Below are 57440 nucleotides of genomic sequence, written 5' to 3'. Positions count from 1 at the left end.
TTTGCCATTTTCTTCGACGATTTCTTCCAACTTAGTTTCAGTCAGAATTTTCATACCCTTGCGCTCCAAGATGAGGCGAAGGTTTTTAGAGACTTCAGCATCCATAGCGGGTACGATACGGTCCATCATTTCGATAACGGTGACTTTTGAGCCAAATGTCATGAAGGCTTGTCCAAGCTCAATACCGACAACACCACCACCGATAATTACCAGATTTTCAGGCACTTCGTTCATTTCCAGAATATCATCGCTGGTCATAACTAGAGATGATTCCATTCCTGGGACATTGATCTTGCTGACTTTTGAACCACCAGCAAGGATAATCTTCTTCGTTTCTAGCAGCTCGCTGCCGTTTACAAGAACATTCTTGTCTTTAGTAATGGTACCAATTCCCTTATGAACATCTACGCCATAGCTGCGAAGAAGGCCAGCAACACCGCCAACAAGCGTATTAACAACCTTATTTTTGGTTTCAAGCACCTTGTCCATGTCCACTGAGAAGCTTGGGTTTTCGATGATGATACCGCGGTTAGCAGCGTGACCAATGTTTTCAATGATTTCAGCATTGTGCAAATAAGTCTTAGTAGGGATACAGCCACGGTTCAGGCAGGTTCCGCCGAGCTCAGACTTCTCAACCAAGGCAATCTTGCCACCCAGCTGGGCTGCTTTGATAGCCGCTACATAACCAGCAGGTCCGCCACCGATAACAACGATATCGTAAGCATCATCACTCTTATCATCATCTGTACTTGCTGCCGCCGCTGTAGGAGCTGGTGCTTCCGCAGGTGCAGAACCGCCAGCAGTTGGGATATTTTCCCCTTCTTCTCCCAAGTAACCGATGACTTCCGTTACTGGAACAGTTTCTCCGTCACCTTTAAGGATGGCAATCAGGTAGCCGTCTTCTTCAGCTTCCAATTCCATGCTGACCTTGTCAGTCATAATTTCCAGAAGGATTTCCCCTTCTTTGACAAATTCGCCGACTTTCTTATTCCATTGGACAATTTGCCCTTCGGTCATATCCACGCCGGCTTTTGGCATAATTACTTCTAAAGCCATTTTTCTTTCCTTTTCTAATTTAATTTTTCACTTGCTGAGTATTTCGTTTCTTTGCATCTCAAACTAGCAAAGAAAATCTTATACCAACATTGAAATTGGTTCTTCAATCAAAGCCTTCAAGTCCTTCATAAACTTAGCTCCAGCCATTCCGTCAACTACACGGTGGTCAATGGTCAAGCCCAGACTCATAATTGGACGGATAACAATTTCACCATTAACAACGACAGGTTTTTCTACTGTTGAGCTCACTCCTAAGATAGCAGAGTTTGGCTGGTTAATGATTGGACCAAAGGACTGAACGCCAAACATACCCAAGTTACTGATTGTGAAGGTTGAGTTTTGCAGCTCGCTTGGAGCTAACTTACCTTCCAAGGTACGTCCGATTACATCTTTAAAGGCTACCACAAGCTCTGATAAAGTCATTTTCTCTGCATTGTAGACAACCGGTGTCATCAGGCCATTATCCATACCGACTGCCATTGAAAGGTTGACATAGTTGTGTGTGATAATGGTCTTGCCATCCTCTGTCAAAGTCGAGTTAAGGTAAGGATGCTTCATCAATGTCTTCACAACAGCCAGCGAAAGCAGGTCTGTGACAGTTACTTTTTTGCCAGTTGCTTCCATGATTGGATCCAGCACTTTTTTACGCAAGGCCAGCATTTCTGTCATATCAACATCATAGTTGAGGGTGAATGTCGGCGCCGTCAGGTAAGATTCTACCATTCGCTGAGCAATGACCTTCCGCATCGGCGTCATTGGAATACGCTCAATCTCACCATAAGGAGTGACATTATCAGGTACTTCTTCAACTTTTTCAATTTGAGCAGGAGATTTGATTGTATCGCTCTCAACATTCTCAGGCAAGAAGGCAAGAACATCCTTCTTCATAATCTTGCCACGATGGCCAGTTCCTTGAATCTCTTGCCAAGCAATATTGTGTTCTTGGGCAATTCGTTTTGCCAGTGGTGAAATACGCACCACATTTGTATCTTTATAAGTTTCCACGTCTTCTTTGTGGACACGACCGTTTGCGCCTGAGCCAGAAACATCATAGAGGTTGATTCCCAAATCATCCGCTAACTTTCTAGCTGCAGGAGTCGCTCTTAGCTTATCATCAGCCATGACCTCTCCAATTCTAATTATGATACTAAGGGCGTAAAAAGCGACTGAAAAATAGGAAATCAACGCAGGTTTCGATGAAGCCAAGGAGATTTATCTTTTTTTCGCAGTTCTCCGTCCGAATTCAATTACATAATGCTAGGGCGTTAAAAGTCAAAGTGAAAATAGAAAACTTAACAAAGAAAGTTTAGTTTCTAGAAAAGTTTATCTTTTTCACACAGACTTTAGCCCGTGTTCAACTCTACAAGTAACTTGGATACAAAACATATCTCAAGTTACTACGGTTGCCGCTATCTGCGACCAACCTAGTAGACTTACTAAGTCGTTCGTCGAATATTATCGATTCGACTCTCTCCTGTTGCAACTCTACAAGCAACTTGGATACAAATGTATCTAAAGTTATTATGGTTACCGCTATCGGCAATCAACCTTGTAGGCTTACTAATTAGCTCATCTGCTATAATCAATCTGAATAACGATTTTCTGCAATTAGTAATATTCTAAGACTCTTTGACCCTCTACACAAGATTATATTACATAAAATAATTTATGTAATATAATTCATAAGAAAGCCTTTTCTTTATTATACCTTATTCTTTATGATATGTCTTCCGAATAGCGTCTTTAATGCTTTCAACGGTCGGAATCATCGCGTTTTCCAAGTTTTGTGCATAAGGCATTGGCACATCTTCACCTGCACAACGGCGGATCGGAGCATCTAGATAGTCAAATGCTTCAGACTCAGAAATAATCGCTGAAATTTCACCAATGAAACCGCTAGTTTTGTGGGCATCATTAACCAAAACTACCTTTCCAGTCTTCTTAACAGAGTTGATGATAATATCCTTATCAAGCGGCACCAATGTACGTGGGTCAACCACTTCTACAGAGATACCTTCTTCTACCAATTCCTCAGCCGCCTGCATGACACGGCGAAGCATTTTTCCGTAGGTAACAACTGTTACATCGGTACCTTCTTTTTTGATTTCGCCAACACCGAGTGGGATTACATACTCAGGATCCAGTGGCACTTCACCTTTTTGGTTAAATTCAGACTTGTATTCCAGGATAATGACTGGGTTGTTGTCTCGGATAGAAGCCTTGAGAAGTCCCTTCATGTCAGCTGGAGTTCCCGGTGCCACAACCTTAAGACCTGGAATGTGGGTAAACCAAGATTCCAAAGACTGAGAGTGTTGAGCCGCTGAACCAACTCCATTACCTGCTGCACAGCGGACAGTCATTGGCACTTGTCCTTTTCCGCCAAACATATAGCGCGTTTTAGCAGCTTGGTTAACAATAGCATCCATAGCAATTACAGAGAAGTCCATAAAGGTCATGTCTACGATTGGACGCAGCCCTGTCATAGCTGCTCCAGCTGCTGCTCCAGAAATAGCTGCTTCTGAAATCGGACAGTCACGTACACGCTCTGGCCCGAACTCTTCCAGCATACCAACAGATGTTCCGAAATCTCCACCAAAGACTCCGACATCTTCTCCCATCAAGAGTACATTTTCATCGCGACGCATTTCCTCAGACATAGCGAGGATGATGGTATCACGAAAAGACATAGTTTTAGTTTCCATTTTCTTTTTCTCCTCTCTTTAGTCTGCGTAAATATCTTCAAAGGCAGATTCAAGCGGCGGGAATGGACTTTCTTCTGCAAACTTCACAGATGCTTCTACTGCTTCTTTGACTCCAGCTTGGATAGCTTCCAGCTCTTCCTCGCTTGCAATCTTGTTTTCCAGCAAGTATTTACGAAGATTTTCGATTGGATCTTTTTTCTTCCATTCTTCTACTTCTTCACGAGTACGGTATTTACCTGGGTCAGAAGAAGAGTGTCCCAACCAACGATAAGTGACGCTCTCAATCAAGACAGGTCCTTTACCGCTGCGAACATGCTCTACAGCTTTTTGGAAGCCTTCATAAACATCCAGAACATTATTTCCATCTTCGATGAACATACCCGGAATGCCATAAGCTGCGCTGCGCTCGTGGATGTGTTCTACATTGGTCATTTTCTTGATATCAGCAGAAATGCCATAGCCGTTATTGATACAATAGAAAATTACGGGTAGATTCCAGATGGAAGCCATGTTGACTGCTTCGTGGAAGACACCTTCGTTGGTAGCCCCGTCACCAAAAAAGCAGACAACAATCTTACCTGTCTTCTGCATTTGCTGGGTCAGAGCTGCTCCGACAGCAATTCCCATGCCACCACCTACGATACCATTAGCACCAAGATTTCCAGCATCTAGGTCCGCAATGTGCATAGAGCCGCCTTTTCCTTTACAGGTTCCAGTGTATTTACCAAGGATTTCAGCCATCATTTCGTTGAGGTTGATTCCTTTGGCGATAGCTTGACCGTGTCCCCGGTGATTAGAAGTCAGCAAATCATCCTCATTCAAGGCCAGCATAGCACCGACATTGGCTGCTTCCTCACCTACCGAGAAGTGAGTCATCCCAGGAACCTTTCCTTTTTTTACAAGTTGAGCAATTTTTAAGTCCATGCGACGGATTTCTTCCATCTTACGGAACATCTCTAATAAAAGATCTTTATCTAAAGTTGCCATTTTTTTGCCTTTCTAAGCATAATTCTTCTACTTAATTCTATCTAAAGCTGTAAGCACTGTCAAAACTTTTGCTCACTTGCATTTCACAAAGAAAAACCAGTCAATCCATTGGATAAACTGGTTTCCGACATCAAAATAGAAATTTCACAAACTTTTTGTGCTAGAGTAGTTTTTACTATTTTGAAACTGTTATACGAAAATAATAGCAGAGCATGCTTTTGATTAGTCCGCCTGTTTAGCGAAATCTGCAATCATCTGCTCCATCTGCTCACGGCTTGGTGTTGTTAGCATATAGAGGTAGTCACCTTGCAGCTCTGCAAAAGCGGCTGGCATGTCTTTCTTAACTTTGAAATTATCTCTGTATTTCTCCAGCAAGTCAGCCTCAGGGTAAGCATAGTTTGTCGATGCACGGCGCGAGGTTGCCAAACAATACAGTGGCTCCATGTGAGCAGCTGGGAAAGGCTCTCCTGCTACAATCGCTGCATAGCCTCTGTAAAGATCGATTGAGTGGGCGAAATTATAGACATCAATGGTAAAGCCACCTGCTGGACGGTTATTGTACTCAATGGCTACATAATCATCACCTTCGCGGAAGAACTCGATATGGAAAAAGCGTTCTTTCATGCCGAAGGTTTTGACAATCGCTTCTCCATAAGCACGCAGTTTTGGATCCATATCCTTAAGAACGTAGTAGGAATTGTCCATCTTATAGATCATCAAATCCAGCGGTGTATGAGCATAGTCAAAGGTGGTCGAAAAGACGATCTGACCGTCCTTATCTACCAAACCGTCAAAAGTACAGATTTCGCCAGACTGGACAAACTTTTCAAAGAAATAAGCTGTCTGATGATCCCATTCTTGCTTGAAACGTTCAACATCTTCTGCTGTTTCCAATTTAAAGGTCGCAGCTGCCCCCACTCCATTATCAGGCTTGGCAATCAAAGGTAGACCAAGTTTCTTGACAGCCAAATCAGCTCCAGCTTCTGTATTGACAATCTGGCCCGGTACAACTGGAACGCCTGCTTTTTTAAAAAGCTTCTTCATTTCTGATTTGAACTTGGTCTTTTTCAAGTCTTTTGGTTTTGCTCCAAAGACATTGAATTGCTCACGCAACTCTGCGTCCAGTTCTAGCCAGTATTCATTATGTGACTCAATCCGATCAATAGGTCCATGTTTGTAGAAGAGAAAGGCAACTGCTCTTTTTACTTCATCAAGGTTTTCAAGATTTTCTACTCTAAAATATTCGGTCAATGAATCCTTCAAAGGCTGGTCTAGTTGGTCATAAGGCTCCTGACCGATTCCCAGAACAGTAATTCCTTTGTTAGCCAGTTCTACAGTAAACTGCTGAAAATTTTGTGGATAGTAGGGAGAAATAACGATATAATTCATAGGAAACCTCCTTTAAAGATTGAGTTCATTGAGGAAATAAGGCATTTGCTTACGCCACCAAATCCAGTCATGGGAAACATCATGGCCCCATTCAGCAAACCAAGCTGGAATATTCTTATGCTCAAAAGCTTCTTTCAGCGTGTAGAAGGAAGGAAGGCCATCCTGCTCCCAGTCGCCCAAGCCAGTACAAACGATAATATCAGCCTGTCGATAGCGGTCAATAAACCAGCCATCATTTTGGTTCCAGATATAGTCAGCTGGTGAGTTTTGATAAATGACTTCGTCATTCAAATTGTCACCAACAAAGAAACGTGCATCATAGACACCACTGAGGGCAATCACTTTATTGAAAACATCCGGATGCTGCAGGAAGAAATTAATAGCATGATAAGCACCCATGGAGCAGCCTGTCGTCATCATAGGGTCAAACCAACCTGTCTTATGTTTGACAAAAGGAATAGCTTCCTCAATGACATATCGCTCATAGGCACGATGCATTTCTGCTCGGTCGTGAGGATGCTTCCAATCCGCCAGCCAACTCTCACTATCAACGCTGCTGAGAGTGAAAAACTGGACTTTACCAGCCTCAATAAAACCTGCACAGGCTTCAATCATGCCAAAATCAGCATACTCATTGTGGCTGCCGCCTGATGATGCGAAGACTATAATCGGGAGCCCAGCATGGCCATAGCGATTGACATACATTTCACGGCCTAGGTTGCCGCTCCAATGACTTAAAAATTCTACATGCATAGTTTCTACCTCTTTCTCACTGTTTGACTAGCTTACCACTTCTCGCTGATAAAACGGAAACAGTCTGGCAAGTGCTCTGCCCAAGCGATTTCATTATGAATAGCTCCAGACTGGATCTTAATCTGAATATTTGCCAAATCTACCCCAGATACAAGTAACTGTCGGAAATAGCTGAGCGATGAATCAATATAGGCCTGCTTGATATTACCAGCCATCAATGTCTTATCTGTATCATCAGCCTCTTCTGTTCCAACATAAATGAAAACTCGCTGGTCAGCCTGAAGTGTCTTTCTCTCAATATAACGGTCAAAGGCTTCCTGATGCAGCCAATTAGCTGATGAAAAGATGCCCAGACAGCCAATCTGATCTTGGTATTCAACGCCAATAAACTGGCTGATATTTCCCCCAAGAGAGGAACCAATCATAGCTGTATGCAGTCGATCCGACTTGGTCCGATAATGCTGGTCAATGAAAGGTTTGACGACTTCCATGACAAACTCCGCATACTCCGTTCCCTTGCCTCCAAACTGAATACCTGGAATATTGGACTCTTGGAACTTCCAAGCTGAATACTCATTCATGCGCCGTTGGCCATCGTTGTCAATAGCCACGATAATCATTTTTTCAATGTCTGGATTACGCTTAATTGTTGGAATCACCTTCCACGAATGGCCGCTGAAAGACTCCTTGCTATAGAGAACGTTTTGGCCGTCGTGAAAATAAACGACTGGATACGTCTTATTTGTGTCCTGGCTATAGTTTTTTGGAAGTAAGACGCGGACACGGCGTTTTTGCTTGGTATAAGGAACGACTAACTCATGTGTTTTCATTTCAAGGTAAAAATAGGATTTATTCATTTTCAGAAAACTTTCTATTTTCAAAATTTTTATTTATTATATCACAAATTAAGCAAAAAAGTTAGGGATTTCCTAACTTTTTAATGATTTTTATTAGATAATGATAGAAAATAGATTATTTATCCAAATAAGGCTGTAAATCTTTCAAGGCACGTTCAGCAATCTTCTCATAGCGCTCTTTCTTGTCACGAATCCGAGGGCCGTCCAGTTCTTTGATAATGCCAAAATTGACATTCATGGGTTGGAAATGCTTGCTATCAGCATGGGTAACATAATGTGGCAGGCTGCCGATTGCTGTTGTTTCTGGAAAAACAAGTGCTTCTTCTCCCTTGAAGAGTCGAGCGGCATTGATACCAGCAACTAGGCCAGAAGCCGCAGACTCGACATATCCCTCAACCCCAGTCATTTGACCAGCAAAGAAAAGATTTGGCTGTTTCTTAGAGCGGAAAGTCTGTTCCAGCAGATTTGGAGAGTCCATATAAGAGTTACGGTGCATGACTCCATAGCGGACAAATTCTGCATTCTCAAGGCCAGGAATCATTTGAAAGACCCGCTTTTGCTCCCCCCACTTGAGATGAGTTTGGAAGCCAACGATGTTGTAAAGGCTGCCTGCTGCATTGTCCTGACGAAGTTGGACCACAGCGTATGGCGTCTTATATTCACCATCTCGAGGTCCTTGGTAGTCGTCTGGATATTCTAAACCAACCGGCTTCATCGGACCATAAAGCATGGTTTTGATACCTCGCTTAGCCATGACTTCAATAGGCATGCAGCCTTCAAAGTATTTTTCTTTTTCAAAGGAATTGAGCGGTGCTTCCTCGGCATTGACCAAAGCATCATGGAAATTCATAAATTCTTGCTTAGTCATCGGTGCGTTGAGATAGGCCGCTTCCCCCTTATCATAGCGGGATTTGAGATAGACCTTGGTCATATCAATGGTATTGACATCAATGATTGGCGCTGCTGCGTCGTAGAAATAAAAACCGTCGCCTCCATTGAGCGTGTGGATTTTTTCTGCTAAAGTATCACTGGTCAAGGGGCCAGTTGCAATGACTGTAATAGCATCCTCTGGAATTTCAGTGATTTCTTCGCGAATGACCTCAATCAATGGATGGTTAGTCACTAGCTCCGTCACCAGCTGCGAAAAGCCTTCTCTATCAACTGCTATGGCACCACCTGCTGGTACCCGAGTCGCCTCTGCTGACTTTAAAATGACCGAGTCCAACCGTCGCATTTCTTCTTTTAGTAGGCCAACTGCATTGGTCAGCGCATCGCCTCGCAGAGAGTTGGAGCAGACCAGTTCTGCAAAGTCCGATGTTTTGTGTTGCGGAGTTGATTTGACACCCCGCATTTCATAGAGTTTGACTGGGATGCCACGCTTGGCAATCTGGTAAGCTGCTTCACTGCCAGCCAGACCAGCACCGATAACATTGATATAGGATGATGACATGATACTCTCCCTTGGATATTTCTAGATTTTCACTCTGACCATTATAACAAAAACAAAGTAAAAAAGACAGACAGGAGGATTCCTGAATGTCTTTCGAAAATCATTGTTTATTGAAGCTGAATGACTTATAAGCATACAGATGCTTATTGTCTTCGTAACTTATGCCAAAGCCCACTTCTGTATTCCTAGGTAGTTTATCGATTTGAAGTATTTGAGCAAGTAAGTATTCAAAATCAGAGTCTGTCCAATTATCAATATCTTCATTAGCTAGTTGTAGGTTTTGTTTTCGTACTTGTTCTATATCAACGCTTATATGAATACTAAAAGTCGAATGATTGTCAGCAACTCTTTTTAAGAGTATATCGCGATTACGAACAATCACATCTTCATCTAGATTTTTTTCCCTACTTAGGTCTAATTCCTTGATTAACGGAGTTAGTTCTTTGACATCCCTCTTCAAAATTGCTTCCCTTTTCTCTTGCTCTTCAAGATGAGTTTCTGGGTTGCCACTATATTCTTCTTTTGGCACCAAAGAAGAACTTGAGTCAAAGGAGTCCAATTCAATTGAGTTTTTAATATAAAGCTGTCTAATCATATCTTTGTTCAAAAATGTAGAAGTCAAGGTATCACTTTGAAGCAATCTATTGTATGCTTCTTCAAGTCTATCATAATTGTCATCGCCAGAAACATACTCCATTTCTAAACGATAGACTTTTTTCTTGGCCAAACCAAAGAAAATTTTCTTCTCAACTTCTTTAAGTCTCGGGTTGTATCTGAGGACTGGAGTTTCCTGAACATAATCTTTTTCAAAATCCACATAGACATCAACAAATTTTTTGTTTCCTTCAACGTAAAACGGAAATCCCTGATAGCCAAAAGTATCAGCAGTAGAGTATCCTTCTGCTTCTAGTCCTGCAGCTTCTATTACGGAACTAATATTTGATATAGCCGTACTACTTAAATCATGATCTACACTGTTGTTGCATGCTGACAAAATAAATAATGCGAGAATAGAAAACAGTACACTAATTATTTTCTTAATCACTTTGCTTTTAACATCTCCTTCAAGTAAGCAATCTTAGCAAAATCCTTATGATTGTTATTTTCATTTCGGTAGGAATCCTGAGAGGAAGCACGGTAGATAGCTAAAAACTGCTCCGCAGTCGGCAGTAGAAATTCAACACCTTCAACTTCTTTTCGAGTCAGCTTCTCTAGCGGCACACCTGAAAAAGCCTCTAAGGTTTCCATGGCTCCAAACTCAATAGATAGATCTTCTTTTTGAAATTCATGCTCGTGCAGATCGACCAAACGATAGCCCAAACGTTCCATCATTGGCTCAATCTTATCCATATCATAAATACGCTCTTCATCTGGTGCTTCCCAGCCACGCTCATCACCATGAACATGAATATCAATATCCCGCGCCTGCCAGTCCTGACCAGTAACCTGCTCCAGCCCCAAGGAGCCCATCAGCAGTGGAACAATTCCCATCTTGTTCAGTTGAGACGCGATTTTTAAAAATTCTGCAAATTTATCTGTCATAAAGCTGTACCTCTTCTTCAGAAAATTGTTTCACGTAATATAAATTATGTAAAAGGAGCTATTTCACTTTTTCTTCTTCGTAATCACCATTGCTGCAGACCACTTGCTTGCCACCACCGCGTACTTTCTTTTCGATCAGATAATGGTCACATTTTGGACAGTTACGTCCGACCGGCTTGTCCCAAGATGTGAAATCACAGTCTGGATAACGATCACAGCCATAGAAAATGCGATTTCGCTTAGTCTTACGCTCGATAACTTGACCTTTCTGGCACTGTGGACAGGTCACGCCAATTTCTTTGACAATAGCCTGAGTGTGACGACAGTCTGGGAAATTGCTGCAGGCGTAGAACTTGCCAAATCTCCCCAACTTGATGACCATGGGACTACCACAGACCTCACAGTCAAAACCGGCTGGCTCATCCTTAATTTGGATTTTCTCCATTTCGGTCTCGGCTTTAGCCACTTCCTTTTCAAAAGGTTGATAAAACTCGTCAATAACTTTCTGCCACTGCTCTTTTCCAACTTCGACATCATCCAGTTTTGCTTCCATTTCGGCTGTGAATTTCACATTTACGATGCCTGGGAAGAATTCGACAATCAGAGAATTAACGATCTCACCTAGTTCCGTGGGCTCAAAACGCTTGGAAACCAGCTTAACGTAATAACGTTTCTGAATAGTCTCAATGGTCGGAGCATAGGTAGATGGCCGACCAACACCATTTTCTTCCAAAGTTTTGATGAGAGTCGCTTCAGAATAACGAGCAGGTGGCTGGGTAAAGTGCTGTTCTGGATTGGTATTGACACGTTTGACTGTATCCCCCTTTTCCATATCTGGCAGCATTTTATTCTTGTCAGAGTCATTGTAAATAGCTAGATAGCCATCAAACTTGACCTGACTGCCGTTGGCAGCAAATTGGACACCATTTTGCCCCAGCTTGACATTCATAGTATCAAAGACTGCTGCTGTCATTTGGCTGGCTACAAAACGGTTCCAAATTAGCGTATAGAGTTTAAGTTGATCCTTATCCAGATACTTTGCGATGCTTTCTGGAGTATTGAAAACGCTGGAAGGACGAATGGCTTCGTGAGCATCTTGAGCGCCAGAAGCGTTCTTGGCCTTGCTGCCATGTTTAGAATATTTAGCGCCAAATTTATCCGTGATAAAACTTGCTGCTTCATTCTGCGCTACTGGGCTGATACGAGTCGAGTCGGTACGCATATAGGTAATCAGACCTTGTACGCCAGAACCGATATTAATCCCCTCATAGAGCTGCTGAGCAACCATCATGGTCTTACGTGTCCGGAAATTAATCTTATTAGCAGCATCTTGCTGCATAGAGGAAGTCGTGTAGGGCAGTGGAGCATTGCGTCGACGCTCTTTCTTTTCAACGCTGTCAACTGTAAAATCATCACCCTTGAGGTGAGAAAGGACTTCTTTGACCTCGTCGTTGTTAGACAGCTTCATCTTTTTACCGCTCATGCCATAGAAACTGGCCTGAAACTGACGAGTTCCTTTCTTGAAGGTTCCGTCAATCGTCCAGTATTCTTCTGGTTTGAAGGCATTGATTTCATTTTCCCGGTCGATAATCAGCTTGAGAGCGACAGACTGCACCCGACCAGCTGACAGACCTTTTTTGACTTTCTTCCAGAGAATAGGAGAAATGGAATAACCCACCAAGCGGTCCAAAACTCGGCGAGCCTGCTGCGCATCAACCAAATCCATATCAATCTGGCGGGGCTCTTTAAATGCATTCTTGACCGCATCTTTGGTGATTTCATTGAAGACGACACGGTTTTTCTCTTTCTCATCCAGGTTAAGAATGTGAGCCAGATGCCAAGAAATAGCTTCTCCTTCGCGGTCCGGGTCACTTGCCAGAAAGACTTGCTTAGCTTTCTTCGCTTCTTTTTTCAAGTCATTAATCAACGGACCTTTACCACGAATATTGATATATTGCGGCTCATAGTTGTTTTCAAAATCAATGGACATAGTAGACTTTTTCAGGTCACGAATATGCCCAACACTGGCCAGAACCTTGTAGTTTCGTCCCAGATATTTTTCTATTGTTTTTGCCTTGGCAGGCGACTCTACGATGACAAGATTTTTCTTGGTCGTAGACTTTTTCTTTGTTTTTGTTACCAATTTAGACACCTTCTATAAGAAATAAATCTCATAGAGTTTAAACTATTTTTTGATAGATGTCAACTGCTAACTTTTCTTATAGGAAAACTTGTTTCAAAAATCAAACTCTGAAAGGACGTCAGAGCCTGATGTGATGCACTTTGCGCCCTCTTGAATCAGATGATGGCAACCGTCAGATTTTCCATCTAAAATTGACCCCGGAATAGCAAAGACATCTCGCCCTTCTTCCATGGCTCGCTCACAGGTAATCAGACTGCCTGAGCGCATCTTGGCTTCCGCCACGATGACGCCTCGACAGAGACCGGCGATGATACGATTCCGCTCTGGAAAATGAAATTTCAAGGGCTGTTCACCTGGACCATACTCTGTCAGCAATAAATGATTTTTGCCAATGTAAGCTTGTAATTTTTTGTTAGCCTTGGGATAGAAGACATCTAATCCCGTTCCGATGACAGCAATGGTCTGACCTCCGTTTTGCAGGGCAGCCATGTGAGCCGCTGTATCAATCCCTCGAGCCAGCCCGCTGACGATAACCAATTCATTATTTAGCTCTTTGATAATCTTTTGTACTGAGGCATTTCCTTGCTTGCTGCTGTCTCTACTGCCAACGACCGCAGCTTTGGGCAATTCTAGTAGATTTAGATTTCCCTGATAAAATAACAAAGTCGGGGCATCGTAAATTTCACATAAATCCCAAGGATAAATATCATCCAAGATAGAAAAGGACGGAAAAAATTCAAATTCTTCTTTCAAAGCCGGTAAATCAAGCCTCTTGTATTTCTCAATAAAGAGAGCAGGATTGCGGCACTCAGATACGACAGCCTTATCTCGCAGAGAAAGCTTGCCCTCTCTACTCTCAGCGTATCTCAAAACATTTAAAACCTGATGATTGGTTAAGCCAGCTTTTTTCATTTTATAAATTTCAAAATTATTCATTTTTTCACCTCAATTTCTTATTCGTAAAAAAGTTCAAAAAAGAACTGTAACACAGTTCCTTCTTTACTATTTTATTGAATTTGATGTTATCAAAAGTTGGTTTCCTTGCCTATTGCCTTTAACACTCTTTATGAACAGGAATTTCCTTAATAATTTTAGCAGGATTGCCAGCCAAGACTACATTGTCACCAAAAGACTTGGTCACAACCGCTCCTGCTCCAACTACCACATTATCTCCTAGCGTCACACCTGGCAGAATCGTCACACCTCCGCCAGCCCAGAAATTATCACCAATAGTGATTGGTGCTCCGTACTCAATTCCGGAATTTCTTTCCACTGGATCAAGCGGATGAAGAGGTGTCAGAAACTGGCAATTAGGACCGAGCAGGGCATTGTCTCCGATGTGAATCGGGCAAACGTCCAGAATAGTCAGATTCCAGTTAGAATAAAAATTCTCCCCTAGATGAATATTGATTCCATAATCACAGACCAAGTCAGGCTTCATAGCAAGATTCTCCCCTGTGCTGCCAAACCATTCTTTGATAATAGCCGTGCGCTTGACACTGTCTTGTTCTTGGTTAAAACGATATTGAAATTCCTTTGACCTTGCTGCCAATTCTCTTAATTCACTGTCTTGTGGTCGGTAAATCTCTCCAGCAATCATTTTTTCGTATTCGCTTTGCATATCATCCTCCTTTTCATGCGTGACAAATGGATAGTCAGGTACAGTTGTTCATCCTCTGATGTTTGGTAATTTCTGGTTTGCTTTAAAAATTCAGCAATCTTCCTAGTTGTCTCATAAGCCAAGGGATACTTACATTTAAGTAAGCCAAACATTTCATTGTCCTCTAGGTCACGGTGGCCTCTATCAGTCAGGACTCGCTCACAGAAAAATTTTAGATGGGTCATGAAGCGCTCAAGGTAGATGTCTTCCTCGTCTAAAGAAATTTCCAAACTGTACTTGACAATGGTCATGATTTCCTCCATCATCATAGTCAAATCTCGCGCAGTTCCATCGCCATTTTCCAGCTCTGCATTGACCAAGGTCAGCGCCATAAATGCTGCTTCATCATCTGGAAGTTCCTTGCTGACATATGCGCTCAAAAGCTGTTTTGCAAACTGACCAACCTCAAACTCGATAGGAAAAAAGCGTTTAATATCCCATATGAGGAAATTCTTGAGATAAATATCATCTTCCAAGCGCAGCAAGACTCCGTGGATATGATCTGCCATCGCCAGAAAAGCAGTGTCTTTGAGCTTCTTCTGCAGTTTCTTCCTTGCGAAAGAAATAATCTTATCCGACATTTCCATGACCTCTGCTGGCAACTCCATCAGAAGCTGGCGTCTATTTTCTGACAAGACATACTTTTTCTCAATCAGCTCATCTGGAATCTTCTGGCCAACTTTTCGACCAAAGGCCAGTCCTCGTCCCATGAGAATAACTTCTTCTTGGTCTTCTTCAGAAATCACCACATTATTGTTTAAGATTTTACTGATAAGCATGCCTCACCTCTTCGTGCTTATTCGCACATTGATTTTACAGGTTCAAATGTCTTGCGATGAATAGGAGTTACGCCGTGTCGCTCCAATCCCTGCAAATGGCTCTTAGTTCCATAACCTGCATTTTGCGAAAAATCATAGCCAGGAAATTTCTTGTCATAGTCTGCCATCAGCTTATCTCGAGTAACTTTAGCCACAATACTGGCTGCTGCGATAGACAGAGAATTGGCATCTCCTTTGATGATGGACTCTTGTAGGATATCAATATCTAACTTCATAGCATCAATCAGCAGATAATCTGGCTTGAGACAAAGCTTAGACAAAGCCTCTTTCATAGCAAGCTTGGTCGCTTCGTAGATATTGACTTGATCAATAATCTCATTGTCTATCAGGCCAACACCGACTGCCAAGGCTTTATCCATGACTGCTTGATAGATATCTTGGTGCTTTTTCTTGGGTATCTTCTTGCTGTCGTTGAGCCCCTTAATCTTACATCCTGGAGGTAAGATAACAGCTGCAGCAACAACAGGTCCAGCTAGAGGACCACGACCGACTTCATCAATCCCAGCAATCGCCTGATAGCCAGCTTGATAAAGGTCTTTTTCATAACGTAACATCTGCTCCAGACGCAGTTCCTCGTCTAACTCCGCATGAATGGCTCTTTTACGCTTTTCAATCGCCTTTTGAACTCCGCTCCGCTGGTCATTAGCTGCTTCTGCAAGAAAAGGATCAGCCAAATCAGTCACTAACTCTAAACGTTGCTGGATTTCTTTAATCGTTGCCATCTAGTTCACCAACCATATCCAGACAATAACGGCCTAACTTGCCATCGCGAACATCTTTGACGAAAAGGCTGTAAAAACGATCGTAGTCATCGCGGAAGCCGAGTTTTTGAGTCATATCCATAATCATATCAGGTGCTTCCTGACTTAGATCCAGCAGCTTGAAGCGTGCTGTCAGCTCTTCAGGATAATGCTCCTTAAAGTAATTGAGGCCAAAAATCGTCACCTCATCCATAGGCAACAGATTATCCTTAATAGCTCCAGTCAGGGCAAGCTTGAGAGCAACAATCTCATCTTCAAACTTAGGCCAGAGAATCCCTGGTGTATCCAAGATTTCCAAGTCTTTATTTGACTTGAGCCATTGCTGCCCCTTGGTCACACCCGGCTTATTCCCTACAACAGCGATTTTCTTACCAGCTAAGCGATTCATGAGGGTTGATTTGCCAGCATTGGGAATACCGATTATCATGGTACGCAAGGTTTCGATGCGAATTCCTCTCTCCTTCTGACGCGCCAATTTATCAGCCATAAGCTTTTTAGCTGCGTCTGTTACTTTTTTAACAGCAGATTGCTCTTTGGAATTAATAGACAAGGCCGGAATCCCCTGGCTTTCAAAATAGCTCTGCCATTCCTTGATACGAACAGGGTCAGCCAAATCAGCCTTGTTTAAAATCAAAAGCTTGGGTTTATCGCCCACAATCTTAGTCAGCATAGGATTTTGACTGGATAAAGGAAGCCTGGCATCAACCAATATCGTCACAAAATCAACAAACTTAATATTCTCCTGTACCTGTCTCCGTGCCTTAGACATATGCCCCGGAAACCATTGAATCGTTGCCATAATTTATCCTTTCAACGAATATCATTGATAAAATTTTATTTCTTTAACTATTTTAACATATTTCTAGGATTTAAGCGGATGAATGCTAAAGTGATACTCTCTACCGCAAGAGCAAAAAAAGCCCTAGCAGGCTTTCTAACTTTATCTTACTTGCTCAAAATGCAGATGCACAGCAATATGATCTCCATAGCCATTGCGCTCTAAATCGCGCTGCAAGCGATAGGAAATATAATGCTCTGCAATAGTAATATAACCCGCACCCAAGAGGCGGCTTTCAACCATGGACTGAATCATGCTGATCGTCGCACGCTCAACCTTAGCTTCTTCCAAATCCAGAACGACTTTCTTTGTAACCTGAGCTAAATTCTGACGCAAATCATCTGTCAACACATAGACAGTCTGTGCTGCCTTTAAAACTGCTTGATAAATTTTATCTGGATCGAATTCTACGACCTCACCACTCCGTTTAATAACTTGCATAAAAAAACTCCTTTTATATTATATATTTCTAATCTAATGTAAGTCTCTAACATGACTGCTGCCAATCCAGTTGTCTATAGTCTGCTCAAAAAGAATTCTGGAAGCTAGACTACACCTTAACATTATATAATTTTTTCCAATATTTTTCAAAGGAAGCTTCCATTTTTCTTTAGCCTTAAAAGACCATATAAAAAAGGACTACTCTGGGCAATCCTTTCTAGAAATATTTTTTTCAATATGATCAATCAATAATCCGGTCTCAGGACGCCTTTAACAGTCTCTTTGGTCGCTTGATAGTCACCATCAACCACAACCTTAATAATGCGTTTAGCATCTTCTTCGGGTGCAGGCACAAGCGGTAAGCGAGTTGGACCAGCTGCAAAGCCCAAGTAATTAAGTACAGCTTTGACTGGGGCAGGGCTTGGGTAAGAGAAGAGTGCATTGACTTTAGGGATGAATTTCCGTTGGATAGCTGCTGCTTTTTTGATGTCATTGTGCTCAATAGCATCAAGCATTTCAAACATTTCATCACCGTTTGTGTGAGAAGCAACTGAAATAACACCATCAGCCCCCAGATTCATAGCATGAAAGGCATCGCCATCCTCACCAGTGTAAATCAGAAACTCCTCTGGCCGATGCTCAATCAGATAGGCCATATTCGCCAGACTGGTACATTCTTTAACGCCGATAATATTTGGATGTTCTGCCAACCTCAGCATAGTCTCAGGCGTCATCTCAACTACTACCCGGCCAGGTATATTGTAGATAATGATAGGCAGGTTTGAAGCATCCGCAATGGCTTTAAAGTGCTGATACATCCCTTCCTGTGAAGGTTTGTTGTAATAGGGAACAATGGCAAGGCCAGCAGCAAAACCACCAAATTCATCTACTTCTTTGACGAATTCGATAGAGTCACGCGTTTCATTGGTACCAACACCCGCAATCAAAGGGACACGCCCCTTGACAACTTTTTGAACTGCCGCAAATAATTCCAACTCTTCATCGTGAGTTAAAGTTGGACTTTCAGCAGTTGTTCCAGCTAACAAAATCCCATCTGTATGATGCGCCAAAAGGTGCTCAATCAAGTCTGGAATAGCTTCGAAATTGATGGAACCATCTTCATGAAAAGGTGTGATAAAAGCTGTGATGATTTTACAGTTTTTCAGATCCGCATACGCCATAAACTTACCTCTCTTTATACGAAAAGAGGGTTGAAAGAACGATTATTCAACCCTGTGTTGTCAAGTTTCCTTGGTCACTTTATTTTAATTCAAAAACAACTTCTGCTGTCGGATGAACTAAACCACGCTCATGCAGTGTCTCTGCGATTTGAACAGAATTCCAAGCTGCTCCTTTAAGAAGATTGTCTGAAACAACCCACATATGAATTCCTTTTTCTGCATCAAGATCCTTACGAATCCGGCCAACAAAGGTTTCTTTCTTGCCAACCGCATTGATTGCTTGCGGATAAACTTGATGAGCTACATCATCCTCCAGAACAGCACCTGGGAAAGCTGCGATTGCTGCTTTTACCTGGTCAATAGGTGCCACTTCCTTAGTCTCGATGTAAACAGACTCCGAGTGAGCAGACAAAATTGGAAGACGAACACAAGTCGCAGAAACAGCAATAGAATCATCTTCCATGATTTTCTTAGTTTCCTTAGTCATCTTCATCTCTTCGTAAGTATAGTCGTTATCTGTAAAGACATCAATCTGAGGTAAGGCATTAAAGGCAATAGGATAGTGTTTTTTATCACCACCACATGGCAGGATATTGGCTTCCGCATCCTTAGGATTTACACCATCATTGATAACAGAGCGTAATTGAGCTTGGGTTTCAAGAATGGCTCCCATACCTGCACCAGAAACTGCTTGATAGGTAGACACAATGATACGCTCCAGCCCCCATTGCTGACGAACAGGCTCTAAAGCCACCATCATCTGAATTGTCGAGCAATTAGGGCAAGCGATAATTCCCTTGTGCTGATCTAAGGCATGGGCGTTGACTTCTGGAACAACCAGAGGAACATCAGGATTTTGACGGAAATAAGAGGTGTTATCGACCACCACCGATCCCGCTTTAACTGCGTAAGGAGCGAATTTTGCTGAGGTAGAACCTCCAGCTGAGAAGAGAGCAATATCTACACCTTCAAAAACCGTCTCAGTCGTCTCTTCGATAGTAATATCTTGTCCTTTGAACTGGAGAACTTTTCCAGCTGAACGAGCAGACGCCAGATAGCGTATTTTATCAATTGGAAGGCTAGATTCTTCCAGCATTTTAATCATTTGAGATCCAACGGCACCAGTGGCACCTACTACAGCAACTGTATATCCCATGCGATAACCTCTCTGAATTTTCAAAAAATTTTTATTGTTAGTATTATACTATTTTTAGGGAAAAATGCAAATATTTCTGAAGAATATAAGTGCGATATTTTGATAAACAACACTAACACTCATGCCTCTCTATGAGAACCTTCAAGGTTTACAGATTTTGTTCTCACGAACAAAACTGCATCCATTGCTCTATGACTCAATTTCCTCCTGCGGAATCGCTTCGTCAAGAGCAATAGCACTCACGACGCCAATCGTCTCAGTATCAATGTCTCTATGCCTGGCTGCGACTAATGGTCTTGCCACTCTAAGAGAAGTTTCAAGGTTTACAGATTTTGTTCTCACGAACAAAACTGCATCCATTGCTCTACGACTCAACTGTCTTCTGCGAAGTTGTTTCATCAAGAGCAATAGCACTCACGACATAGGCCGTCTCAGTATCAATATCTCTAAGATTGGCTGCGACTAACCGTCTTGCCTCTCTAAGAGACATAGAAAAATCCCCAATCCGTAGACTGGGGATTCGAGGCATCTTTCGATGAGAACAGCTAGTTCACACAACTGCTCAAGGTCCGCTCCTGCGTTACAATTGAATGTAGACCTCCTCAGCGCAAAAGGCTCTTAAGAGCCAATCGACTCATCGCATGAAGTCTAGTTTACCCTATCTTTCAACACTTTGTCAAGGTATTTAATCTAAAAGTATGTGTCTCAATTTTTGAGAAGATAAAAAATAACAGAAATTTTGAGGACAATGAGAAATTAGTTTACACTTATCTTATCCAGTCCTTGACATTTCTGATTTTTGTTGTTATCATGTTTTAAGACTGAGTATAACAAGTGTCTGTTGTTTTACTCGGCGAGGTAGGTGTTAGCGCACCTGCCTCTTTTTGTTTTATTGCTATAATTATACAACTAATTTCAAGCGGTGTCAACAGAAAAATGATGACGGCATGTCAAATAAACCCTAGAGTTTTCAACCCCAGAAGAACTATACAGGACTGTTTGATTATCTTAGGATAGTAGCACCTTTTTTATGACTTTGACGTCGAGCTTTATGTGCCTTTCTTCCCTCTCCAATCTGGAAATTCCGCTTTAGACTATCCAAATGATTCATGTATTTTCTTATTTTTCCTCCAGAAACTTTATCTAACCCTTTTATTTTTTGGGATGCTTTCCGCCAGTCCCCGAAAAACAACTCTCTTAGGGTTCCTTCTTCTACAGCTAATATCATATTAGCCATAATCTCAGCCCCCTCTAGGCTCCAGATCATTCCCTGGTTTTTCATTCTGTAAGTAAGGCGCCTATGCTGCGACTCCATCACACCAATTCCTTTCTTCGGGAGATTGCGAAGTGAGGCAGGCTTTGTATAACTAAAATTACGCTTCAGCCTTCTAGCAAAGTCCTGAAAAGTAGCCGTTTCTTCCTCGTCCTCAATTAGACTTTCTGTCGTGTCGATGGCTGTTTGAAGAAGGTCAAAGTCATGCTGATAAATAGCCTGTTTCAAGAGTTCTTTTAGCTCTTCTGGCTGCGCTTTATAATTCTTTTCTATCTCTTGCTGCAAATGGTACGGATCCCAGAAATGCTCATGTCTTTGAACTTTAAAAGCGGCCGCAAAATCCTTGAAAACTCTGCCTCCATAACCCGGACCGCCATCAGAGTTAGTAATCAGGGTTGTTCCCTTTCCTGTTTTATAGGTCTGATGCACGTAATCTAATACCTGCTCTTTGGCTTTGCTGCCAGATAAAGAAAGCACGTTCTTTTTATTTTTTAACTGCCTGCGTTTGGACTGGCCGATCTGCTCGCTACCTGTATGGACGACATAATGAGAGATATTGCTATATTTGGCTTCCTCTCCTTGTTTAGATCTTGTTTTGACCCAGACTCCATCACCCTCGATGTAGAGCCTTTCAGGGCTTTTTTTGTTTTCCTCTGTAACTTCCGGAAGAGACAAGAGGTCATATTCTTCTTGCTCCTTCTTAAGCGCTGCAGCACGCTTAACAGCCTTCAGAACAGTATCTTTTGTTAGATTGATACCAGTCATGAACTCTATCAAATCAGCTGTTTTGCGGTAAGTGGTGCACGTTGAAATCTGGTTAATTTGATAAATCAGCTCCATGCTGAAACGGCTGTGTTTCTCAAGTCCAAGCCATTCATCCACTGGCACCTTGCAGGTTCCCTTTTTGTACCAACGGTTTCTTTCAAAGCAAATTTCCCCAAAGATAAAAGCAACTGTACGAGCTGATCTATTTTTCAATTTATAGCCCCTGGCACGCATAGATGGAGCTACCTGATCATCATATCGAGTTACAGCCTTCAGGAAGGCTTCTTCATTCTGCTTTCTCAAATCTGCTAAAAATTTTCTTTCATCCAGGACAGTCACACCCATAAGCTAACCCCTTTCTAAAACTTAGGTATTATATTATTGTTTTTTGGTAAAATTTTCAAGTCCATGATAAAAAAGAGCCTGACCAACAGGCCAGGCAAGAGATAGTTGTTAGGGTTACCACCTCACAACCAGTATAACACAAACTTTAGAATAGTTTGGAAACAATCGCATCATATAGCCAGCTTTCAAAGTGGGCTATTTTACGATAAAAGGTACTACCAACTCCAAAATATTTTTTATGCCATTTTTTAAATTTTCTTAGCATTTCCTTTCCTCCTTCAGCTGATAATAAAAGTTTAACATGTACTAAATAATTTGCAGCAGCGCTCCTCTGAAATGTCATTTTTTATCCCGGAAATGACAAAAAAGACCTTTCAGTTAGAAAGGCCAGAAGATATTTTTTGATTATGACTAGAATATTGCTTTATAAGTCAGGGTTAAAAGTCTAAAGGGAGTACTTCGTCACGTCCTGCCAGAGTATTTCTCATGTAGAGGGAGTAACCATCTAGTCCATATTTTTGAACTGCCTCTTTGTATAATTTCTCGCCCCAATTCATCGGGCTCATACCTGATATATAGTCCAGGACAATTACTTTGGAAGATGCTTGAGATTCTTTATTAATTCTACATATACTGTAGTAATCAGTTGAACCAATAAATAGGAGTTTATTCTCTGGCTCTTGTAGAGCCAAGTCTAAGACATCTAGTTCTCGTTCGTTTGACTCAGCCACAATTTTTCGACTTAAACTCTCGTTATTTGTAACTTCAATAAGTCTTTCATTGCGTTGTGAATAGTTCATATGTTAGTTCTCCTTTTATTATTTATATAATTATAATTATAAATTAACTCAAGTTTTCTATTAGCTTATCTAAATAGTCGGATGCTGACCGAGCCCCTGCAGCTTTAGAAAGCTGATCCAATTTCTCTCTATTGCTTGGCTTTAAGGTGAACTGATATTGTTTCTTCCGTTCAAAATTACTCACATCAGGAGCGAAAACCGGCTGAGGAGTCGGCTTAGTGGTTTTCTCAATTAGCTGCGAAATTTCCTTTTCTTTACGTTCAAATGCCATCTATATCTCCTTTATAAATTATATTTATATTTATAAATGTATTTGTATTTATGTTTATAAATATAATTATATTGTATCATAAATTTTTGAGAAAGTCTGCTCTAACTCGTCAAAGAATTTCTTATGTTTTTTATAGAGTTCAGGATTTTCCTTCATATCCGCAATAGAGACTTTATCGATTGTTGAATGATTGAACAACTCTTTTGCTGGAACAATTCCCAAAAGGTTATCAGTTCCTTTTTCTTTAGCCTCCAACCCTAAAGCTTCTAGAAGCTCTCTGGAAGAGCCATAGTTTGGACGAATCATATTAGCCAGAAAATACAGTTCAGCCGTTATATAAGACTCTCTAGTGCGATAATCAATCACATCCTTTCGGAAAGCCTCTAGACGACTGGAAAGGTTAAATTTGGCATTGTAGCCAAACTCAGAAGGAGTCAGCGGACTGACAATGGCATGACTAACTGCAACTGCATTTTTAGTTGCGGTTGCAAAGTCCGGCCTACAGTCAATCAAGATATAATCAAACTGTTCTAGGTCTTTCTTCTCATAGTTATCTTCTAACCAGAGATAGAGGAGCATATTTTTCTTGTCGCTATTCTCCAGATCCCGCTCCACAGTGTCTAACTGAACGGAACCAGGAATAAGGCTAATATTTTCTTTGACCTCCTTAATATCCACGTCACCGCCTTTAAAAGCATTAGCAATGGTATTCTTGCTCTCGTAGATATTGTAACACTGCGTCAAATTGCACTGATGATCTAGATCAATCAAAAGCACTTTCTGACCTTTCTTGGCAAGCCATTCAGCATAATTAAAAGTTAAAGTTGTTTTCCCAACACCGCCCTTAATAGCGGCAAATGTAATAATTTTCATTCTGTTTCTCCATTCCATCCATAATAACAATGACTGCAGATCGTTTCTTCATCGTCTATCCACCAGCAAGCTCCTTTGTCTGGAGTATAGCAAGCATTGTTCCAAGTGCAGCCGCAAAATTTACAATGATGTTCTTCTGCCATCTATCTATCTCCTTGTTATTTTCTATACTTCCATTATACCATTATAATTATATTTATAAACATTAAGAGCATATAGGAACAAAAAAGCCCTGGAACAAACCAGGGAAATAAGAAATACAAAGAAGAGTCAGTAACCACATAATCAGCAATGAATACCTGGTCTTTTACACTATATCTAATATAGAATTAGGGAAATAATCCGGATAATCCTTTAAAACCCGTCCTATTTCAAAATATACACCATAGAGCCTTTCAAAATCATTCTTAGCTTTATATAACCATTTATTATCTGATTTTCTTTTAAACTCTTGTCCATCAAAATAAACTTCATCATAGAGTGACGTTACATCAACTATTTGTGTGATCTCGCTAACATGTTTATCACTATTTTCTAACAAAGCAGAAAACTGTGAGTGGTTTCCTCCATAACACTCTATCAGGCCCATAGGATAAAAATAATAGTTATCTAAGTTTCGATTTGGAGAAAGTGGACAGCTATGATTATTTATATTTTCTATATTTTCAACAATTCTACCTTTATTCCAAGGAAACAGTAAGATAGGATGTTCATGCAAATGAAAACTTGGCTTTTCTCTAGATAAATTAGTATAGTTTGGACTATAATGGACAAAGTCTTCTTCGTGTACATTAAAAACATAATTTTTTACTAATTCATGCGGAAACCTAGTATCAATTATTGTGCACAATTTCCCATTTATAACTTTCCCCCACTTATTATTATCCGAATTCAATGTATCAAAGGCTAAATGATATGTATAATAATTAGATAGGGTCCTCAAATATTTATTAACTGATTGGTAATCACCTTTTTCAAGGTACTTTTTGACAGTTGCTACTTTCTCATCTAGTAACTGTTTAGCAGTAATTTTAAATTCTTCAGTCTGTTTTTCCTTCTTACTATCTTCTTTCCGTTTTTTTTCCTCCTGAATTTCATTTTCCTGATTGATATAATCAAGAGTTTTTCCCGTTTTTAATGCAGAATAAATATTTTTAAAGATTGATACCATCTGAACTCCTCTCTTTCTTTACTATATTACAACATTTACGACATAAAGTGTCAAGTATTCGTATAACTTATAAGTAATTTAAATTATTTTGCTATATCTTGCGACTAGAGTATCTAATTGCTTCGCCTTATTTGGTATTTCTCTCGATACCGCCTAAAAGTCCTTTCAGGTATCCCTGTCAGCTTGCTAACGTCCCTATCAGTATATCCTTGAAGATACAAATCAAAGGCATGCTGCAGACGCTCATCATCTGCAGTATAGAGAGCCTTCCTGCCCTGGTACTTACCCTGAGCCTTGGCAAGAACTATCCCCTGACGTTGACGCTCCTTGATGCGTTCTCGCTCTGCTTGGGCTTGATACTTGTATAGCTCTAAAATTAGATTATTCAACAGCCGTCTGAGGTTCTCGTCCTCAATCCCCCGTAAAGTCGGAAGGTTAAGAACTTCCAAAGTGGCACCCCGAGCTTGTATAGCAGTTATAATCTCTGTCAGCTCCTGGTTATTCCTCCCCAAGCGTTCAAGTTCCGTTACGGCGACTATATCCCCTTCTCGGATGTACTGTAGGAGAGCCTGAAGCTGAGACCGTTCCTTGCTGGCTCCACTGACCGCCTCCTGGAAAACTTTTTCGCAGTCCTGCATCTGCTCCAGCTGCCGATCCAAATTCTGATCTGTGCTGCTGACTCGTGCATAACCAATTCTTACCATATGTTCCTCCTTATTTTTGCCGAACTCTATTGGCCGTGTCTTTTGACCAGTAAAATCAAGTTGCACATGCAAGGCCAATAGGGTATACCTAATTGGCCAATATTTAGTACAGTTATTACCTCAAATATCTTATTGTACTCTAAATTATTTAATTTTTTTATCTTTTAACAAAATATCAAACAATAATCTAATATTTCAATTTGACGTAAAAAATTTTTTGGATTATACTTAAGCTATGATGGCATTTCGCTAAGAAAGACTTCAGTAATCCCGAATTTTAAAGAAGAGCAGAAAAATGAAAAAGTATTCCCTGTATGAGATAATCCCTAGTATAAGAACCTGTTTCCTCTTTTATGAAAGGAAGTACTATCCATGACTCAATACGAAATTATCATGGTCATGATTGCACTATTTAATTCAGTGCGTCAAGTCATTAAAGACTCTAAAAAGAGTTGATTATTGACGACCTAAAAAACACCTAACTTTTTTCAAAGTTAGGTGACGCTGACAGAATGCTATCATATTATTACTGAAGTTGAGAGAGCTGTTGCCGCAGTTCTCTTTTTTTATTTGTAACTCCAAAATAATATAAATAATTCTACCATTATCATACAATCTCATTTTAAATAAGTCAAGCAATTTAAAAACCTTAGAAAAATTTATAATGTATTTTCCTGTTCTTGCTCTCTCCGGAGTTGGTTATTATCTTTAACAGATCGGTACTCTTCAAAGCTTCCAACAATGTCATCATATTTCTGCTGCAGACCTGCTTGCTCGACACTGATTTCAGTAATCTCTTTCTCCAGTTCCTCCGCTCGAATGGTCAAAGGGAAACCCAAGCTTTCCAGAATTTCCTGACCTAACGCCTGGTATTCTGGATTGTCAGACTGCAGATCAGACAAAGCAGCTGCAGCTTTGTTGAGTTTCATCAGTCGCTGCTCAATCTGCTTTAGAGTCTCCTCTGTTTGGTCCAGCTGCTCAATAAAGCGTTCCTTGAGTTCTTCAAATTGTTGGCCACTGGTCACGTCATGAGCAGCTAGGAACTCAAACTCTTTAATCAGCTGATCTAGATTAGAGATGTTTCGATTTTTAGTCAGAACAACCTCACCATTATTATAAGCAAGCTGCTTCATAAGGGTATTTCCTTTGATGTAACGGTTATTCTCTGAGTGATCTGGATTAAGAAAATAAAAGAAATCATTTCTTCGGACAAAGAGTTCAAAACGTCCATCTTCCAGCTGATCTACTTGCCGATGTGGAACCTTAATCAAGCCATGATTACGGATCCCAAAGTCTATCTCAAGGTAGATGCCGTCAGCTGTAACTTCTTGAACTTGCCAAGGTTCAATCATGAGACGTTGTTCAAAATCTTCTGCCTTCTCTTGCTGCAGTTTGTCATACTCTGGCTTGATATCCTCTAGAGAGTAGGTCGCCTTGTTTTGGCTGACTCGCTTCTCAATCGTGGCCAAAGTGTAAGCACCTTTTTTAGATAACGTACTGTCACGAGTATTGCGTTGCTGCTCACTGTCCAGCAACCGATAAGTGGCATGCTTGCCAGAGAAATTGACTGCTAAATTCAGTGCCTTTGCTTTCTTTAAAAAGTCCTCGATGGATGTTGAGTGCTTAATCAAGAAATTCAAACGGGACTTAATCTCAAGTTTAAATACATTCTTTTTCTGATAGGCTGCGTACTTTGTATGAGAAAATCTTGGAGCGCTCCGATCAATAATTTTAGCTCCAGCCAGCTCCGCATAACGGTCTGAAATTTTCTCCAGGCTCCGCTTAGTTCCCTTTTGCCAACGGAATTTTTTCAAGGTGCTATTATCCGTTGTATTAAAAATGATATGGTTGTGAATGTGATTTTTGTCTACATGAGTTGCAATCACAAACTCATGTTTTCCCTTCGTCAGTTCTAAAACAGTCTTGCGCCCTATCTCATGAATTTCCTCTGCTGTTAGATTGTCCGACGGATCAAAAGATTGGATCAGATGATGAGCTAGCACTCCTTTTTCTGTCACCAAGTCAGAGGTTTCTTTTCGTCCAAAACGAGTATCAGCCAGCTTCTTAGTCAGAATGAATTCCTCCGCAGCTTTTCGCTCCTGGCCAATCAAATGACCAGAGACTAACTGTGTCTGCAACTTCCCATCTTTGAAAATAACTGGAAAAGATTGGTTGCTGTTAGTGACCAGCTCTACTGTCTTAGCTTCATCCAAAATATATTTAACAGCTCTCTTTAAGTTACCTGTGTTTTTTATCTGAATAGCTTTTGTAACAACCATCTATTCTCCTTTCTCTGCTTCTTCAATCTTCCCCTCAATCAGCTCCTCAATTTCCTGCAGCTGCTCCAAAACAGCAACCAATTCCTCTCTGCTGGCTTCTTCGTTTGTGTTCACCTGCCGAGCAATTTGGTTGATGTTGACCCCGACTCGGTTGATTTCCTGGCGCAGTTTGGACAGTTCCTCAAAGTTGATAACTTGAACTCGGCCAGTGAGCAGCATGTAGCGGGCAAATGTCGAAAAGTTTCGGATGCCGGCCTCTCCCATTTTGCGACGGATGGCCTGATCTTCATTTTCATTTACAAAAAATCTTCTCAAAATTGACCGCTCTCTGTTTCCGTATGTTTCCATTGGAAATTTTTCTCCTTCCTGATTGATTGCAACCTGCCATCTTGATATACTTTGCTCTGGCAAGCATAGCATTTGTAGCTACAAATGCTAAATTTAAAAGAATAGGCTCTCTTCTCTTTGGGCTTTCCCTACCCAAATAAGAGAACCTATCTTTCAAAACTTTGGGGAAATCCCCAAGCCCCTGGTGAGGTGCTGCGCACCTTAACAAGCGGACCATTTTTCAAATGGCCTCGCCTATTTTGAATACCTACCTAGCGGTAGTTATCCTTCAACTGCTCATATTCTGCGTCGTTAATAGACTGCAGATAGGCGATTGTTTCTGTTGTATCTTCTGCAAGCTCCAGCTCCAACTCTTCCTGTTCTTTCAGGTCCTTTTGGAGTTCGTGTATAGCTGCCTTTCGGGAGAGTTTGAAAAACTCTTCATCTGGTTTCAGCACAACATCTGGTGCGAATGTTGTAAAATATGTGGTCAAAGTTTCATCAACTACTTCTTTCATCTTGGTTATCCTTTCGTTTACGATTAAGTGAGCTGAGCAGTTCTTTTACTTGCTCGCTTGGTTGTCCTTCTCCTCGTCCCCTTTCTGGGGATGAGATTTTTTTTCGGGTTCTGATGCCGCCTTTTCTGCCATCTTCTGATGGCATTTTTCGTTAAACTCTACTAGTTTTTGGGAGAGTGGATCCTTGGACACTTCCTTGTTTTGATATTTTTCAAATGCTGTATCTAAACGATGAATGAGGTCTGCAGCTTCCTTTTGGACGATGGATAGCTGAGCTTCAAGATCGGCCAGACTATCCGGCTCCTTACTCCAATTAGCAAGGTAGCCAAAACTGTATGAGCTGGTATCTAAACCATAATGATTAGCCACAACGTAAGCTACAGACTCAGCCTGCAGCTCCTTATTAGTTCGTGTCAGCTTCTGTCCTTCAAGTGCTTTAGGGTTGTGTAAATCTGCATGCGCCATCTCATGAAAGATGGTACTCAACGTCTCCCGCTCACTCATGCCAGCCCGAATGACAATCTTATTCTCCGTTGGTGAATAATAGCCGTGTGCTTCCATTGGCTCCTTAGAGATTTCTAAACGAACACCTTTAGCAGCTGCAGTTTCTTTAGCTGCACGATAGAGGTTAGCATAGTCTTGGTGAGTTCCCTCCAGTTCATAAACTGGCTGAGGAAGTTCCTTTCCATCTGTTTGACTGACATCAAAGACCGGAACCAAACGGAAGCGTGTATCCTTTACTTCTTGACCCTTTTTATCCAAAACAGGTTGGCCTTTTTCGTCCTTTCGAGTCACTTGATAGGGTGCCCAAATCTTGAGTGCCTTCTCTCCTTTCTTGACATGACGGTCAAATGATTTCCATGCCTTAAAGGAAGCCACAGCGGAAGCTTTCGGGTTCTGTGCCACGATTAGAAACAGGTTATTGAGTGAGTAGTTATTCAGCTTGCTCATCGTATTCAGGAAAGCCTTATAGGTGTCAGAATTGAAATAATTCTTGACACCTTCCTTCAGGTGAGCAGATAAACCTTTCAAATCTCTGTCCTGAATGAGCTGATCAATAGTCGCTCTTTTCTCCTGAAACGATGACTCAATCTCACTTACAGAACCAACTGAAACTGCGGTTTTGTATTTATCTAAATCTAAATATTCTCCGTCAGAAGTTAATGCTTCAAAATATGTAATCTCTGCATTTTTTGCTAGACTATATCCATTTACTGTTACTGAACCTAAAACGAAAGAGTCTGCATAAGCTGACAATAAATCGTGAAGATTAGGATTGTTTTTTAAAATTTCATCCATGACCTCTGCCGCTTCTAAATTTAGAGGATCATTTAATTCCTCTCTCAGTCCTTCTAACAAAGCAGCAATGCTCTTATATTCTGTATTACCTCGTATAACGGATGTAATACGTTCTAAATTTGGTTGATCTGCCATTGATATTCCCTCTATTCTTTCTTCATATTTTGTACTCTCTTTAGCTTCTGAGAGCTGCGGGTATGTCTGTGATTGATTGGCCGCTAATTCCTCTATCTCGTCCCTAGAGAGCGTTTCAGAGGCACTGAAAGCGACCACATCACCTACAGTCAACTGGGCAACTTTTTCTGTAGCCAACTCTTTTGAAAAGTAACCTTGATAGGCTGCAGTTTTTTTCTTTTTATCGTAACTGTAGATATGAACTAGCTCCGCTTGCCCCTGGAGTGGTTCTTTCAAAAAGCTGTTCCAATCAGCTTTTTCAACCCCTTTTTCAGCAATAGGCGGAATATCTAGCTTAAAAGGGATTCCCTTTTCCTGCAGCTTGCTGATAAAATTCCACCCTGCAGAGTCATTATCTACAGCCAAAGTGATAAAATCCTCATTGCTCTGAAAGAACGTGGAAGTTTTAGCTGTAGCTTCAAGTACTCTAGCTGTTCGCTCCCCTGACTCATAAGTCTTGCCCTGCAGCTCACTGACTAGCTCTGCAAAGCGAAAACTCATAAGACCTTCCTTGAGTCCATCCATAGCCACTAAACGGACGTCTTGAAGCTGAGGATGGAGCTGATAATAGCTCATAACATCGATGGGAGACTCTGCAAATATAAGTCGTTTAGGTCGGCCAACGTCTGCGTAAAAACCAGTAAGGCCATCAGAATTTTTCAATATCCGCTTTAGATACCCCCTATCAGGATATTTCTCCCGATTTTCGACAATTCCCTGCAGGCTGGCTCCCATCACCTTTCCCTGGCTGTTTTTGAATTTAAAAACAATAGCTGGCTCAGAGTAATCGTTCATTTTATGAGATATTTCAGCTATACTCCCTTGCTGGAAGAAAAAAGTAATTGTATCCTCAGATAGCTTCCGCTCCCTTCTCAGATAGTCTCTGGTCCAGCTGGTGTTGGCATGCTCATAGCTTTCATGCCTGTATTCAAAGGCCAGTTTAGGCGCTGGTGCAGCGGTCATATCCACTTCTGGAAACTCTCCTGCCTCCAGGAAGTGCTTGGCCGTTTTAAAAGATGGCCGGCTTCCTGTCTGCTCTTCCCGAATAGTCTGGACAAGCTTAATTACATCTCCTTTCACATCACGAGAAAACCATGAAAAGATATTGCGACGTGGGCTGATTACAAAACTTTCATGCTCAACCCAGACATATCTGTCCGTTCCTTGGCGCTTCAGCTCCATTCCTAAAGTCTCTGCGACATCAAGAATGGATAGCTTTTTCAATTCTTCTACTCGTGCCATAAGCAGCCTCCTTTCTATTCTGCACGGTTAGGCAACTTTAGGAAGAAATCTTCTGGAGTAGCTCGGATTAATTCAAATTCTTCTTGGGTTGCTTCCAACGGCCGAACTATTGGGACTTTTGCTGTTTGTTCTGCATCATAACAAAATAGATAAGGCTGCAGCTCTTGGAATTCTTGGTAAGTCAATTCCTGAATAACTTTCACAAGCACCTGCAGCAAAAACTCTTCCTGAGATTGATCTGCAGTTCCTTCTTTTGTAGCAGATACCGCAGCTCTCAATAATACCCCTCCAGGTATTTGCTCCTCAATGCCCTCAAAAAAACCAACTCCATAAGTTGGTTTTTGAGGTTGTTTGTCGCTCTTAAACATAAAATCGTACATATCATTTCCTTTCTATGCGCTCAAGTCCCAAGGCAGAGCGATTTCTTCCAGTTCTTCCATGCTGATCTCAACCTGGTTACTTAGCTCGACATTCTCCAGCCATTCCTCAATGTCTGACATGTAGCGCTTATATGTGTACCAGTTAGCGTCAGTTGGACTGTCTGCATGGCTTCCGTAACGTGGATGCTCCTCTAGTCGGTATTTCTTATCCCGGAAGACATTCTGCCGATTCAAGAAAAGCAGTGCTTCATCCAAGGCAACGGTTGCGACTTCGTGATAATCAAGCAGTTCCCTCTTGAGGCTATCTGTGGACTCACTCGAAGAACCATGTTGGCCATAGCTTTTAGAAGTCTTGGTCTGCTGAATAGTCTGCGCACCTGTTCGATCCGACATATTCTTTAGCGTGTCTGGATCATTAGATCCTAAGTAAAGAATCGCTCCGCAGTTATTGATAATTATCTTTGTGTTTTTTTCACCGTAAAGCTCCTCTAGCTGACTATGAGATTGAAACATCAACTTTATGGAAATTTCACGAGTACGGATAACAGAGATTACTTGAGGAAGCAATGGAATTTTACCAATTTGAGCAGCTTCATCTCCATAGATCTGCAGGTGTACCAAATTATCTTTTTTAGCCGTTTCATGCTCTCCTTTTAAAATTGAATCAACTACACGAATAGAGGTATCAAAGATTGTTGTAAACAATAGTGAGGATAAGAATTGATAGGACTTGTCCGTCTCAGGAATGTGAATAAAGACCGCTGTTTTCTCCAACTGCCACTTTTCAATCTCCATGGTATCCCGCTGAACAATCTTTCTCACATCGTCATGGTCAAAAACGGAAAATCGACTGGAAATAATAGCTAGGACAGACATCAAAGTTTGACCTCCAAAGTTCTTCATAAAGAGCTGGAACTGCTTATTAGCATAGTTACCTGGCAACTCCTCTTCGAGCTGCTTAAACATTTCCTCAACCGGACTTTCAATCTCCGGATCAGTCCGCTTCAGGAAGCGTAACAGATCGGCTACTTGAGCCAAGTTTGGCTCATACTTGCCTAGAACTTTTCCATCAAAGTATAGATACCCAATCAAAGATCTGGTCAGAAAGGCCTCTGCCTGGGCCCAGAAATCTTCCCCTTGATTATCAGAACGCTTTGTCGCATTGATAATCGCTTCTGACACCTTATCTATATCTGTCTCTTTATTCATATAACGAAACACATTGAAGCCATCCGTATTAGAAAGCCTAATCAAGTCAAACACTTTAATTTTATACTCTCCCTCTTTCAAAATAGTGCCAACTTCATGAATGACCATTCCTTTTGTGTCTGTAAACACATAACTAGAATTAAGCTGCATCATATTGGGTTTACCAAAAGAGCGAGTTTTCCAGTCACCAGTTCCCCCGATAACTAGGGCATTCTTGTTGATATGCTTGTTGTAGGGCAAACGTTGATTAAAGAGGCCCATCTGAGCTCGCTGTGTAAAAATCATGTTTTTCTCTGGATCCTGATCCTGAAAGCTAGCCAGCTCCTCTACGGTTGCAAAACGAGCTGTTCCGTGTTCTTCTCCAGTTCGGTAAACTCCCTTATCCTGTTTGCGAGTAAAGAAGAAAAAGGCGGCCAGAACTCCAATAAACCCAGCAGTCAAAGATAGAGACGTAAACTGAATATCGATTAAAGATTTATCTGACCAATGTTCCGCCATCCAATCAAATTTAGCTAGACCGAATTCATCGTTAACTGCTGTATCTGGAGACATCTCAAAAAGCTTAGCCAGCCAGTGCAGACAATAAAATAAAATCCCTGCTGTGATGACATACGGCATTGGTTTTCGTTCAGTCATTTGCTAACCTCCTTACTTGGGCTTGGTTTGGTAATCTTTGGTGCTTTCTCTGCAACTGCTTGGATTTTCACCTGCTCTTGAACCTTGAAATGAGTGATTTTTTCCTCAAGGTTCATGTTTTCAGGACTCTTCAGCAATTCCTGATTGAGCTTCTTAGTCTCCTGAGGACTGGTCAAGTCGGTCAGGAACTGTTCATAGGCTTTTTTGACTAGTTCCTTATTCTTGACCTCAAAGGCCAGCATAACTCGGTTATCCTTTAGAGCCTGAGTGGCAAAACCTATTTTATACTCTTCCAGATAAGCCTTGAGCTTATCCAAGTTGACCTCATTGCTCAAGAAAGTTTTCACTTCCTTGGCACTATCGCTGGCCATAAACTGGTTCCATCGGGTTTCCGCACCGTATCGTTGCCGTTTCATGTACTTCTGCCCCTGGTCTGTCATGTACTCAACCATATAGGCCAGCATCTTCAGCAGCATCTCTCCGGTTAGTTTTGACACATCTTTAACCTGAAAGATGGTTCTTTCTTGCTCCATCCGTTATAGCTCCTTTCTTTGTAAATAGAAACAGCAGCATCCTCTTAGACGCTGCTGTTTTTCTTTTGCTTCTTGTGAAGAATAAGACCAACCAAGCCCAGAGCTGCTGCTCCCAGGAAGCTCAGAAGTGAGCTGTCAGCTGTTCCGGTATCTGGCAGTCGATCTAGAGTTTGCTCGCCCTCCTTTTGTTCAGTTGTTTTCTCTGCCGTTTCTGAGGACTGAGTTTGGCTTTTTGGAGTGATAACTACTTCCTCTGCAGGCTTTTCAGAAGATGAGGGAACATCAATAATTGGCTGATCACCTGCAGGATCTGTCGAAGCACTAGAGCGAACAATAGGAGTCACTGGAGCACTAGGATTAGTTGCTGCAGGAGCTTGGCTGGTTTGACTTGATTGCTCTACTTCTTTAGGCTGACTTGGTTCTGTCGGAGTTTCTGGAGTCTTTGGCTTTGGCTGCGTTGGCTGATCAGGAAGTGGAAGCACTGGATCAGTAGGTTGGCCAGGCTGGACTGGAGGCACAGGCTCCGTCGGCTGCACTGGTTTAGTTTCTTCTGTTTCTCCTGGAGTAGCTGTATCAGATGTTGTTGGCTCCACAGGGACAACTGTTACAGGGGCAGTTGGAATGACTGGCTGACTTGGTTCAGTTGGAGACACAATACCTGGCTGATCTCCAGCTGGAGCGATGATTTCATCTGCCAAAACAGCCTGATTTAAAGCTAATGAAGTGAGTAATAAAGTTGAGTAAATAGTTGTTTTTTTCATAATTGATTTTCCTTTTCTATTGTTGATAGTTAGATACCGTGTCTCTATCCTGGATAGAGACTTTCAGTCGGCTGGCTGGTAACGAGCCAGCCAAAGCGACTGTCTTCGTCCGCCACAACATCAAATGTCAAGCGGACTAGACGGACGCTGTTTTCTTGATTGACATAGAGAACATAGGTCACCTCGTAGCCCTTGCCTTTAGGTTTGATGGACTCAAAGACAGTAGACTGAAGCTGACCATCTTTGACCTCAATTTTCTTCTGCATATCTGCATTGAGATATTGCTGGACCTGCTCCTTATTATTGGCAAAGAGAGTAGCCACAAAATAACGGCCAAAGACATCTACCTTAGAGCCTGCTTCTTGCAGATTGGATAGAGTTCCAACCTGGTTCTTTAGGTCTGTAATCTGGTTTTTTAGCTGCTTGTTTTGGCCACCTAAAACAACTGTATAACCGCCTAAAAGAAGAATTAGGAGAAATATCGGCGCTAAGAACTTAAGCGAGCTGAGAAGGCTTCTAGGAGCTTCTGCGGCAGCCTTTGAAGTAGCCTGCTGCTCTGCATCTGACTGAGGAACAGATTTTTCCAGTTTAAAGAAAGAAGGGAACTTCTTTTTTTGATCTGTCTGAACAAAACCAAATTCCTGCAGCAATTCTTCTACTGTTTCTACAAATGGCAAGCTGACCCGCTTCTTCTGCAGGATTTCTCCTGCTTCCGTTACCTGCATCAAGGTCAGATGCGTTTCCTGTTCCAAACTCTTCACTTTTGCATTTTCCTGCTCAAGAAAGCCCAACAGCTGATCTCTGCTAGGAAATTGCTGCTGGCTTCCTCCAGCTACATTCTGAGCTAAAAACATCAGCTCTCACCACCTTCCTCTGGCTTCCCACTTTCATCCAGTAGGAGGCCTTTCAAATCGTCCAGAGAAGTATTGGACTGACTGAGTAGAGCAGTCACGTACTCTGCCTTGGCCTGAGTAATGGTCTGCTCTATATCCTTTTCTTTCTTCTTGAGCTCGATTTGCTGCTTTTGTACCTTAATTTTCTCTTGTTCCAGGCGCTGGAGCTTCTTCTCCAGATCCTGAATAGATTTCTTTTTCACCATGTTATTTGTTCCTTTCTATTCTTGTTTGTTACTTGACTCGCTTGTTTCTTCTGAGGAGCTAGAGGAGCTTTCTGAGTCCTCCTTCAAGGATCCATAATCAGGATAACTACTAGATGTCCCTGTATTGGACGTGAGAAGCATCTGCTCCTTATTATTGAGTAAGAACTTGCCATCTTGTTTACTGTAGGTTAGTTTGAGTGTCGTTTCGTTGGCTACATTAGTTTGGGCTTTATCATAATTGTTTTTCTTAGTTAGGAGCGTATTGCTATATCTCACCTGAGCAATAGCCGTTAGGTTCTCCTGATCAATATAAATCTGAGCGCTCTGGAAAACATAGTCCACAACATAGCCCTTATAGGCTTGATTAACGGCCTTATCTTCCTGGTTAACCTCTGATGTATAGAGACCTTTCGTCATGAAAGGACGATACCGCTCCCGGTTTTCCTCTAGATCCTTTTTGGTAAAGTAAGCCACCAAAAATTCCTTGACTTGCTTCTGGCTTAATTCTCCCTTTTGGTTTGTTACGGTCTGTTCCTTTTGGCTAGTAGTCGTTTTCGTTTTACCAGAGGTATCAACTGTTTTATTCCTACCTCCAATACCGTACCCGATCAGAAAAAGAATGACTGTAGCAACAACCAAAACCATTCTCTGAAATTTTTTAGACTGCTTTATATCGATCATTCCTGATTCTCCTCTACATTCATCTTGTTTAAATCAATTACTCCTGGCGCATATTCATCTTGCTTTTGACCGCTTTCCGATATGGGATTAAGATTGACAATCTCAATTTTATCAACCAACCATTTGCCCTCAGTCTGTTTATAGGTCAGTTTTAGACTATAATTAGCCGTTGAGGTGATCTTCTTTTGCTTTTCATTCTCTTTCAACTGGTTGACACTATCAAATTGATAGCTTACCGTTGCAAAGACAACTGGTTCCTCAGAACCAAAATAGAGTTTTGTAGACTTATATTGATAGTTCTGCATATAGGACGTATAGGCTTGGAAAGCTGGATTTTCTTCCTTGCCTATTTCTTCCTGATAAGCTCCTTTAGTTAGATAGGGCTGATAATCCTTTCGATTGGAACCAACTTTATCCTTATTGAAATAGGCTTCTAAGAAATCTGTGACCTGCTCTTCTCGTAAACTGTTATCTAAATTATTGCTTGTTCTTTTAGACGGGCCTTTCAGAAAAAAACTTAGAATAAGCAAGAAAAATAGAACTATTCCAGCTAGGGCGACCCAAACTAACATCTTAACTTTCTTTTCATCAATCATATTTTACCTTTCTAATTATTGATTTACTTTTATCTGCTGGCTTTGTACCAGTGGGGATCCTCCAGTTATCAGGAAGGACGGATCCGGACTGGCTGCTGTACCAATCGCTGGAGTCGGGCTAATTTCTAGATGAACGTGATAGATCGTTGTCATTCCAGAATTACCCAATAGTGCGATTTGTTGACCAGCCTTGACTTCTGTACCAGGTGCCAAGTTCGGTTGCTCCTTCAAATGACCGTAATATAAATACTGATCAGTTCCTTCTGGGATAATTGTAATTTGATATCCACCGACTGCAGAGAAGCCTGTATTGTAGACTTTCCCGTTTGTAATGGAATAGACTGGTACATCTGCAGGAAGTGCTGCCGTCCCATATTGAACGCTTAACGGTGCCAGATCGACACCTGTATGCTTCCCACCAGATGGCCCGTAAAGACCACCACCGGCTCCTGATGACCACGGTGTGAAGCCATACGGCTGCATGACCCAATAATCTGTATTAAAAATTGGAGCGTATTTGCCGTTTGGTTTGATAAAGGAAGCTCCTCCGCTTCCACCACCTTCCAAATAAGAAAGGACCTGCTTAGCACTATCTTGACGCTGGAGCAGTTTATCTCCAGGATTCCCTTCCCAATACACAAGAAATTCTTTGGTCAATTTTTCGATATCATCATTACTTTCGCTAATACGGTTCACTGTCTCAATGTAATAAGGACTATCACCCTCAAACATAAATTGGATTTGTAGCTCCAAATTATGCCATTTTTTATTCTTATTTTTCGCAAAATCTAAAAGCAAAGTGTGTCGAGTAGAGCCGTCTTTTGTATCCGTCCACTGACCCAGACCAAGGCCACGACGTAGGATATTGTCATAGCCACCACCGTAAATGCTTGGCCCGCTCATTGAAAGCCATGCTTCATCATCCCAGGATCCGTCAGAGGCACCAATAGGCGGGTTAAGGTAATCTCCCTCAGCTCGTTTGGAAGTGATATTACTCTCCGTTAGAAAATTTCCCATAATAGCTGCAGCACCATTCTTAGTGATATTAGGTTTATACTGCTTTAAAAGTTTGTATGTTTCTTGAACCCTCTGAGCAACATCCCCAGAAAATTCAATATTAGAAAGGACTGAGGTTGTCTGGTTATATTTTACTTTCTCAAAGTAAAAGCCAGGGTTGACCCATATCCATTCATCCTTTTTATCTTTATCGTCGTATCGACGATATTTCCGATAATAAAACTCCTGGCCGCCCTGGCTGGATACTGTCCCCAATTCCTGACCGGCCGAAACCTGCTCACCATCCTTGACTCGAATTCCATTGACTTTCTTATAAGTTAGTTCTCGGTTTGAGCTAGCGATAATTACATCACTTCCCTTAATTTTTATCTTTCCTCCAAAGGAAGATTTCAAGGTCTGCCCCTGATTGACTTGTATAACAGTGCCATTATACATCTTATCTTTGGGATCATAACCAAAGCGACGAGTAATGAGGAGAGGATTGTTGTATTCAGCATCCTGGGAACTATAGAAAGGATTTTCCAAGTCCTGATAAGCCATATAGCGACCCAACTCGTCCGATTGTTTCAGAAGCTCTTCATACTCTTTCAAGGCTTTTTCTCCAAGATAGTAGGTAGTAGCTTGCTCATTGGTATACAAATCTTTCATAGTCTCCAGTTTCTGAGGATCATCATTGAGACCATGCCAGATCTGGCGCAGCAAATCTTTGTAGGTGAGTTGTTCGCTGGTATCTTTCCGAGTGGCCGATGGATTAGTCCTGTTTTTCAAGCTATTACTGCCGTCATCATAAATATCTGACAGCTTATAGTTCTTATAACGGTAATTCATGTAAAAGACCACATCATCAATATTGGACCAGTAGTCTACTTTGTCGTTAGAAGCGTTCCGATCCAATTCTGTCAGATAGATCCATGATTGATTTAATTCCCATTCATCCTGCTGGACTGGGCTTGGATTTCCTAAAAAGATAGCGAAAAAGAGGATAAGAAAAAAGCCTACGATATAGGCTTTAAGTGACAACGGATTTTTCAAAATCACCTGCAGGGGCTTTGTTAGGAAATTCAAAACTTTTCCTGTTCCTCGCACAGACTTACCGGCTTTAGAAAATTTAAGTCGGTGACGAAAAGCCCTGAGCCGTTTGGCTGCTTTGACTTCCCATCGTTCCCCAACAACTGTTCGAGTAAATCCTCGACCCCGCAACAGGTTATAACCTCGGTTTACGAGGCCATAAGAGCCTTTCACTAGCCCCTTTGAAACAGTCTTGCTTGCCTTGGCTATCCGCTTGCTTTGTTGAATACTTGCATGGATGCCCCTGATTTTTTGACGAGCATCTGCGATGTCTTCTAGGGTTTCATTCCCCTGCCAGGCTGCCTCACCCATCCGCCTGATAACCTGGTGGCCGCCTCGGGCTAATTTTTCCTTTTTCGTGCCGCCTACTCGGTTGTAAGCGGCCTTCTGGGCCCGCTTATCCACTTTCAGGTTATGTTTGGCCTGGTGCAGCTTCTCCTGCGTCTCAGCTGTGCTTTTCTTAGATTTAACCGTCGCTTTATGCTCGGTCTTAGCTTCTTTTAGGGTTTGTTTACTGTCTTTGACAGCGCTCTTGGCTTGTTTCAAACCCTGGCGCTTGCTCACTTCGTAATGCTCAGAGATCTTCTGGCCTGCTTCCTGTTTTATTCTCCCCCTTTCTGTCCAAGGTTCGTGTTCTGCCATTTTCTAGCTCCTTTCTGTCTATCACAAAACTGCATCTGTCTGCGTCAATTCATACAGCTTGGTATCGTCAGGGATTTTGTTCTCGAACGGAACAACCGTTTCCCCTGCTATAATTAGCCCGCTTCCCTTTTCTTTTGGTCGCCTGATATAGCGAAGCATGGCATCTGGAATATCCACTACAGCTCGCAGGGCTTCAATGTCCTGGTCTTTCATCTTGAGTAAGATAAAGAACTCAGTATTAGACATCAGGTTCCGACCTTCTTCCCAGGCTAGGATAGTACCTGGGTTCTGGGTAATGCCTGTCGGAATCGCACCGTACTTCCGGATACGAGCCCAAAGTTCCGCAAAGAAGGCTGCGTCTGTCTGGTTTCGGAAGGTCAGATGCAGTTCATCCCAGTACAGCCGGATGGTTTCCTTGCCCTGGTACTGGATAACCTGCTGCCAGATAAAATCTTGCAGTACCAAGAGAGCAAAGGGCTTGAGCTTCTTATCTAGCCCCTTGAGATTGAATACCACCAGCCGATTGTTCAGATTGACATTGGTCTGATGGGCAAAGAGATTAAAACTTCCCTTTGCATAGGGACGGGACCGTCTGGCCAGCTTCTGCGCTTCTTCTTCCGGCCGTTCCAGAAGAACATCATGCCAATCCGCCAGCGTCGGCTTGTCGCAACGCTGATAGACTTCTCTTGTGACTTCATCGATAATATCAAAGTCATCATCTGAAACCTCCTGGAGAATAGACTCAAAGAGAGCCATGAGGAGATTAGCCTTATCGGCCACACTGTCAATTTCTTGACCCTTGTCATCATATAAGACCTGATCCGTCTGTGTCAAATCTAGTAGGTTGATATGGCTGCTAGATTTAAGAGACAGATTGATGACCTGGCCGCCCAAGGCCTCCGAAATGTCACTGTATTCATCTTCAGGATCCACAATAATAAAGCGATCCTTGAGATACTTCAAATAAGCGGGGATGATTTCCGTTGTTTTATTCGTCATCCCCTTCCCTGACCCCGATGTACCGATAGACATGCCATTCGCAGCATTGAGGTCCCGCTGCCGGTCCAAAGTAATCAGATTTTTACTAAGCTGATTTTGCCCATAATAGAGAGCCTTTGGACTGTCAGACTGCAGGTCCACATTAGTAAAGGGGACCTGCGTTACCACGTTGGACGTCGTAAAAGGGCGCATAAACTCCTTTTTAACTTCAAGGAATGGCTTACCAATCGGTAGAATAGTATTTAGCCCATTCTCCTGATGATAATAGGTTTCTTCCAAGTCCACACCAAGCTTGCGGCCAGCTGCCTGTACTTTCTTGGTGCTTTGTTGCAGCTCTTCCAGGCTGTCTGCCACAAAGTAAACCGTGATAACCCCATTGAAAATTTTCTGATCCTCATTGACCTTATCTTTCCACTTCTGAGTCGTCTCACTAGCTTCCACAGCTCTTCCAGAAACAGCTAACCCTGGGTCAATTCCAATCTGGAATCCTTCCTTCTGACTACGGACCATTTCCTCTTGAGCCACTGACTGCTCATTAGATAGTTCTTTTCCTACTTCCCCTAATTCTCGAGGAGCAACATGAATTGAGACAGCCAGCTCTATACCAATATCACAAAAACTCTTGATAAGCTTATCGGATAAGAAGTTCGGATAATCTCGGACATAGAGGACCTTAGCGAATTGTTCATCAATCTTCATAAAGTTTTCATGAAACTCAATCCGATTGGGAACAATAAAGTTTTTAGCGGCTAAACCAGACAAGGCAATGTCTTTGTAGGTGTAAGCAAAATAAGGCTGTTGTCTGAGTAGGAAGTTAAAGATCCCCAGCCGCTCTACACCTGAGAGCTTCTTCAGGCTAATATTCATCGCCTGCAATTCATTTTCTACCAGGGTTCCCATTTCCTGAAGTTGAGTATCTGCGAGGTTCTTCTCATAGGCCTCTGTGGCCAAGGTGATATACTTCTCCACCTTGAAGTTTTTGGCATCCAAAGAAAATCGATCCTGAATAATATCATTATATTCATCTCGGTAGATATCGTTACAATCTCCTGCAGGCTCATAGAGAACCTTGCGGACTGTCTGATTGTCCACCCGTCTATTAATCACCAGGAGCTGAAAATTATCTCCAGCATCCAGAGAGTTCAGTGCCTCTCCATAGCTGTCAATAATATCCAACTTGTCCTCTGTGCTAGCCGTTGTATAGGCAACATCTCCCAGCCGGTATGTTCGGGAATACCAGTTTTCTGCAATGTGCATGATTCCAGTCTCAAACTGACTGGTAAAGTAAATGCTGTTCTGTGTTGAAGGCTTCCTTTTAAATTCCTTCCGCAAACGAATTTGACGGCTACGTTCAGTAGCCGTCTGGACCGTCCGCTTCCTGAACGGAAGCTGATTGAGTAAACTCATAGTGTCTTGTCTCCTCTCCTCCATATTCAGTCATATAAGACCGTTTTTGATTGATTAACTGAAAGATTAAACGCTCTTTCAGAATTTTGTTTTTCTTAGTTCCATACAAAAAACAAGGACCAATAATAATTCCAGTTACTAAATAGTTAAATACATCTGGGAAGCCCAGCCAATTCAACAAAACTCCCAGAGCTACACCTAAGACAATCCCACCAGTCATAACTAGCTGTCTTAGAGTTCGCCTTAGAAAAACAGGGCGCTCATAGTCCCCAAATTCCTTAAGAAATTCACTGCCTAATTTTTCCAAACCAAAACCTCTCATTCTGTTTTTTAGCACAATAAAAACACCTTACTGTCTGCAAAGTGTTTTCTGTCAATTCTAGTCAATCTCGCCTTTATATTGTAAAGCCGTTCCAATCAGGGATAAAATCCCTGCTATAATCACTATTATTGTAGTGATGTTGTCATTAATCGATGTTGGAGTTGATTGGAAAGGTCTATACTGATCTAATATAACAACCCGATAAACCCCATCAAGAAACCAACACATCACCCACAATCCTAAGCCCATAAAAAACCAATTTTTCAGGAAGGAAAGAATGAAAAAAGGAGCCTTGAGAATCCAAAGCAATACCCGAAGCACAATAAATCCTGCCCTAGCTAGCAACCGACCTAACTGGGAAACAAACTTTTTCCAGTTAGGAACAGTTGCTTTAGAAGTCAGCTCAAATTGATCCGGCTGAAAATTCTGTTCCAGAAACTCTGTACGCTCTTCTTCCGAAGCTTGACTTAACGCCTGATTAAGCTTTTTAACTGCTCTTTCTAATTCTGTTGCCATCCTCTCACCCCTTCCCCTTTTTATTATTATAGCATAATTCACTAGGAAGTTCCGAATAATTTTTTAGACTGTTGCTGGGTTTTCCAGATTGTAAATATAAAAACAAGTAATTTAAAAATCCCAGCAAAAGCAATATCCGCACCGGCTTTACCAGTTGAAACCTTAAAGAGATCGTCTGTTACAAAAGCAGCATAAATAGCAACTACAATGAATAATACAATTCCTTGAAAAGCGGCTGCTGCAAATTGCTTAAGTAGATTTTTAGCCATATCTCTGGTGCTATCTGCCATCCAGAAAGCAATGATTAGTGGAGCAATTGCTTTGAGTATATACATTTCAAAAGCCCTCATAAAAATAATCATTTTTATAGAGATACTAGAAACTGCTTCCGACAGCCAACTTATTAGGCCCAAGAAATTCTTTAAAACCCAACCATCTACTCCATCTGTTTTTACAGATCCCTTAAAAGCAACAATTGATATTATCTTGCTTAAACCTCTTAAAATGTAACCAAAAAGTTCTACAATACCATCAAAAATTGTCGCAGAATAAGTGACAAGAATAAAAGCAAATAAAAACTTCACAGCTAATTCTGCAAAGAGGCCACTATTCAAACCGCCTCCCTCCCGTTTCAAATATCGATACCAAGAATCCAGCTCGATTAGAAACATTACAGCAATTATTAATTGTGCAGCTTTCATACTAGAAGAGTTAATAAGAGTTGACATCTCATTAACTTTAGGTGCATATTCAGCGAGGCTCTGGGTCAATTCTTTAATTTGATCAACGTCCATATCTGCCTCCGTTAGTTTTATCCAAGAGCAGCAATTTGATTAGCTACATAGGTCATTACAATTGTTCCTCCAGCAATCATCATGCCACCATAAATCATGCTATTTTGTCCTTGAAGTCGTTCATTAGGACTATTAGAACTTTTACCTGCAGCGTATGTCTGCCATCCTTCTGCAATAAACAATGCTCCGCCAATGTTAATTCCAATACCTAAAAAACGAATGATTGTTGTGAAAATTTCCATTATTTTATTCTCCTTGTATTATTTCTTATAACCCTGCCCCGTCAACAACAGGCAGGTTTTTCGTTGTTGTTTCATTTTCCTTGCGACCAAAACTGGACCGACTTTGATGGTCCGTATCTGACTGATCAATCGAGCAGTGTAGGGGATAATTAAATCCACTTCCTGGACTTGGCCGGCAATAATGCCTGACCGTCTTTGAGTCGCATATTTAGGACCCAGGATAATCTCTTCTCCTGAGTCAAGACGAGCAGTTGCTCTGCTATGTTTTCCCATCTTTTTGAGGTCAGAGATGGTCACTGACTTTATGTCGTTTTTTTCAGTCATGGTTAATCCCCCTTCTGAAAATTGCTGATTTACAGCTTGCCGAGACAGTGCGTAACTGCCTTCCGTATTTCTTACGCAGGGTTATTTTAGTCTGGTAAACCCCAAAAACTCCTTCGCCTTACGGGACAAGTCAACCGTGGCTTTGCGTCATGTGACCGACACTAGATATCCTTTTCTAGTTACTCGCCGCCCCTATTTCTCTTTTATGTCTAGGTCACGCTAATCAGGACAGCGGGGGTATTCAATTTTCAAGGAACTAGAAGCAGTTTAGAGACTTACTTAGGTCAAGTATTAAAATCTACGAAAAAAGATTTAATCAGTACAACTGATCAGATATTATTTGAAAGTCATTGGTCATAAGGTTGTATACTGTAGCTGCAACAACAAATGAAATGATTATAAAAGTTGCAGATTCCACACATTCTTTTCTTTTTTGCTTTTCCTCTGGGGTATTTGCTGGCATCGTAATAAAAGCAATTCCAACAACAAGCAATATGACCAAAGCTATTACGAGAGCTACTTTAGCATTCTTCACAGAATATAAAACAGTAGCAAACAAAGCTGGGCCAGCTGTAAAGCCAATGACATAGTCTAATCTCTTATGAAAAAAATTAAATATTTTAATCATGATGCACCTTGTTTCTCATATTTTTGATTACCCAGACAAGACCTAAAATGAAAGAATAGAAACTAACCGCAATGAAAATGTATATATTTTCAAAATTTTCAACTATCACGAATGGTAAGAAATTTTGTTTCGGTGTTACTGGTATTTCAGTAAACAAAGCCAACGTATTCCAAATTATCCAGAACAAGCTACCTAACGAGATGAAAAATATTAGGATTAGCATGGTAAGCAGCCAGGGAATCAATAAAAATACTGCGAGATCTGATAGGCTAAAACCTTTTTCTTTTTTGTTTTCGTTGCTATTCATCTCTATCTCCTTTCTTCGCTTGATAGCTCACAATTTGAGGACAGATTGTTCTTTGTCTATATCCTCACCCTCCATACTTTAATTCAGCATTTCTATGAGCTGCTATTTTAGCTTCTAGTCTACGTTCTTCCTTGAGGTTCTCCAGGCATTTCAGCAGATAAGCGAGGGGTTGTTCTGCATCAAAGGGCATGCGTTCAATAATATCTAAGACTTCATTACTGGTTACATATCCATCTTCAAGATACTGCCCTATAAGCATTTTCTGATGATGTGTCAATTTATATTCTCGAATTTTATATAGGCTTGTATCGTACTGCTCAAACTTGCCATTGTATTTATCCGAAATCACCTGCAGCAATGAGTAGTATTCTGGCTGGATATATTTCCCCTCAGATTTTTTTTGAATAGATGGACTATCAGCCCCAGCCTTTCTAGAACTATCAATATTATTTTTATTCTCACTCTGTTTAATCTCACTAGATTTATTCTTACTTGAGTCGGATTTCCCGACTTCTTGAAGTCGACTTTTCCGACCTCTTGAAGTCGATTTTTCCGACTTCTTGAAGTCGGTTTTTCCGACTTCAGGCGATTTTACTGGAATTTCAGACTGTTTTGCCTGTTCAAAATCCATATTCAGAAGTTCTATACGAGTTTCAACGTTCTTAACGTAGATCCGGTTAGCCTTCTTCAAACCTTGCCGGACTTCATCAATAAGGTCGTACTCGATAAGCTTTTTTTTGAGTGACATAACTTTGTCACGTTTCCAGCCAAGATCCTCAACAAGCTCTTCAATGGGATAGTAGATAAAGACATCTTGATTATCATCAACAAAACGCATATCGCCTTTTCTGGCATTCTCAATCGAAGCCCCCATACGATCCCTAAGCAACATAAACATCATTTTGGCTTCTGATTTTAACTTGCTGTAATATTTTGAACCAATCATCACTTTAGGTAATTGATAAAAACTTTCACTGCCTAAACCTTGGGCTAGGGATATTCTTCCGTTATCAACCATTATTACAGCGCCTCCTCTCGAAGCATCACTCCGCCTGCAGTTGGAAACTTAATTAGGTTTGCAGCTTCTAGCTCCTTGAGAGAAGCTACTACTTTCGCTCGTGACCAACCAGTTAATTCCATACATTCCATAATCACCATATTTCTTGATTGTCTTTGTTTAGGAAGTCCTTTTTTATTCATAAGCAAATGCTCCTTTTCTTTGAACAACAAAAAAACGAGGAAATGATTTCTCATTTCCTCGTCAATTTCTTATTCAATTTTTCACTTTCTCAAAACTCTAGACACTTACGGTCATAAATAGTGTAGTCGCAGCGATAAATCACGAGACGCTTACCGTCAATCAGTAATTCAGAAGTTTTAGGAGCATCGGATTTATCTAGAGAGACTCGGTCGCCAGCATAGGCTGCCAGAGGAGTCCCGTTTTGAGAGCGAATCAGAATAACCTTTTTCTTTCCGGTAAAGTCGTTTTTAAAGGCTGAAATCATGCGATTTAGAACAGGGACAGAATGGCTATTCTCCTCAACATCTGCAGTCTTTTGATACTGAGCAAAGACATCTTTCAAGCCTTTTTCTTCTGCAATCAAGGAAGAGCCCACATGGTCAATCTCATACTTACCCAAGGTGATTTTGAGCACAGAAGAATCTTCCTTGGAAATTCCTTCCGCATCAACTGAGTCAAACTCCTCGTTACGAGAGATGGATAGAGATTTGCCCGACATCTGGTCAATGAGCTGAGAATTTTCATCATAGGTGCGAACTGTCATCTCTAAACCAATCCATTCCTCCTTAGCATTTTTAAACCAATTTTCAATGGCCTGACAACCGGTCAAGGTCAAAAGACCAATGCTTAAAAGAGCTATTAATAGGTATTTCTTTTTCATCATTTCCACTCCATTTCTTTTAAAAGTTTGATTGGCCCAGCTTGCTTTTCTAAGGACTTTTGCAACCAAACAATGTCATGCCAACAATCGAATTTATAGCCAATTTTAGGGAAATGCGCCACCTGCTGGTAGCCTCTTTTTCGATGCAAAGCCAGGCTGGCTTCATTTGGCAGAGAAATACAGGCTAGAAAATGCATATATCCCATCTGATCTAACAGCTCTTCAAGCTTATCATAAAGCTTACTGCCGACTCCTTTTCCTCTAGCATCTTGACTGACATAGACGGACAATTCCACCGCCCAATCATAGGCGGCACGCGCATAATAAGTCGAAGCATAGGCATAGCCTAAAATTAAACCGTCTTCTTCCGCTACCAGATAAGGATATTTTCCCAACGTTTTTTCAATCCTATTTGCAAAATCCTCAATGGTTGGTACTTCATATTCAAAAGTGATGGCTGTATTCTCTACATAAGGCGCATAAATAGCAAGCAAGGTTGCAGCGTCTGATGGAGTTGCTAATCTAATGTTCATATTGACTCCATATTCTATTCTCATTATTTTCACTATTATACCAAAAAGGCTCGTAAAGAGCCTTTTAAACCAAGATCAAAATAGTCCAATCGCTGTACCGTCTGCCGCCACATCCATATTGAGTGCTGCAGGACGTTTTGGTAAACCAGGCATAGTCATGACATCTCCTGTCAAAGCCACGATAAAGCCTGCTCCCAGTTTTGGTACCAGTTCACGAATGGTAATTTCAAAGTTTTCTGGCGCACCCAGAGCAGCAGGATTGTCTGAGAAGCTATACTGTGTTTTGGCCATACAGATTGGCAACTTATCCCATCCGTTTTTGACAATTTCGCGAATCTGAGTCTGCGCTTTTTTCTCAAAGTTCACCTTCGAACCACGATAGATTTCTGTGACAATTTTTTCAATTTTTTCTTCAATAGAGAGGTCATTGTCATAGAGGCGAGTGTAATGAGCAGGTTCTTCATTAATAGTTTTGACTACAGTCTCAGCTAGAGACACACCACCTTGAGCGCCATCAGCCCAGACGCTGGCTAACTCAACGGGCACCTTAATTTCTGCACAAAGTTCTTTGAGCGTAGCAATTTCAGCCTCTGTATCTGAAACAAATTCATTGATGGCTACTACCGCTGGAATACCGAACTTGCGGATATTTTCAACGTGACGTTTGAGATTGGCAAAGCCAGCTCGTACCGCCTCAACATTTTCTTCTGTCAGAGCATCCTTAGCCACACCACCATTCATCTTGAGGGCACGTAAGGTTGCAACAATTACGACTGCATCCGGAGAGGTTGGCAAGTTTGGGGTTTTAATATCTAAGAATTTTTCAGCACCAAGATCTGCACCAAATCCTGCTTCTGTCACTGTATAATCAGCCAAGCGAAGCGCTGTACTAGTGGCTAAAACAGAGTTACAGCCATGGGCGATATTGGCAAAAGGCCCGCCATGAACAAAGGCTGGTGTACCGTAAATAGTCTGAACTAGATTTGGCTTAATCGCATCTTTTAAGACCAAAGCCAAGGCTCCTTCTACCTCAAGGTCACGAACATAGACTGGTGTGCGGTCATAACGATAACCGATAACAATGTTTGCCAAGCGATTTTTCAAATCTTCAATATCCGTAGCTAGGCAAAGAATCGCCATAATTTCAGAAGCGACCGTGATATCAAAACCATCTTCGCGTGGAATACCATTAACCGGACTTCCTAAGCCAACAGTCACATGGCGAAGAGCCCGATCATTTAGGTCAACCACCCGCTTCCAGATAATACGACGCTGATCGATTCCCAGTGCATTTCCCTGATGAAGATGATTATCGATGAGAGCAGATAGAGCATTATTAGCAGTCGTAATGGCGTGCATGTCACCAGTAAAATGCAAGTTAATGTCTTCCATCGGTAGAACCTGCGCGTGACCGCCACCAGCTGCTCCTCCCTTGATGCCCATTACAGGCCCCAGAGATGGTTCGCGAATGGCAATCATAGTTTTCTTGCCAATCTTGTTAAGCGCGTCAGCCAGTCCAATAGTAATGGTAGATTTACCTTCTCCAGCAGGTGTCGGATTGATCGCCGTCACCAAAATCAGCTTGCCAACAGGATTGTTTTCAACCTCACGAATTTTATCAAAGCTGAGCTTAGCCTTATACTTACCATATAATTCCAAGTCATCATAGTTGATGCCGACTTTTTTCACTACATCAACAATAGGCTGCAATTCAACACTTTGAGCAATTTCAATATCTGTTTTCATCAAGAACTCCTCTGTCAATTAATATAAAGATTATAACAAAAAAGAGCAAAATCTACATAATTAAGCTCTAAAAAGATTTTAATGTTCGGAAAAAAGGAAAGTTAAGAAAATTATATTCTCTAAAATATAAGATTTCAGAGAATTATTTTCCGCTGTGACACTCTGTAATTAGAATTATTTTACTAAATTTCTTTTTTCTTGTAAAATAGTGCTATGAACATATTGATTACTTCTGGCGGGACCAGCGAGAAAATCGACCGTGTCCGCTCTATTACCAATCATTCGACAGGCCAGCTTGGGAAAATCATAGCTGAAACTTTCCTAGACAAGGGCGATCAGGTGACTCTGGTGACGACTCCCAAGGCTGTCCGCCCTGCAGCTCATCCCAATCTTACCATTGTACTGATTGAAAATGTTTCAGAATTGCTTGAAACCCTGGAGCCGCTCGTTCACACACATGATGTACTGATTCATGCAATGGCTGTCTCAGACTACACCCCCGTCTATATGACTGGTTTGGAAGCTGTAGCAGCTAGCACTGATATGACTGAATTCCTGAATAAGACTAACTCAGAAAGCAAGATTTCTTCTCAGGATGATGTTCAAGTTCTTTTTCTCAAAAAGACACCTAAAATCATCAGCCTGGTAAAAAAATGGAATCCAGACATTCGCTTGATTGGCTTCAAACTCTTGGTTGATGTTTCTAACGAAGAGTTACTCGAGACCGCACGAGCCAGTCTCATAAAAAATCAGGCAGAAATCATTGTCGCCAATGATTTGACAGAGATTTCTAACCAGGAGCACAAAGCCTATCTTGTCGGAAAAGATAATGTAACCCAAGCTCAATCCAAAGAAGAAATTGCGCAGCTCCTCTACCTGCATATCCATAGTCCATAAGGAGGTAAATGATGACACAGATTACCTTAGCCGTCAGCGGCAGCATATCAGCTTACAAAGCTGCTGATATCACTAGCCGTCTAAAGAAAGAAAACTTTGAAGTTGCTATCCTCATGACAGATGCAGCGACAGAATTTATCACACCGCTGACCCTGCAAGTCTTGTCGCAAAGACCAGTTGCAATCGATATTATGCAAGAACCTGACCCTAGCAAGGTCAATCACATTGATATCGCTAAAAAGTCTGACCTCTTTTTGCTTGCGCCTGCAACAGCCAATACCATCGCGAAGTTGGCTAATGGTCTTGCTGACAATATGCTGACAGCTACTGCACTGGCTCTGCAGCCTCATACGAAGAAAGTTTTAGCTCCAGCTATGAACACTAAGATGTTTGAAAATCCACTAACTCAGCACAATTTGGAGCGTCTGCAGCGTTTTGGATGGAAGATTATCCAGCCACGTGAAGCTGTGTTAGCCTGTGGCGATCAGGGAACAGGTGCTCTAGCTGAAATTGATACGATTATTGATACAGTAAAGGAACTTATTTATGAAAAAACAGTCTAAAATTGCTCAAATTGCTATTTTCTTTGCCATCATGTTGGTACTGCACCTGCTCAGCTCGGTTATTTTCAACTTACTTCCAGTACCGATTAAACCTACGATTATTCACATCCCAGTGATTATCGCCAGTATCCTCTATGGCCCTAAAGTCGGAGCTGTCCTAGGCGGCCTCATGGGATGTATCAGTGTTATTACCAATACCTTAGTGCTGCTGCCAACTAGCTATCTCTTTAGCCCTTTTGTGCCAAATGGAAGCCTTTCTTCGCTTCTTATTGCCATGGTGCCTCGCATTCTCATCGGTATCACTCCTTATTTCGTATATAAAGCAATGAAAAATAAGGCTGGCTTGATTGTAGCAGGTTCCGTAGGTTCTGCCACCAATACCGTCTTCGTCTTGGGAGGTATTTTCTTTCTCTTTGCAAATGTATATCAAGGGGATATTAAAGCACTTCTAGCTGTGATTCTATCAGCAAATTCCATTGCCGAGTTAATCATTTCTGCTATTTTGACAGCAACTATCATCCCTGCACTTGAAAAAGCCAAAAAATGATGATAAATTAATTTTCCTGACCAAGCAATGCTTTGGTCTTTTTTAATCTCGCAATTCTGCAATACCAGCTTGAAAATCTTGAAACAATGCCTTGAAAAGTATTTCATCGTTTTCTAGGTAACCTCTTTCAAAATTAATGAAAATATGCTACAATGTAAGCGATTAAGAAAATTTAAGAGCAGGATTTTTTACTAAAATTTCCAACTCTTTATTTCAAAAATAAAGGAGAATCCACCTATGACTTATCAAGATAACTTCAAAAAATGGCTTGATTATGCTGAACTTCCTGACTATCTTCGTGAAGACTTGAATAGTATGGACGAAAAGACTAAGGAAGATGCCTTTTACACCAATCTTGAGTTTGGTACTGCTGGTATGCGTGGTTTAATTGGCGCTGGTACCAACCGTATTAATATTTATGTTGTCCGTCAGGCAACCGAAGGTTTGGCTCGCTTGATTGAAGAGAAAGGTGATGAGTTCAAAAAACGCGGTGTTGCGATTGCTTACGACTCCCGTCATTTCTCACCAGAATTTGCCTTTGAATCTGCTGCTGTTTTAGCTAAGCACGGCATCAAGTCCTATGTCTTTGAAAGTCTGCGCCCAACTCCAGAACTTTCATTTGCAGTACGCCATCTTGGAACTTTCACTGGTATCATGATTACAGCCAGCCACAACCCTGCTCCATTTAATGGCTACAAGGTATATGGTGAAGACGGCGGACAAATGCCTCCGCATGATGCAGATGCATTGACTGACTACATCCGTGCGATTGAAAATCCTTTTGCTATTGAGGTCGCTGATGTTGAAGCTGAAAAAGCTTCTGGCTTGATTGAAGTGATTGGCGATGCTATTGATGCTGAATACCTCAAGGAAGTTAAAGATGTCAATATCAACCAAAAACTGATTGATGAATACGGCAAGGACATGAAGATTGTCTATACTCCGTTGCACGGTACTGGTGAAATGTTGGCTCGTCGTGCTTTGGCTCAAGCAGGATTTGATTCTGTTGAAGTTGTTGAAGCTCAAGCTGTAGCTGATCCTGACTTCTCTACTGTTAAGTCTCCAAACCCTGAAAGTCAAGCAGCCTTTGCCTTGGCTGAGGAATTAGGCCGTAAAGTTGGTGCAGATGTCCTGGTCGCAACTGACCCAGATGCTGACCGTGTCGGTGTGGAAGTTCTGCAAAAAGACGGAAGCTACCTCAACCTTTCAGGTAACCAAATCGGAGCCATCATGGCTAAGTACATCTTGGAAGCTCATAAGAGCGCTGGAACTCTGCCAGCTAACGCAGCTCTCTGCAAGTCTATCGTTTCCACTGACTTGGTGACTAAGATTGCTGAAAGCTACGGTGCAACCATGTTCAATGTCTTGACAGGTTTCAAATTCATCGCTGAAAAGATTCAAGAATTCGAAGAAAAGCACAATCACACCTACATGATGGGATTTGAAGAAAGCTTCGGCTATTTGATTAAACCATTTGTTCGTGATAAAGACGCTATCCAAGCTGTTTTGGTTGTGGCTGAGCTAGCTGCCTACTACCGCTCACGTGGCTTGACTCTGGCTGACGGTATTGAAGAAATCTACAAAGAATATGGTTACTTTGCTGAAAAGACTATCTCTGTCACTCTGTCTGGTGTTGATGGAGCTGAGCAAATCAAGTCTATCATGGCTAAGTTCCGTGACAATGCTCCAAAAGAATTCAACGCTACTGCTATTTCTGTTACTGAAGACTTTAAGGCGCAGACTTCTACCGCTGTTGATGGTACTGTTACAGCTCTGACGACTCCTCCAAGCGATGTGCTAAAATACACCTTGGCTGATGCTTCTTGGATTGCTGTTCGCCCATCTGGAACAGAACCAAAAATCAAGTTCTACATTGCCGTTGTCGGTGACAGCAATGAAGACGCTCAAGCAAAAATTGCTGCTATTGAAGCAGAGATTAATGCCTTTATCAAGTAAAACAACACTATCAATCAACCAGAGGATGAATTTCACATTCTCTGGTTTTTCGTTTCCAAATCAAGCATTTTTCTGATTTTTATGGCATACTAGTTTTATCAAAAGAAATGAGGATTATTTATGGAACAATTTGCTCAAAATATTAAAGACTTGGAAGTCGCAACTGTTGACCGCGCTCGTCAAGCAATTGCTGACAAAGAGACTGCAACTTTCTTCGTTGGTCGCAAAACTTGCCCTTACTGTCGAAAATTCGCTGCTACTCTTGCTGGCGTTGTCGCTGATACCAAGGCACATATTTTCTTTATCAATAGCGAAGAAGCCAGCGAATTAGAGAAACTGCAAGCCTTCCGCTCTGAATACAGCATTCCGACAGTTCCTGGTTTTGTTCATGTTCAAGACGGCCAAGTATCTGTTCGTTGTGATTCTTCTATGACTGCAGATGAGATTAAAGCTTTTGCAAACTTATAAAATTGATTCAATTCAAAAATCTGAGACAAAAAGAGTCTCAGATTTTTTATTTATTTCTAGCTTCCTGAAAAGCCTCCCACATCTTCTGCTGGGGTTTGGCAAAGGGGTAATTGCCAAAGTCTCCTGGATGAAGCCACAAGACTTCTCCATCAGCTGCGTGCTGGCTATCTTTAACACGGCCATAAGCTAACTGGATATGCCACTTGCGATGACTGAAAACATGCTGAACTTTTGAAAAGGACTGCTGCTGCCAATCAACAATCAAATCATAATCCTGCTCAAAGCTTTCTTGAGGAGACAAGTCCAGGCTGGGCTGATTTTCAGCCACCTCAAAGAGGGACATTTGATTTTCAGTTTGAAATTCCTCGACTTCAATCAAGGGAAAATGCCAAAAACCTGATAACAAGCCAGCAGCCTCATTCTTTTCAAGTAAGAATTGTCCCTGTTCGTTTTCGATAATCAAGCCTTGCAGATAGACCGGAACTGGCTTCTTTTTAGGGGCTTTGATTGGATATTTATCCATAGTTCCGTGCAAATAAGCTGCGCTGAACTCTTTCACAGGACTGTCTTCTGGATGAGGATTAACAGGAGCTTCAATATCTGACCCCAGATCCATCAGTGCTTGATTGAAATCTCCGGGTCTGCATCGATCAATCAGAATCTCCATCATGGCTTGAAAGACCTTCCGATTGCTAGGTTGGCCAATATCTAAATCAACTTCAAACAATCGACTCAGTACCCGCATAACATTGCCATCCACCGCAGGCTCAGCTAGTCCAAAAGCGATACTTGCAATGGCACCAGCCGTATAAGGTCCAATTCCTTTGAGGCTAGCAATTCCTTCATAGCTATCAGGAAATTTTCCAGCGAAATCTGTCATTATCTGCTGGGCTGCTTTTTGCATATTTCGCACCCGCGAATAATATCCTAACCCTTCCCAAGCCTTGAGCAGTCTATCCTCTGGAGCCTGAGCTAAATCAGCTACTGTCGGAAACCAGTCAAGAAAACGCTCATAGTAAGGAATCACCGTATCAACTCTAGTCTGCTGCAGCATAATCTCAGAAACCCAGATATGATAAGGATTATTTGTTCTGCGCCAAGGCAGGTCACGTTTGTTTTCATCATACCAAGTTAATAATTTCTCTCGAAAAGAGGCGATTTTATTTGCCTCCCACATCTCAATTCCGTATTCTTTCAAATCTAACATAAATCTAGTATAGCATAAGACAAGAAAAATTGAAGAGCTTATGCCCTCCAATTGTTTCTTATCGTTTAATAATGACCAACAGCCTGACTGGCTGTAATCAAAGTCAGCTTATAAACATCATCCGCATTACAGCCTCGAGAAAGGTCATTAACTGGGTGGTTAAGTCCCTGCAGGATAGGTCCTACTGCTGAAAAGCCACCCAAACGCTCTGCCATTTTGTAACTGATATTCCCAGCCTCGATACTTGGAAAGACAAAGACAGTCGCTTGACCAGCAACCGGGCTGCCAGGCGCTTTCAACTCTGCTGTTGCAGGAACGAAAGCTGCATCAAACTGCAATTCACCATCGATAGCCAAGTCTGGACGCATTTCCTGAGCCAGCTTAGTCGCTTCCACTACCTTATCAACCTTTTCACCGAAACCAGAGCCCTTGGTCGAATAGCTGAGCATGGCAACTTTGGGATCAATACCGAAAATTTGTGCTGTCAAAGCTGAGTTAACAGCAATCTCCGCCAAAACATTGGCATCTGGATCGATATTGATGGCACAGTCACTGAAAATGTAGCGTTCATCATCACGCACCATGAGGAAGGCTCCTGAAGTACGAGAAACCCAAGGCAGGGTCTTAATGATTTGAAGAGCTGGCCGAACAGTCGCTGCTGTGGAGTGAATCGCGCCAGACACCATCCCTTGAACCTTACCAAGATAAACCAACATAACCCCAAAGTAGTTGACATCTTCTTTGAGCAACTGACGTGCTTCATCCGCAGTGATTTTCCCTTTACGACGCTCAACGAATGCTTCTACCAATTCCTCAAAGCAGGAACAGTTTGAAGGATCAATAACCTGATATCCTTCTTTTACTCCCTCAATTTCTAGATAAATACGTATTTTATCAGGATTCCCCAAAAGAACTGGAGTAATATCGGTTTCTTTCACCAAGCGTTTAGTAGCTTGCAAAATCCGTGGCTCTTCACCCTCCGGCAAGACAATTTTTACTTCCTTATCTTTCAAGGCTTCACGAATTGAATCAAAAATTTTCATGTTTCTTAAAACTCCTTTATCTCTTATTCTTTTAATTTCTCAATAACTTGTTTAAAATCTTCTGGCAAAGGACTGGCACGCTCAACTTCCTGACCACTAAAAGGATTATAGAATTTCAAAGAATGACAATGTAAAGCCTGACGCTCTATTCCGTGTTCCAAACTCCCTCCATAAAGTTCGTCACCCAAAAGCGGAAAGCCAATATGTGAAAAGTGAACGCGGATTTGATGAGTCCGCCCGGTATGAAGATGGATATCCACCAGATAGACATCTCCGAACTGCTCTATAATCTTATAACTGGTATGGGCGTACTTGCCATCCTCTGTCACACGCCTCGTAATGATACTCTCAGGGTTGCGTCCAATCGGAGCAATAATCTCACCTTGCTCTTCTAAGTCACCAGTCCCCTGAACTAGAGCGTAATAGCGCTTTTCTATCAGCTTCTTCTGCAGCTGCTTGTCCAATCTGGCATGAGCATAGCCATGCTTGGCAAAGAGCATGAGCCCACTTGTATCCTTATCCAGACGCGTCACGATATGCACCTGCTGGTTTTCATAGCCCTGACGAATATAGTAAGCCTTAACGAAATTAGCCATAGTGTTGGAATGATTAACACTGGGAA

General features: G+C 41.6%; 62 protein-coding genes (2 of these 62 running past the window's edge). 5 read left to right on the top strand and 57 right to left on the bottom strand.

What is annotated here, in order from left to right; all coding sequences use genetic code 11:
* The 54 genes from lpdA to K1I80_RS02965 all read right to left on the bottom strand — a co-directional run.
* Positions 1 to 1056, bottom strand: the 5' portion of a protein-coding gene (lpdA, locus tag K1I80_RS03225; protein ID WP_223312903.1) for a dihydrolipoyl dehydrogenase. The gene continues 651 nt to the left of window position 1, outside the view; 1056 of the gene's 1707 nt are visible here — the first part of the coding sequence; its start codon is at positions 1054 to 1056; the stop codon falls past the left edge of the window.
* Positions 1057 to 1134: 78 nt separating this feature from the next.
* On the bottom strand, positions 1135 to 2178 hold the full coding sequence (locus K1I80_RS03220; protein WP_223312904.1) for a dihydrolipoamide acetyltransferase: 1044 nt from the start codon (positions 2176 to 2178) through the stop codon (positions 1135 to 1137).
* 587 nt (positions 2179 to 2765) lie between these two features.
* Complete coding sequence (locus K1I80_RS03215; protein WP_223312905.1) at positions 2766 to 3758, bottom strand: alpha-ketoacid dehydrogenase subunit beta; 993 nt, start codon at positions 3756 to 3758, stop codon at positions 2766 to 2768.
* A gap of 18 nt (positions 3759 to 3776) precedes the next feature.
* On the bottom strand, positions 3777 to 4745 hold the full coding sequence (locus K1I80_RS03210) for a thiamine pyrophosphate-dependent dehydrogenase E1 component subunit alpha (protein WP_002906568.1): 969 nt from the start codon (positions 4743 to 4745) through the stop codon (positions 3777 to 3779).
* Positions 4746 to 4967: 222 nt separating this feature from the next.
* Positions 4968 to 6134 (bottom strand): ATP-grasp domain-containing protein, encoded by a 1167-nt coding sequence (locus K1I80_RS03205; RefSeq protein ID WP_002909733.1) that lies wholly within the window; start codon positions 6132 to 6134, stop codon positions 4968 to 4970.
* A gap of 12 nt (positions 6135 to 6146) precedes the next feature.
* Positions 6147 to 6887: an esterase family protein gene (locus K1I80_RS03200; RefSeq protein ID WP_223312906.1), complete on the bottom strand. Its 741-nt coding sequence runs from the start codon at positions 6885 to 6887 to the stop codon at positions 6147 to 6149.
* A gap of 32 nt (positions 6888 to 6919) precedes the next feature.
* A complete protein-coding gene (locus K1I80_RS03195; protein WP_223312907.1) occupies positions 6920 to 7744 on the bottom strand; it encodes an alpha/beta hydrolase in 825 nt (274 codons plus the stop codon).
* A 115-nt stretch (positions 7745 to 7859) separates the two neighbouring features.
* Positions 7860 to 9194: a methylenetetrahydrofolate--tRNA-(uracil(54)-C(5))-methyltransferase (FADH(2)-oxidizing) TrmFO gene (gene trmFO / locus K1I80_RS03190; RefSeq protein WP_223312908.1), complete on the bottom strand. Its 1335-nt coding sequence runs from the start codon at positions 9192 to 9194 to the stop codon at positions 7860 to 7862.
* 100 nt (positions 9195 to 9294) lie between these two features.
* Positions 9295 to 10239 carry a hypothetical protein gene (locus tag K1I80_RS03185; protein ID WP_223312909.1) on the bottom strand — a complete coding sequence of 315 codons (945 nt, stop codon included), beginning with the start codon at positions 10237 to 10239 and terminating at the stop codon, positions 9295 to 9297.
* On the bottom strand, positions 10236 to 10736 hold the full coding sequence (locus K1I80_RS03180; RefSeq protein ID WP_223312910.1) for a phosphoribosylanthranilate isomerase: 501 nt from the start codon (positions 10734 to 10736) through the stop codon (positions 10236 to 10238). Before K1I80_RS03180 ends, K1I80_RS03185 begins: the two co-directional genes overlap by 4 nt.
* Before the next feature lie 58 nt (positions 10737 to 10794).
* Complete coding sequence (topA, locus tag K1I80_RS03175; RefSeq protein WP_223312911.1) at positions 10795 to 12888, bottom strand: type I DNA topoisomerase; 2094 nt, start codon at positions 12886 to 12888, stop codon at positions 10795 to 10797.
* A gap of 84 nt (positions 12889 to 12972) precedes the next feature.
* Positions 12973 to 13815: a DNA-processing protein DprA gene (gene dprA, locus K1I80_RS03170; protein WP_223312912.1), complete on the bottom strand. Its 843-nt coding sequence runs from the start codon at positions 13813 to 13815 to the stop codon at positions 12973 to 12975.
* 118 nt (positions 13816 to 13933) lie between these two features.
* Complete coding sequence (locus K1I80_RS03165) at positions 13934 to 14500, bottom strand: sugar O-acetyltransferase (RefSeq protein ID WP_223312913.1); 567 nt, start codon at positions 14498 to 14500, stop codon at positions 13934 to 13936.
* A complete protein-coding gene (locus K1I80_RS03160) occupies positions 14476 to 15318 on the bottom strand; it encodes a PRD domain-containing protein (protein WP_223312914.1) in 843 nt (280 codons plus the stop codon). Before K1I80_RS03160 ends, K1I80_RS03165 begins: the two co-directional genes overlap by 25 nt.
* Before the next feature lie 17 nt (positions 15319 to 15335).
* Positions 15336 to 16100: a ribonuclease HII gene (locus tag K1I80_RS03155; RefSeq protein WP_223312915.1), complete on the bottom strand. Its 765-nt coding sequence runs from the start codon at positions 16098 to 16100 to the stop codon at positions 15336 to 15338.
* The gene (ylqF, locus tag K1I80_RS03150) at positions 16087 to 16938 is read right to left on the bottom strand and encodes a ribosome biogenesis GTPase YlqF (RefSeq protein ID WP_223312916.1); all 852 of its coding nucleotides are present in this window, start codon (positions 16936 to 16938) and stop codon (positions 16087 to 16089) included. Before ylqF ends, K1I80_RS03155 begins: the two co-directional genes overlap by 14 nt.
* A gap of 141 nt (positions 16939 to 17079) precedes the next feature.
* A complete protein-coding gene (locus K1I80_RS03145; RefSeq protein ID WP_002895476.1) occupies positions 17080 to 17418 on the bottom strand; it encodes an ATP cone domain-containing protein in 339 nt (112 codons plus the stop codon).
* 245 nt (positions 17419 to 17663) lie between these two features.
* Positions 17664 to 18599, bottom strand: a complete 936-nt coding sequence (gene dapA / locus K1I80_RS03140; protein WP_002902934.1) for a 4-hydroxy-tetrahydrodipicolinate synthase — start codon at positions 18597 to 18599, stop codon at positions 17664 to 17666.
* Between the two features lie 79 nt (positions 18600 to 18678).
* Positions 18679 to 19755 carry an aspartate-semialdehyde dehydrogenase gene (locus K1I80_RS03135; RefSeq protein WP_223312917.1) on the bottom strand — a complete coding sequence of 359 codons (1077 nt, stop codon included), beginning with the start codon at positions 19753 to 19755 and terminating at the stop codon, positions 18679 to 18681.
* Between the two features lie 364 nt (positions 19756 to 20119).
* The gene (locus K1I80_RS12030; RefSeq protein WP_263280793.1) at positions 20120 to 20245 is read right to left on the bottom strand and encodes a hypothetical protein; all 126 of its coding nucleotides are present in this window, start codon (positions 20243 to 20245) and stop codon (positions 20120 to 20122) included.
* Between the two features lie 513 nt (positions 20246 to 20758).
* The gene (locus K1I80_RS03130; protein WP_223312918.1) at positions 20759 to 22138 is read right to left on the bottom strand and encodes an ISLre2 family transposase; all 1380 of its coding nucleotides are present in this window, start codon (positions 22136 to 22138) and stop codon (positions 20759 to 20761) included.
* Positions 22139 to 22283: 145 nt separating this feature from the next.
* Positions 22284 to 22481 (bottom strand): hypothetical protein, encoded by a 198-nt coding sequence (locus K1I80_RS03125; RefSeq protein WP_125438642.1) that lies wholly within the window; start codon positions 22479 to 22481, stop codon positions 22284 to 22286.
* Between the two features lie 94 nt (positions 22482 to 22575).
* A complete protein-coding gene (locus tag K1I80_RS03120) occupies positions 22576 to 22938 on the bottom strand; it encodes a hypothetical protein (protein WP_223312919.1) in 363 nt (120 codons plus the stop codon).
* Positions 22939 to 22981: 43 nt separating this feature from the next.
* Complete coding sequence (locus tag K1I80_RS03115) at positions 22982 to 23209, bottom strand: hypothetical protein (RefSeq protein WP_002905312.1); 228 nt, start codon at positions 23207 to 23209, stop codon at positions 22982 to 22984.
* A gap of 66 nt (positions 23210 to 23275) precedes the next feature.
* Positions 23276 to 24082, bottom strand: a complete 807-nt coding sequence (locus K1I80_RS03110; protein ID WP_125438638.1) for a ParA family protein — start codon at positions 24080 to 24082, stop codon at positions 23276 to 23278.
* Entirely contained in the window at positions 24079 to 24225 is a 147-nt protein-coding gene (locus K1I80_RS03105) for a hypothetical protein (protein ID WP_223312920.1), read from the bottom strand. Before K1I80_RS03105 ends, K1I80_RS03110 begins: the two co-directional genes overlap by 4 nt.
* Positions 24226 to 24389: 164 nt before the next feature.
* Positions 24390 to 25253, bottom strand: coding sequence for a DUF6710 family protein (locus K1I80_RS03100; protein WP_223312921.1), 864 nt, complete (start codon positions 25251 to 25253; stop codon positions 24390 to 24392).
* A 113-nt stretch (positions 25254 to 25366) separates the two neighbouring features.
* Complete coding sequence (locus K1I80_RS03095) at positions 25367 to 25957, bottom strand: recombinase family protein (protein WP_223312922.1); 591 nt, start codon at positions 25955 to 25957, stop codon at positions 25367 to 25369.
* A 659-nt stretch (positions 25958 to 26616) separates the two neighbouring features.
* Positions 26617 to 28236: a relaxase/mobilization nuclease domain-containing protein gene (locus K1I80_RS03090; protein ID WP_223312923.1), complete on the bottom strand. Its 1620-nt coding sequence runs from the start codon at positions 28234 to 28236 to the stop codon at positions 26617 to 26619.
* Complete coding sequence (locus K1I80_RS03085) at positions 28237 to 28584, bottom strand: plasmid mobilization protein (RefSeq protein ID WP_223312924.1); 348 nt, start codon at positions 28582 to 28584, stop codon at positions 28237 to 28239.
* A 251-nt stretch (positions 28585 to 28835) separates the two neighbouring features.
* Entirely contained in the window at positions 28836 to 29081 is a 246-nt protein-coding gene (locus K1I80_RS03080; protein ID WP_223312925.1) for a hypothetical protein, read from the bottom strand.
* Positions 29082 to 29126: 45 nt separating this feature from the next.
* Positions 29127 to 31796 carry an ArdC-like ssDNA-binding domain-containing protein gene (locus tag K1I80_RS03075; RefSeq protein ID WP_223312926.1) on the bottom strand — a complete coding sequence of 890 codons (2670 nt, stop codon included), beginning with the start codon at positions 31794 to 31796 and terminating at the stop codon, positions 29127 to 29129.
* Positions 31797 to 31810: 14 nt separating this feature from the next.
* A complete protein-coding gene (locus K1I80_RS03070; RefSeq protein WP_223312927.1) occupies positions 31811 to 32176 on the bottom strand; it encodes a hypothetical protein in 366 nt (121 codons plus the stop codon).
* Between the two features lie 12 nt (positions 32177 to 32188).
* Positions 32189 to 34021 carry a VirD4-like conjugal transfer protein, CD1115 family gene (locus K1I80_RS03065; protein WP_223312928.1) on the bottom strand — a complete coding sequence of 611 codons (1833 nt, stop codon included), beginning with the start codon at positions 34019 to 34021 and terminating at the stop codon, positions 32189 to 32191.
* A complete protein-coding gene (locus K1I80_RS03060; RefSeq protein WP_223312929.1) occupies positions 34018 to 34554 on the bottom strand; it encodes a hypothetical protein in 537 nt (178 codons plus the stop codon). Before K1I80_RS03060 ends, K1I80_RS03065 begins: the two co-directional genes overlap by 4 nt.
* A 44-nt stretch (positions 34555 to 34598) precedes the next feature.
* Positions 34599 to 35315, bottom strand: a complete 717-nt coding sequence (locus K1I80_RS03055; protein WP_223312930.1) for an LPXTG cell wall anchor domain-containing protein — start codon at positions 35313 to 35315, stop codon at positions 34599 to 34601.
* Positions 35316 to 35359: 44 nt separating this feature from the next.
* Entirely contained in the window at positions 35360 to 36169 is an 810-nt protein-coding gene (locus K1I80_RS03050; RefSeq protein ID WP_223312931.1) for a hypothetical protein, read from the bottom strand.
* On the bottom strand, positions 36169 to 36414 hold the full coding sequence (locus tag K1I80_RS03045; RefSeq protein WP_223312932.1) for a hypothetical protein: 246 nt from the start codon (positions 36412 to 36414) through the stop codon (positions 36169 to 36171). Before K1I80_RS03045 ends, K1I80_RS03050 begins: the two co-directional genes overlap by 1 nt.
* 15 nt (positions 36415 to 36429) lie before the next feature.
* Entirely contained in the window at positions 36430 to 37095 is a 666-nt protein-coding gene (locus K1I80_RS03040; RefSeq protein WP_223312933.1) for a hypothetical protein, read from the bottom strand.
* Positions 37092 to 37691: a hypothetical protein gene (locus K1I80_RS03035; protein WP_223338993.1), complete on the bottom strand. Its 600-nt coding sequence runs from the start codon at positions 37689 to 37691 to the stop codon at positions 37092 to 37094. The genes K1I80_RS03040 and K1I80_RS03035 overlap by 4 nt, the downstream gene beginning before the upstream one ends.
* A 15-nt stretch (positions 37692 to 37706) precedes the next feature.
* Complete coding sequence (locus tag K1I80_RS03030) at positions 37707 to 40418, bottom strand: phage tail tip lysozyme (protein ID WP_223312935.1); 2712 nt, start codon at positions 40416 to 40418, stop codon at positions 37707 to 37709.
* A 21-nt stretch (positions 40419 to 40439) separates the two neighbouring features.
* Positions 40440 to 42824 (bottom strand): VirB4-like conjugal transfer ATPase, CD1110 family, encoded by a 2385-nt coding sequence (locus K1I80_RS03025; protein ID WP_223312936.1) that lies wholly within the window; start codon positions 42822 to 42824, stop codon positions 40440 to 40442.
* Positions 42769 to 43131 carry a hypothetical protein gene (locus K1I80_RS03020; protein ID WP_020992704.1) on the bottom strand — a complete coding sequence of 121 codons (363 nt, stop codon included), beginning with the start codon at positions 43129 to 43131 and terminating at the stop codon, positions 42769 to 42771. Before K1I80_RS03020 ends, K1I80_RS03025 begins: the two co-directional genes overlap by 56 nt.
* Before the next feature lie 72 nt (positions 43132 to 43203).
* The gene (locus K1I80_RS03015) at positions 43204 to 43662 is read right to left on the bottom strand and encodes a hypothetical protein (RefSeq protein WP_223312937.1); all 459 of its coding nucleotides are present in this window, start codon (positions 43660 to 43662) and stop codon (positions 43204 to 43206) included.
* Positions 43663 to 43703: 41 nt separating this feature from the next.
* On the bottom strand, positions 43704 to 44456 hold the full coding sequence (locus tag K1I80_RS03010) for a type IV secretion system protein (protein ID WP_223312938.1): 753 nt from the start codon (positions 44454 to 44456) through the stop codon (positions 43704 to 43706).
* Positions 44457 to 44473: 17 nt separating this feature from the next.
* The gene (locus K1I80_RS03005) at positions 44474 to 44698 is read right to left on the bottom strand and encodes a hypothetical protein (RefSeq protein ID WP_002905332.1); all 225 of its coding nucleotides are present in this window, start codon (positions 44696 to 44698) and stop codon (positions 44474 to 44476) included.
* A gap of 18 nt (positions 44699 to 44716) precedes the next feature.
* Positions 44717 to 45022: a hypothetical protein gene (locus K1I80_RS03000; protein WP_223312939.1), complete on the bottom strand. Its 306-nt coding sequence runs from the start codon at positions 45020 to 45022 to the stop codon at positions 44717 to 44719.
* Between the two features lie 316 nt (positions 45023 to 45338).
* On the bottom strand, positions 45339 to 45650 hold the full coding sequence (locus K1I80_RS02995; RefSeq protein WP_223312701.1) for a hypothetical protein: 312 nt from the start codon (positions 45648 to 45650) through the stop codon (positions 45339 to 45341).
* The gene (locus K1I80_RS02990; RefSeq protein ID WP_223312940.1) at positions 45643 to 45957 is read right to left on the bottom strand and encodes a hypothetical protein; all 315 of its coding nucleotides are present in this window, start codon (positions 45955 to 45957) and stop codon (positions 45643 to 45645) included. The genes K1I80_RS02995 and K1I80_RS02990 overlap by 8 nt, the downstream gene beginning before the upstream one ends.
* A gap of 64 nt (positions 45958 to 46021) precedes the next feature.
* Entirely contained in the window at positions 46022 to 46975 is a 954-nt protein-coding gene (locus K1I80_RS02985; protein ID WP_223312941.1) for a replication initiator protein A, read from the bottom strand.
* A gap of 2 nt (positions 46976 to 46977) precedes the next feature.
* The gene (locus K1I80_RS02980; protein WP_032907766.1) at positions 46978 to 47157 is read right to left on the bottom strand and encodes a hypothetical protein; all 180 of its coding nucleotides are present in this window, start codon (positions 47155 to 47157) and stop codon (positions 46978 to 46980) included.
* An 89-nt stretch (positions 47158 to 47246) separates the two neighbouring features.
* Positions 47247 to 47861, bottom strand: a complete 615-nt coding sequence (locus K1I80_RS02975; protein ID WP_223312942.1) for a DUF5052 family protein — start codon at positions 47859 to 47861, stop codon at positions 47247 to 47249.
* Complete coding sequence (locus tag K1I80_RS02970) at positions 47858 to 48391, bottom strand: GNAT family N-acetyltransferase (protein WP_223312943.1); 534 nt, start codon at positions 48389 to 48391, stop codon at positions 47858 to 47860. Before K1I80_RS02970 ends, K1I80_RS02975 begins: the two co-directional genes overlap by 4 nt.
* A gap of 75 nt (positions 48392 to 48466) precedes the next feature.
* Entirely contained in the window at positions 48467 to 50137 is a 1671-nt protein-coding gene (locus K1I80_RS02965) for a formate--tetrahydrofolate ligase (protein WP_223312944.1), read from the bottom strand.
* 213 nt (positions 50138 to 50350) lie between these two features.
* On the opposite strand from K1I80_RS02965, the gene K1I80_RS02960 reads away from it, so the two are divergent.
* The 5 genes from K1I80_RS02960 (at position 50351) to K1I80_RS02940 (ending at position 54568) form a co-directional block, all read left to right on the top strand.
* Positions 50351 to 51034 (top strand): phosphopantothenate--cysteine ligase, encoded by a 684-nt coding sequence (locus K1I80_RS02960; RefSeq protein WP_125434229.1) that lies wholly within the window; start codon positions 50351 to 50353, stop codon positions 51032 to 51034.
* 11 nt (positions 51035 to 51045) lie between these two features.
* Positions 51046 to 51597: a phosphopantothenoylcysteine decarboxylase gene (gene coaC / locus K1I80_RS02955; protein ID WP_223312945.1), complete on the top strand. Its 552-nt coding sequence runs from the start codon at positions 51046 to 51048 to the stop codon at positions 51595 to 51597.
* The gene (locus K1I80_RS02950) at positions 51581 to 52144 is read left to right on the top strand and encodes an ECF transporter S component (protein WP_223312946.1); all 564 of its coding nucleotides are present in this window, start codon (positions 51581 to 51583) and stop codon (positions 52142 to 52144) included. Before coaC ends, K1I80_RS02950 begins: the two co-directional genes overlap by 17 nt.
* Before the next feature lie 237 nt (positions 52145 to 52381).
* A complete protein-coding gene (locus K1I80_RS02945; RefSeq protein WP_223312947.1) occupies positions 52382 to 54100 on the top strand; it encodes a phospho-sugar mutase in 1719 nt (572 codons plus the stop codon).
* Between the two features lie 120 nt (positions 54101 to 54220).
* Positions 54221 to 54568 carry a thioredoxin domain-containing protein gene (locus K1I80_RS02940; protein ID WP_223312948.1) on the top strand — a complete coding sequence of 116 codons (348 nt, stop codon included), beginning with the start codon at positions 54221 to 54223 and terminating at the stop codon, positions 54566 to 54568.
* A gap of 46 nt (positions 54569 to 54614) precedes the next feature.
* Here the strand turns inward: K1I80_RS02940 and mutY are convergent, their stop codons facing one another.
* The 3 genes from mutY to K1I80_RS02925 all read right to left on the bottom strand — a co-directional run.
* Positions 54615 to 55775: an A/G-specific adenine glycosylase gene (mutY, locus tag K1I80_RS02935; RefSeq protein WP_223312949.1), complete on the bottom strand. Its 1161-nt coding sequence runs from the start codon at positions 55773 to 55775 to the stop codon at positions 54615 to 54617.
* 65 nt (positions 55776 to 55840) lie between these two features.
* The gene (gene pta, locus K1I80_RS02930) at positions 55841 to 56818 is read right to left on the bottom strand and encodes a phosphate acetyltransferase (RefSeq protein ID WP_002900314.1); all 978 of its coding nucleotides are present in this window, start codon (positions 56816 to 56818) and stop codon (positions 55841 to 55843) included.
* A 23-nt stretch (positions 56819 to 56841) separates the two neighbouring features.
* Positions 56842 to 57440, bottom strand: the 3' portion of a protein-coding gene (locus K1I80_RS02925; protein ID WP_004191242.1) for an RluA family pseudouridine synthase. 289 nt of this gene lie beyond the right edge of the window; 599 of the gene's 888 nt are visible here — the last part of the coding sequence; its start codon lies off the right edge, out of view — the gene reads right to left on this strand; its stop codon occupies positions 56842 to 56844.

This window comes from Streptococcus sanguinis (assembly GCF_019929225.1).
Taxonomy (GTDB): Bacteria; Bacillota; Bacilli; order Lactobacillales; family Streptococcaceae; genus Streptococcus; species Streptococcus sanguinis_J.
Note: the sequence above shows the minus strand (reverse complement) of the source record. Positions and strands in the feature narration are given on the sequence as shown.

Coding starts and splice junctions, on each gene's coding strand:
- K1I80_RS03050 (WP_223312931.1), bottom strand. CDS start 36,169: ATGTTTTTAGCTCAGAATGTAGCTGGAGGAAGCCAGCAGCAATTTCCT.
- K1I80_RS03125 (WP_125438642.1), bottom strand. CDS start 22,481: ATGACATTTCAGAGGAGCGCTGCTGCAAATTATTTAGTACATGTTAAA.
- K1I80_RS02970 (WP_223312943.1), bottom strand. CDS start 48,391: ATGAACATTAGATTAGCAACTCCATCAGACGCTGCAACCTTGCTTGCT.
- K1I80_RS03075 (WP_223312926.1), bottom strand. CDS start 31,796: ATGGCACGAGTAGAAGAATTGAAAAAGCTATCCATTCTTGATGTCGCA.
- K1I80_RS03000 (WP_223312939.1), bottom strand. CDS start 45,022: ATGACTGAAAAAAACGACATAAAGTCAGTGACCATCTCTGACCTCAAA.
- K1I80_RS03110 (WP_125438638.1), bottom strand. CDS start 24,082: ATGAAAATTATTACATTTGCCGCTATTAAGGGCGGTGTTGGGAAAACA.
- K1I80_RS02985 (WP_223312941.1), bottom strand. CDS start 46,975: ATGGTTGATAACGGAAGAATATCCCTAGCCCAAGGTTTAGGCAGTGAA.
- K1I80_RS03180 (WP_223312910.1), bottom strand. CDS start 10,736: ATGACAGATAAATTTGCAGAATTTTTAAAAATCGCGTCTCAACTGAAC.
- K1I80_RS02940 (WP_223312948.1), top strand. CDS start 54,221: ATGGAACAATTTGCTCAAAATATTAAAGACTTGGAAGTCGCAACTGTT.
- K1I80_RS12030 (WP_263280793.1), bottom strand. CDS start 20,245: ATGTCTCTTAGAGAGGCAAGACGGTTAGTCGCAGCCAATCTTAGAGAT.
- K1I80_RS03010 (WP_223312938.1), bottom strand. CDS start 44,456: ATGGACGTTGATCAAATTAAAGAATTGACCCAGAGCCTCGCTGAATAT.
- dapA (WP_002902934.1), bottom strand. CDS start 18,599: ATGGCGTATGCGGATCTGAAAAACTGTAAAATCATCACAGCTTTTATC.
- K1I80_RS02980 (WP_032907766.1), bottom strand. CDS start 47,157: ATGAATAAAAAAGGACTTCCTAAACAAAGACAATCAAGAAATATGGTG.
- K1I80_RS02990 (WP_223312940.1), bottom strand. CDS start 45,957: ATGAATAGCAACGAAAACAAAAAAGAAAAAGGTTTTAGCCTATCAGAT.
- dprA (WP_223312912.1), bottom strand. CDS start 13,815: ATGAATAATTTTGAAATTTATAAAATGAAAAAAGCTGGCTTAACCAAT.
- K1I80_RS03060 (WP_223312929.1), bottom strand. CDS start 34,554: ATGGAGCAAGAAAGAACCATCTTTCAGGTTAAAGATGTGTCAAAACTA.
- K1I80_RS03105 (WP_223312920.1), bottom strand. CDS start 24,225: ATGGCAGAAGAACATCATTGTAAATTTTGCGGCTGCACTTGGAACAAT.
- K1I80_RS03205 (WP_002909733.1), bottom strand. CDS start 6,134: ATGAATTATATCGTTATTTCTCCCTACTATCCACAAAATTTTCAGCAG.
- K1I80_RS03200 (WP_223312906.1), bottom strand. CDS start 6,887: ATGCATGTAGAATTTTTAAGTCATTGGAGCGGCAACCTAGGCCGTGAA.
- K1I80_RS03090 (WP_223312923.1), bottom strand. CDS start 28,236: ATGGTTGTTACAAAAGCTATTCAGATAAAAAACACAGGTAACTTAAAG.
- pta (WP_002900314.1), bottom strand. CDS start 56,818: ATGAAAATTTTTGATTCAATTCGTGAAGCCTTGAAAGATAAGGAAGTA.
- K1I80_RS02960 (WP_125434229.1), top strand. CDS start 50,351: ATGAACATATTGATTACTTCTGGCGGGACCAGCGAGAAAATCGACCGT.
- K1I80_RS03085 (WP_223312924.1), bottom strand. CDS start 28,584: ATGGAAACATACGGAAACAGAGAGCGGTCAATTTTGAGAAGATTTTTT.
- K1I80_RS03095 (WP_223312922.1), bottom strand. CDS start 25,957: ATGGTAAGAATTGGTTATGCACGAGTCAGCAGCACAGATCAGAATTTG.
- ylqF (WP_223312916.1), bottom strand. CDS start 16,938: ATGGCAACGATTCAATGGTTTCCGGGGCATATGTCTAAGGCACGGAGA.
- K1I80_RS02995 (WP_223312701.1), bottom strand. CDS start 45,650: ATGATTAAAATATTTAATTTTTTTCATAAGAGATTAGACTATGTCATT.
- K1I80_RS03120 (WP_223312919.1), bottom strand. CDS start 22,938: ATGAACTATTCACAACGCAATGAAAGACTTATTGAAGTTACAAATAAC.
- K1I80_RS03165 (WP_223312913.1), bottom strand. CDS start 14,500: ATGCAAAGCGAATACGAAAAAATGATTGCTGGAGAGATTTACCGACCA.
- K1I80_RS02950 (WP_223312946.1), top strand. CDS start 51,581: ATGAAAAAACAGTCTAAAATTGCTCAAATTGCTATTTTCTTTGCCATC.
- K1I80_RS03195 (WP_223312907.1), bottom strand. CDS start 7,744: ATGAATAAATCCTATTTTTACCTTGAAATGAAAACACATGAGTTAGTC.
- K1I80_RS03145 (WP_002895476.1), bottom strand. CDS start 17,418: ATGCAAGTTATTAAACGGAGTGGTGAGGTCGTAGAATTCGATCCAGAT.
- K1I80_RS02945 (WP_223312947.1), top strand. CDS start 52,382: ATGACTTATCAAGATAACTTCAAAAAATGGCTTGATTATGCTGAACTT.
- K1I80_RS03130 (WP_223312918.1), bottom strand. CDS start 22,138: ATGGGTGTGACTGTCCTGGATGAAAGAAAATTTTTAGCAGATTTGAGA.
- K1I80_RS03055 (WP_223312930.1), bottom strand. CDS start 35,315: ATGAAAAAAACAACTATTTACTCAACTTTATTACTCACTTCATTAGCT.
- K1I80_RS03065 (WP_223312928.1), bottom strand. CDS start 34,021: ATGACTGAACGAAAACCAATGCCGTATGTCATCACAGCAGGGATTTTA.
- K1I80_RS03040 (WP_223312933.1), bottom strand. CDS start 37,095: ATGATCGATATAAAGCAGTCTAAAAAATTTCAGAGAATGGTTTTGGTT.
- K1I80_RS03035 (WP_223338993.1), bottom strand. CDS start 37,691: ATGATTGATGAAAAGAAAGTTAAGATGTTAGTTTGGGTCGCCCTAGCT.
- K1I80_RS03210 (WP_002906568.1), bottom strand. CDS start 4,745: ATGGCAACTTTAGATAAAGATCTTTTATTAGAGATGTTCCGTAAGATG.
- K1I80_RS03005 (WP_002905332.1), bottom strand. CDS start 44,698: ATGGAAATTTTCACAACAATCATTCGTTTTTTAGGTATTGGAATTAAC.
- K1I80_RS03160 (WP_223312914.1), bottom strand. CDS start 15,318: ATGCTTATCAGTAAAATCTTAAACAATAATGTGGTGATTTCTGAAGAA.
- K1I80_RS02975 (WP_223312942.1), bottom strand. CDS start 47,861: ATGATGAAAAAGAAATACCTATTAATAGCTCTTTTAAGCATTGGTCTT.
- K1I80_RS03070 (WP_223312927.1), bottom strand. CDS start 32,176: ATGTACGATTTTATGTTTAAGAGCGACAAACAACCTCAAAAACCAACT.
- K1I80_RS02965 (WP_223312944.1), bottom strand. CDS start 50,137: ATGAAAACAGATATTGAAATTGCTCAAAGTGTTGAATTGCAGCCTATT.
- K1I80_RS03025 (WP_223312936.1), bottom strand. CDS start 42,824: ATGAGTTTACTCAATCAGCTTCCGTTCAGGAAGCGGACGGTCCAGACG.
- K1I80_RS03030 (WP_223312935.1), bottom strand. CDS start 40,418: ATGGCAGAACACGAACCTTGGACAGAAAGGGGGAGAATAAAACAGGAA.
- trmFO (WP_223312908.1), bottom strand. CDS start 9,194: ATGTCATCATCCTATATCAATGTTATCGGTGCTGGTCTGGCTGGCAGT.
- K1I80_RS03155 (WP_223312915.1), bottom strand. CDS start 16,100: ATGGCAACGATTAAAGAAATCCAGCAACGTTTAGAGTTAGTGACTGAT.
- coaC (WP_223312945.1), top strand. CDS start 51,046: ATGACACAGATTACCTTAGCCGTCAGCGGCAGCATATCAGCTTACAAA.
- K1I80_RS03080 (WP_223312925.1), bottom strand. CDS start 29,081: ATGAAAGAAGTAGTTGATGAAACTTTGACCACATATTTTACAACATTC.
- K1I80_RS03135 (WP_223312917.1), bottom strand. CDS start 19,755: ATGGGATATACAGTTGCTGTAGTAGGTGCCACTGGTGCCGTTGGATCT.
- K1I80_RS03015 (WP_223312937.1), bottom strand. CDS start 43,662: ATGGCAACAGAATTAGAAAGAGCAGTTAAAAAGCTTAATCAGGCGTTA.
- K1I80_RS03100 (WP_223312921.1), bottom strand. CDS start 25,253: ATGGTATCAATCTTTAAAAATATTTATTCTGCATTAAAAACGGGAAAA.
- mutY (WP_223312949.1), bottom strand. CDS start 55,775: ATGTTAGATTTGAAAGAATACGGAATTGAGATGTGGGAGGCAAATAAA.
- K1I80_RS03045 (WP_223312932.1), bottom strand. CDS start 36,414: ATGGTGAAAAAGAAATCTATTCAGGATCTGGAGAAGAAGCTCCAGCGC.
- K1I80_RS03115 (WP_002905312.1), bottom strand. CDS start 23,209: ATGGCATTTGAACGTAAAGAAAAGGAAATTTCGCAGCTAATTGAGAAA.
- K1I80_RS03215 (WP_223312905.1), bottom strand. CDS start 3,758: ATGGAAACTAAAACTATGTCTTTTCGTGATACCATCATCCTCGCTATG.
- K1I80_RS03220 (WP_223312904.1), bottom strand. CDS start 2,178: ATGGCTGATGATAAGCTAAGAGCGACTCCTGCAGCTAGAAAGTTAGCG.